Consider the following 57,671-nt stretch of genomic DNA (forward strand, 5'->3'; position numbering starts at 1 on the left):
GCTCACCGCCCCCGGGCCCGCCCGCCCCGCGCCGCGCGGCCCCCGGGCTGACCCTCCCGGGTCACCAGGCGCCGCGCCGGGGGCCCCCCCCCCCCCCCCCCCCCGGGGCCGCCCCCCCCCGCCCCGGCCCCCCCCCCCGCCCCCCCCCCCCCGGGGCCCCCCCCCCGCGCCGCCCCCCCCCCCCCCCGGGCCCGCCCCCCCCCCCCCCGCGGGGGGGGGGGGGGGGCCCGGGGCGCCCCGCCCCCCCCCCCCGGCACGTGCGCGGGCTGCCCAGTCTCACTCGGTGGCGGGATCGGGATCGGTGGGGCGGAAGCACGCCGTCACCGCCTTGCCGTGGCGCTGGCAGCGCATCTCCCACTCGTCGGCGAGCTCCCGCACGATCGCCACGCCCCGGCCGCCGATGTCACCCGGCTCGGACCGGCGCGGGCGGGGCAGCGTCGGGTCCTCGTCGTGGACGCTCACATGGAGGCAGTCGCCGTCCCAGGTGAGGACCAGGTGGGCGTCGCTGTGCGCGTGGACGTGCGCGTTGGTGATCAGCTCGGAGACGGCCAGCACGACGGCGTCCACCGTGTCCGGCTCCGCGGCGGCCCACGGCAGGGACGCGAGACGCTCGCGCGTCCACTCCCGCCCGGCGCGCACGCCCTCGGACATCGGGAACGAATGAGCCCATCCCATCGCCTTCACCGCCACCGCCTCGACCTCATCTCCCTCGGTCCCTCACGTGCGTGCCCGACACAGGTACCCGGCACCGGCACCCCCAGACATCGGGGTCAGTGGAACCAGAACAGCAGCGTGTCCGGGGCCGTCCCGAGCGCTCGCGCCTTCCGCCACTCCTCGGCCTCCCACCGCATGACGTCGGTGAACCGGCGGGCCGCGTCCCGGAACTGCGGGTCGAGCCGGGCCAGTACGGACGCGTAGGCGTCGGCCAGCGCGGCGGCCCGCCGGGCCGGCAGGACGCCGATCGCGGGCACCGTGTCGCCCGGGTGGGGCAGGCGCAGCGGCGGGCCGCTGAACAGGAAGGTGCCGGGGAGCAGTTCCCGCGGCACGCCGTACCGGGCCAGTTCGTCGTCCAGGGTGTGGAACCAGGACGGACGCCGCCAGGCACCGAGGTCGGTGGGGTCCGAGAAGTGCGCCGCGACGACCTGGTAGAAGGCGTAACTGTAGGCGGGGCAGCGGTCGGTGCTCACAGCGCCCTCGACCAGCTCGTCCAGGGCCCGGCCGATGGACACCTCGAGGGCGATGCCCCGCTCCTCGAACCGGGCGTCGGTGCGCTCGCACTCCGCGCGGATCCGGGCGAGCGTGCGCTCCTGCTCCCCGGTCCGCTCCACCGCGGTGAGCAGCCGCACCACCGTTCTCATGTCGCCGGTGCTCATCTCGAGGCAGTAGCCCACTCTGTGCTTCCCTTCAGCCGGCCGCCGGACACCGTGCCCATGATCGGGGACACCGGCCGGGCGCCGGGGCCGTTTCCCGCGGCCGGTAACGAATCGCACAAGCGTTGGGCAACGCCTACAACCATCGTCCCGGGCCCGTGAGTCAAAGCGTGCATGACATCTGGGATATCCCGCTGCGCGAGAGTGCTGGCGGTGGCCGTGGGCACGGGCGTCCTCGTGCCGCTCGTCGCCGCCGCCACGCCCGCGGCCGCCGCCACGCCGGCCGTGACCTGCACCTCGGCCAAGGCCGCTCTGGCCACCAAGCTGAAGAAGGACATCACCGCCGCGCTCGCCACCCGCAAGGGCACGGTCGCGCTCGGCTTCCACGACCGCAGCACCGACACCACCTGCACCCTGCGCGCGGGCACGGCCTACGACTCCGCGAGCGTCGTCAAGGTCACCGTGCTCGCCACGCTGCTGTGGGACGCGAAGAAGACCGGCCGGTACCTCACCGACCGCGAGAACACCCTCGCCAAAGCCATGATCACCAAGTCGGACAACGCCGCGACCTCCACCCTGTGGAAGCAGCTCGGCATGACGAAGATCAAGGGCTTCCTCGCCGCGGCCGGCATGACCCAGACCAAGCCGGGCGCCGACGGCTACTGGGGCCTGACGCAGATCACCGTCACCGACGAGCAGAAGCTGCTCAAGCTCATCACCGGCAAGAACGCGGTCCTGAGCGACAACTCCCGCGCCTACATCCTCAAACTGATGAGCCAGGTCGTCTCGTCCCAGCGCTGGGGCACCCCGTACGGCGTGCCCGCGGGCGTGACCGTGGCCGTCAAGAACGGCTGGCTGCAGCGCTCCACGAACGGCTGGCGGGTGCACAGCATCGGCGCGTTCAAGGGCGGCGGCCACGACTACACGATGACCGTCCTCACCCACGGCAACAGCACGATGAACTACGGCATCGCCACCATCCAGGCGGTCGCCAAGGTCATCCACCGCGACCTGGCCGCGAGCTGAGCCGACGCTTCACCGCGCCGCCCACCGGGCGTCACCGACCGGCCCTACGGTGACGCCCATGCCCTTGCGAACCCACCTCGCCCTCCTCACGGCGGGCCTGGCGGCGGCCACGTGCCTGACCGCCGCCGGCCCCGCCCGGGCGTCCGCGCCCCACGCCTGCTCGCCGTCCGTGTCCCTGGACCGCTTCTCGGACGCCCTCGACAAGACGACGTACGAGAACACCGTCGTCGGCAACTTCTCGGCGCTCGCCGTGGACCGGGACGGCTCCCTGGCCGCCCTGTCGGACCGTTCCGCCCTGTTCCGCCTGGACCCGGGGACGCTGCGGCCCCGGTCCGTGCTCGCCCTCTCCGACGAGCAGGGGGCCGCGCTCGACTCCGAGGGGCTGGTCGTGGACCGGGACGGCAGCTACCTGGTCTCCTCCGAGACCGAGCCGGCGGTGCGCCGCCACTCCCGCACCGGCGCGATCCTCGACCGGCTCCCCGTCCCGGACGACCTGCGCGTGGCCCCCGCCGGCCGCGGCCGGCCCAACGGCACCTTCGAGGGCCTGACCCTGCTGCCCGGCGGCCGCACCCTCGTCGCGTCCATGGAGTACCCGCTGGCCGGTGACCCGGCCGACACTGTCCGCTTCCAGACCTGGCAGCGCCACGGCTCCCGCTTCCGGCTCGGCGCCCAGTACACCTACCGCACGGACCCGGGCCTCGGCGTCCCCGAGATCCGCGCCACTCCCGACGGCCGCCTGCTGGTCCTGGAGCGCGGCTTCACGGCCGGCGTCGGCAACACGGTCCGCCTCTACCTGGCCGACCCCCGCCACGGCATGCGCAAGACCCTGCTCACCGACCTCGTCACCTGCCCGGACCTGGGCGCCACGGCCAAGCAGCCCCAGCCGAACCCCCTGCTCGACAACATCGAGGCCATGACGGTCACGGGCCGCGCCAAGAACACCCTGAGGGTCCTGCTGGCCAGCGACGACAACGAGAACCCGGCCCAGACGACCCGCTTCTACGCCCTGCGGGTACGCCTGTGATCACATCTCCCAGCCCAGCAACGGGACACGGGCCCCGGTGAGCAGCGCCACGGCCAGCACCGCCGACAGCAGCAGCACCGCGCCCAGCCGCACGACGGCGCAGGCGTCCACCGCGGTGCGCAGCGGCGGCCAGGGCAGCAGCCGCAGCGACCACGTCACCGCGACCGAGGCGGCGAGCAGCAGCGCCAGGCGGGCGATCTCCGCCTCGCCGGACACCTGGCGCGGCGCGCTCGGGTCCAGGTCGTAGCCCTCCGCGTACATGGCGAAGGCCAGCACGCGCCAGGACAGGGCGGCGCACAGGCTCACCACGGTCTCGGCCGCGGCGAAGCGCGGCCGCCGTCCCGGCTGCACAAGGGAGAGGATCATGATCGGACGACCTTAGCGCGGACCTACGTCCTCGGACGGATGTTCCTCGGTCGCAGGTCGGGAAAGGACCGGCGCGGGATGAAATCCGCAGCCCGGCGCGTTGGTGCCTTCCGGCAGATCAGGACGGATGGAGGGCACCGGCGTGACAGCGAAACGGGGATGGGCACGACGACTGTGGGCGTACGCGTGGCGCCACCCCAAGGACGTCGTCCTCGCTCTCGGCTCCTCCCTCGCCGGCATGGCCGTGATGGCCCTCGTCCCGCTGATCACCAAGGTGATCATCGACGACGTCATCACCGACCACACCAGGGACATGACCACCTGGGCCGGCCTGCTCGTCGGCGCCGCCCTGATCGTCTACGTTCTCGCCTACGTCCGCCGCTACTACGGCGGCCGGCTCGCCCTCGACGTCCAGCACGACCTGCGCACGGCGATGTTCGGCACGATCACGCGGCTCGACGGCCGCCGCCAGGACGAGCTGTCCACCGGCCAGGTCGTCGGCCGCGCCACCAGCGACCTCCAGCTGATCCAGGGCCTGCTCTTCATGCTCCCGATGACCATCGGGAACTTCATGCTCTTCCTGATCTCCCTGGTGATCATGGCGTGGCTGTCCGTGCCGCTCACCCTGGTCGCCCTGGCCGTGGCGCCCGCCCTGTGGTGGATCGCCCGGCGCAGCCGCACCCGGCTGCACCCCTCCACCTGGTACGCCCAGGCCCAGGCCGCCGCCGTCGCGGGCGTGGTCGACGGCGCCGTCAGCGGCGTGCGCGTGGTCAAGGGCTTCGGGCAGGAGGAGCAGGAGACCGGCAAGCTCCGCGACGTCAGCCGCAGGCTCTTCGCGGGCCGGCTGCGCACCATCCGCCTGAACTCCGTCTACACCCCGGCCCTGCAGGCGGTCCCCGCCCTCGGCCAGGTCGCCATGCTGGCTCTCGGCGGCTGGCTGGCGGTGCGCGGGCACATCACCCTCGGCACGTTCGTCGCCTTCTCCACCTACCTCGCCCAGCTGGTCGGCCCGGTCCGCATGCTCGCCATGGTGCTCACCGTCGGCCAGCAGGCCCGCGCCGGCACCGAGCGCGTCCTGGAGCTGATCGACACCGAGCCGTCCCTGACCGACGGCACCAAGGAACTGCCCGCCGACGCCCCCGCCACCGTCGAGTTCGACGACGTCTCCTTCGGCTACGAGGACGGCCGGCCCGTCCTGGACGGGCTCTCCTTCGAGATCCGCCCCGGCGAGACCCTCGCCGTCGTCGGCTCCTCCGGCTCCGGCAAGTCCACCGTCTCCCTGCTCCTGCCGCGCTTCTACGACGTCACCCGCGGTGCCGTCCTGGTCGGCGGGCACGACGTGCGCGAGCTGTCCCTGCAGTCGCTGCGGTCCGCGATCGGCCTGGTCCCGGAGGACTCGTTCCTCTTCTCCGACACCGTCCGCCACAACATCGCCTACGGGCGTCCGGACGCCACCCAGGAGGAGATCGAGCAGGCCGCCCGCGCCGCCCAGGCGGACCGGTTCATCGCCGAGCTGCCCGACGGCTACGACACCACCGTCGGCGAGCACGGCCTCACCCTCTCCGGCGGCCAGCGCCAGCGCATCGCCCTGGCCCGCGCGATCCTCAGCGACCCGCGCCTGCTGGTCCTGGACGACGCCACCTCCGCCGTGGACGCCCGGGTCGAGCACGAGATCCACGAGGCGCTCAAGGGCGTCATGCGCGGCCGGACGACCCTGCTGATCGCCCACCGCCGCTCCACGCTGAACCTCGCCGACCGCATCGCCGTGCTGGACGGCGGCCGGCTCGCCGACATCGGCACCCACGACGAACTCCAGGAGCGCTCGGCGCTCTACCGGCGCCTGCTCACCGACCCCGACGAACTGGGCGCGGTCTCCCCGGGCCACACCCGGCCCGCCTGCCCCGAGGAGGACACCTCCGTCCGGGACGAGCTGGACGCCGAGTTCGACGCCGAGCGCGGGGTCACCCCGCGGCTGTGGACCGGCGACCGCGAGCGCAAGGACCCGGCCCTCGCCGACAGCCCCGCCACCCCCGAGCTGCTCGCCCAGGTCGAGGCGCTGCCCCCGGCCACCGACGTGCCCGACGTCGACGAGGCGCGGGCCGTCCAGCCGGAGGAGTCCTACGGCCTGCGCCGGCTGCTGCGCGGCTTCGGACTGCCGCTGCTGGTCAGCCTCGCCCTGGTCGCCGCCGACGCGGGCATGGGCCTGCTGCTGCCGGTGCTGATCCGGCACGGCATCGACGCGGGCGTCACCCAGGCCGCGCTCGGCGCCGTGTGGGCGGCGTCCCTGCTGGCGCTGCTGACGGTGGCCGTGCAGTGGGCGGCCCAGGTCGGCGAGACCCGCATGACCGGACGCACCGGCGAGCGGGTGCTGTACGCCCTCCGCCTGAAGATCTTCGCCCAGCTCCAGCGCCTCGGGCTCGACTACTACGAGCGGGAGCTGACCGGCCGGATCATGACCCGGATGACGACCGACGTCGACGCGCTGTCGACGTTCCTGCAGACGGGCCTGGTCACCGCCTTCGTCTCGGTCGTCACCTTCTTCGGCATCATGGGCGCCCTGCTGGTGATCGACCTGGAGCTGGCGCTGGTCGTCTTCGCGACGCTGCCGCCGCTGATCCTCGCCACGTTCTTCTTCCGCCGGGCCAGCGTGAAGGCCTACGAACTGGCCCGCGAGCGCGTGTCGGTGGTCAACGCCGACCTGCAGGAGTCGGTGTCGGGGCTGCGGATCGTGCAGGCATTCCGGCGCGAGCGGGACGGCGGGCGGCGGTTCGCCGAGCACAGCGACAGCTACCGGCAGGCCCGTATCCGGGGCCAGTGGCTGATCTCCGTGTACTTCCCGTTCGTGCAGTTCCTGTCGTCGGTGGCGGCCGCTGCCGTGCTGATCGTGGGCGGGGCCCGGGTCGACGACGGCACGCTGGCGATCGGCTCCCTGGTCGCCTACCTGCTCTACATCGACCTGTTCTTCGCGCCCGTGCAGCAGCTCTCCCAGGTCTTCGACGGCTACCAGCAGGCGTCCGTCTCGCTGGGCCGCATCCAGGAGCTGCTGCGGGAGCCGACGTCGACGAAGTCCGCCGACGAACCCCGCGAAGTGCTGTCGCTGCGGGGCGAGATCGCCTTCGAGGACGTGCACTTCGCGTACGGGGACGACGAGGAGGCGCTCGTCGGGGTCGACCTGCGCATCCCGGCCGGGCAGACCGTCGCGTTCGTCGGCGAGACCGGCGCGGGCAAGTCGACCCTCGTCAAACTCGTGGCCCGCTTCTACGACCCGACCGCCGGCCGGGTCACCGTCGACGGCGCCGACCTGCGCACCCTGGACCTCACCTCGTACCGGCACCGGCTGGGCGTCGTCCCGCAGGAGGCGTACCTCTTCCAGGGCACCGTCCGCGACGCCATCGCCTACGGCCGTCCCGACGCCACCGACGCCGAGGTGGAGGCGGCGGCCCGCGCGGTCGGCGCCCACGACATGATCGCCACGCTGGAGGGCGGCTACCTGCACGAGGTCGCCGAGCGCGGCCGCAACCTCTCCGCCGGGCAGCGCCAGCTGATCGCCCTGGCCCGGGCCGAGCTGGTCGACCCGGACGTGCTGCTGCTCGACGAGGCCACGGCCGCCCTGGACCTGGCCACGGAGGCGCAGGTCAACCAGGCCACCGACCGGATCGCGGGCCGCCGCACCACCCTCGTCGTCGCCCACCGGCTCACCACCGCGGCCCGCGCCGACCGGGTCGTCGTCATGGACCACGGCCGGGTCGCCGAGGACGGCACGCACGAGGAGCTGCTCGCGCGCGGCGGCCGGTACGCGCGGCTGTGGCGGACCTTCGTCGGCGCCGCCGAGCCGGAGGAGCCGGTCGGCGCGTCCCGCTGAGCGCCGCGCACAGCGTTTCCGTAACGCCCGTGCAACCATCCGACATACGTCATGCGTCCGTACAGCCGTACGCCGATGGTCGCGGACGACGCGGTACGGGAGGACGACAGTGGACAGTGGAGCGATACGCCGGCGGCTCGCGCTCGGCCTGGCCGTGCTGACCGCCGCCGGCCTGCTCGCGGCCGTGGCCCCGGGCGAGGCGCAGGCCGCGTCCTCCGCGCAGTGCCCCGGCCGCAAGGTCCGCACCCTGCCCTTCTCCACCGGCACGGTGCTCGTCTACAAGCGCGGCGGCTACGTCTGCGCCGTGACCCTCGCCAAGCGGCCCGGCACGAAGCGCGCGATGTCGGTGAGCGTGCAGGCGCGCGGCAACCGCCCGGTCGTCGACGAGGGCCGGTACGCCTACCGCGCGGGGCCGGTGACCGTGCACGCCGGACGCCGCTGCGTCTGGCTCAAGGGCAGGGTCGGGGCGGGGCGTTACAGCTCCGGCTGGATCCTGTGCTGACCGAGGGTTTTCCCCATGTCCCCTGGTGCTCGGGTGAGTTGGTCCGCTAGCTTCCGGCGCACATCTGTCTCACAGGGGAGTGCGCATGCGCAAGGCGCTCAGATGGCTGCTGGCGCTCACGGTGCTCATAGGCACGTTGAGCACGGCCGGGGCGGCCACCGCCGCCGAGCCGGAGGCCGGCACCACTGACATCAAGGAGAGACTGCTCTCCGTACCGGGCCTGAGCCTGGTCGAGGAGAAGCCGTACGCGGGTTACCGCTTCTTCGTCCTGAACTACACGCAGCCGATCGACCACCGCAGGCCGTCCAAGGGCACGTTCCAGCAGCGCATCACCGTGCTGCACAAGGACGTCGCCCGCCCGACGGTCTTCTTCACCAGCGGCTACAACGTCTCCACGACGCCCCGCCGCAGCGAGCCCACCCAGATCGTGGACGGCAACCAGGTCTCCCTGGAGTACCGCTACTTCACGCCGTCCCGGCCCCAGCCGGCCGACTGGACCAAGCTGGACATCTGGCAGGCCGCCAGCGACCAGCACCGCGTCTTCACGGCCCTCAAGGGCATCTACGACAAGAAGTGGATCTCCACGGGCGGCTCGAAGGGCGGCATGACCGCCACCTACTACGAGCGCTTCTACCCGCGCGACATGGACGGCGTCGTCGCCTACGTCGCACCCAACGACGTCGTGAACAAGGAGGACTCGGCCTACGACCGCTTCTTCGCCACCGTCGGCACCAAGGAGTGCCGCGACCGGCTGAACGCCGTGCAGCGCGAGGCGCTGGTGCGCCGCGAGCCGCTGGAGAAGAAGTACGCGGCGTACGCCGAGGAGAACGGCCTCACCTTCACCACCATCGGCAGCCTGGACAAGGCCTACGAGGCGACCGTCCTGGACTACGTGTGGGGCTTCTGGCAGTACAGCCTGCTGTCCGACTGCGACCAGATCCCGGCCGACGCGAAGAACGCCACCGACGACGAGATCTGGACCTCCGTCGACACCATCTCCGGCTTCTCCGCCTACGCCGACCAGGGCCTGTCGAACTACACGCCGTACTACTACCAGGCAGGCACGCAGCTCGGCGCGCCGACGATCCACTTCCCGCACATCGAGAAGCGCTACATCCGCTACGGCTACCAGCCGCCGCGGAACTTCGTCCCGCGCGACATCCCGATGCGGTTCCAGCCGCAGGCGATGCGGGACGTCGACAGCTGGGTCCGGCACAACGCCCGCCACATGCTCTTCGTCAACGGCCAGAACGACCCGTGGAGCGCGGAACCGTTCCGCCTCGGCAAGGGCGCGAAGGACTCCTACGTCTTCACCGCCCCGGGCATGAACCACGGCGCCAACGTCGCGGCCCTCGTGCCCGAGCAGAAGGCGCTCGCCACCGCCCGCATCCTCGACTGGGCCGATGTCGCCCCGAGCGCGGTGCAGGCCGACCCGCGAGCGGCCAAGCCGCTGGCGAAGTTCGACGCCAAGCTCGACAAGCGGGACGTGCAGCGGGAGATGACGCTGCGTCCGTAGACCGTGACCGCCCACTGCCGCACCCGACCGCCCTCCGCCCTGCCGGACGGAGGGCGGCCGGCAGCTCCGGTGACCGGCACGCGGCCTCGTCGTCCGCCGGGTGCGTGCAGGTACCCCTGGGAGGGCTGTCAGGCCGCCTGCCTGCCAGCGAGCCTCCTCGCAGCCGCGATGCGCTGGGGGTCCTCGATGTTCTGAGTCCCTGCCCCCTTGCCAGGAGTGATGCTCCATTGCCTGAGGGTCTCTGCGACTCGGGCGAGTCCGGCGGAACCTGGCGGGGTGTCGATGAAGAAGGCGGACTCCTTGGGCGACTCCGTGTCGCCGCCCCACCGGACGACACCCTGGAGTTCGGCGAGGATGTCCCGGATCGCCGTGACCTGGTGGGGGAAGAAGTTGCCTTTGACCCCGAGCGGGTAATGGTCCGGGTACAGCGCCAGCGCGGTACCCGACAAGTGGTTGGATTCGAAGTCCGCCTTCACCTGCCGGTTGTCGCTGTACCCGATGATCTGTCCACGCCTCGCTTCGAGCCGGGTGACGTCGTAGTGGAAGCGTTGTGCCACATAGGCCAGGACGGTTCCCACGTCTCCTTCTCTCAGGACGACCCGGAGGTCTGTCCCCGGTATGTCGTAGGTGGCGGTGCCCGCCGAGTTCGCGGAGAGAACATCCCAGCCGTTCGCCGACCTGGACTCGTTCCACGAGGCGTTGGCGGCCTGGGCGGCGCGGGGAGCGAGAAGGCCTTCCCCCGTGGCGAGGACTGCGGCTCCGGCGGCGACACAGGTGAAGCCTCTGAGTAAGGCGCGGCGCGGGAAATCGGTGTTCATGAGATCACTCCAGAAGTTTTTCCGACCTGCTTGCGCAGGTATACGGAGGTGCCGGCCGAGACGAGGGCGGCACCCGCCAGCACGCAGACGAACACGGTGACCGAAGACGAGACGTACTCTACGGTCGACCCGTCGGAGTACACGCAGGCGTTTCGAAGAGGCCAGTACTGTTGTTTGATGGCCGCCAAGTCGGCGCCGACGTCGTTCCGGCTCGTGCACAGCTCGGGGAAAGGCCCTCCCGTGGTGACGGAGAACCAGCCGTAGCAGTACACCGCCACCGCCGAGGAAGCCATGATCAGGGCGACGAGCGCGTAGATCTTGGGCACGGGCAGCGGTGGGTGGCTCAGCAGGATGAGGAGCACCACGATCCCCACCACTGCAGTGACCACGCTTGCAGCCAGCAACGCGCCCATCAGGAACATGTGTCCTCTACCTCTTCTCGGCCTTCTGCGCGGCGAGGAACTTCGCCCGACGCGCCACTTGCTGGTCGATGAGTTTTTGCAGTACCTCGGCGAATCCTGCGTAGAACTCACTCATGACGGAGTCCGGCTCGTTCCACGGTTCCTTGCCCGCCGGGCAGTTCCGGTGAACGAGGAGCGCACGGGTGGACGACAACAGCGTGTCGTCTATCTGATCCTCCAGGAACGCCTTCGCCGTGGCCCTGACGTTGCTCGTGGTGCCGCCGAACCGGTAGAGCTTGAAGTCGCTGAAACGCGTCAGGTGGCCCGTTCCGATCAGGATTCTCCTCAGTTCCTGGACGATGTTCGTGTTGCCGTTCTTCAAGCGTTCGGCGACCAGGAACCCGTCGATGTCCTCGATGAGGTCACCCAGCGCGAACGTCGACGCGACATCGGGCCTGCACAGCGTTCTGCGGCAGAAGTCCAGCGGTGACGCATTGTCCGAGCGGCTCCATTCACCATAGAACGTGAGCAGGTCTCCGCCCCAGCTGGCCAGTTCGGCTCGATTCGCCTTTCCCGCTCCGGCGTTGCCCTTGAGGAAGTAACCAGTGGCGCTCGCCACGAGGTGGTCCGGATTGATGAGGACACCCATGGAAGGGTCGGTGTACGCGTACTCCCTCGACCGCTTGATCCCGCGGGCGGAGACGAAGCTGATGAAGGCGTCGTCGACCTCACCGAACAGCGCTCTCCACCGTGTGTCGGTGTACTTGTCCCAGCGCATGAACTGCAACGAGAGCGCGTTCGGATCACCCTTTCCGTAGGAGACTGCGGCGTCGTGCACCTTCTGCACGTAGGCGATGAACTCATCGACCGACGAACCGCCCGGATCGTCGACCGATTTCTGACCAAAGTCGGAGCCGGGGCGGGACGCCACCGCGTCGAGGCCGAACGTGTCCGATCCGTTCGCGAAGTCGAATTCCTTGATCTGGTTGAACGCCCAGTTCTGCGGCAAGGGGAAGCCGAGATTGCCTGAGAAGCCGTAGGACATTCCGGATACGTACGCATAAGGAACGTAAGTTGCCCCGGATACGCTGGCGCATACGTTCCGTGAGCCGTAGACGCCGGCAATGTACTTGCTGCCGTTGCTCTTGAGCGCGTCGTTCACCCCGGAGAAGTAGTCGATGATCAGGTCCATGTCCGCCGAGGTGGCGTCGTAGTCGACCGCGAAGTAGATGACCGTGCCTCTGTTGAACCCGTACCCGGCGGCACGGCCGTGCGCCAAGCTGCCGTGCAGGTACCCGTTGCTGTACTTGAAGTCCGCGAGACTGCGGGCGTCGTACTGCCAGATGGGGATGATGTTCAGCCCGGCGGAGAAGATGGCGTCCAGCTCGCCAGGCTGGATCTCCTTGTTCAACGTGCTCCCCGGCGGCTCGTCCAGATAGCGGCCGACGGCACGGTATCCCTCCCTGTACAGGGCCGCCGCCCGCTGGGGAGTGATGGTGAACCGGGTGTCGCAGGCGATGACCCGCCGGTCGGGGTTTCCGTAGGAGACGAGCAACTGGGCCCAGGTGTCGAAGTCGGCCTTGCCGGTCACGCCGATCGCGGAAAAGCTCTGGAACTTCCTGACCCAGTCGGTGAGGTCCGCGTTGAACGTGTTGCCGAAGGTGGCTATGTCACCGCTCGTGTTGGAGGGGCCGTTCGCCACGCACGCACCGGTGAAGAGCTGGACCCATGTGCCGCTGTCGCCCTCCGAGAGGGTGTGAGCCTTCAGGCCGGCCACGGTGGCGGGGCCGAAGACGCCGCTGGCCTGGTCCTCGGGGATGCCCGATTCATACTGAATGGCTTTCATCAGCGCTTGTTGGACGTCCCGGGAGAAGAAGCCGTCGCACGGTCCGATGGAGAAGGTGGACTTCTCCAAGTAGCGGCCGTTGAGCCACTGCTGCATGAAGCGGATCTGCTCCAGGCCGCCGGACAGGAATACGTAGGCGTCCATGGTCAGCAGAGCCTTGAACACCTTCGGGCGGACTGTGCCGTTGAGGTAGGTTGCCGAAAGCCCCATGTCCCGCATCATCGTGTTGATGCCGGTCTGGGTCGCCTGGGACATCTCCCCGTCGATAGCGCCTGCGCTGTAGCCCTTGCAGTACATCCCGCACTGGATGATCCTGACGATGTTCTTGTTGGACTCGCCGACCTTGATGGCGCCTTTGGCCTGCAGTCTCGATAACGTCGTCGGACCGAAGGCGTTGGACAAGGCGGTGATGCCGAGTTCGTGCTGCAGTGCACGGGTCAGTGCATACATGGTGTTCCAGCCGGTCTTGCCGTTTTCCGTGACGGGGTTGTAGCCGGAGACGTTCTTGTAGGTTGAGTTGACCCACTTCTGGGCCTGGAGCACCATTTCATCAGCCATTGCGGCAGACAGCCTTTCCTTCATGAAGCGCTCAGTCTTGGGTAAGGTGATGTGAACCTGTCAGCGGAGTGCTCACCTCCGCCGCACATCAGGCGGTTCCACGCTTTGTGCATTCAGCTCTTCATGCACACCTGAGTCGGCTTGATCAATCCTTCCTCATAAAAGGCCGTCCGCGTGAGCAGATATAGGACATGAGCGGTTTCGCATTGAGGTTTCGCTGCGCCAAGAATGCCCGAAACGCACCTTTGTGGGATGGGGAGATTCTCGCCAGACAGGCGAAAGCCCGCCGTTGTGGCGATGAGCCGAGCCGCCGCGGTGGATCACCTGGCCTCGAACTGGGGACCGAATGAGGCAACGGCTGACCGGCGAGCGGCTGGGATGGCCTGATCTCGCTGAGCCAGGGCCGCGGTTGGTCAGGGCGGAATGTCGTAGGGGTGGCCGGTCGCTCAGGGGGCCGCCCAGGCCGTGGGCATGAGTGCAGGGCGAGGGGCATGGACAGGGCTGGAGTGGTGGTGGCCAGGCCGAACGGACGGCCTTGCGGCTGGAGATCGGGGAATTCGCGTGCAGCGTCCGGGCTTGGTCGGGAAGCTGCTGCCCGACCGGCTGTGCGTTCACAGCGGCCGGGCGCACCCCACGGGCCGGTCTCCGCCGAGTCGGACGTACAGGGCGGTCGAGTCGGGGCAGCCGGATCGCTTCGGTACCGCCCGTGTCACCTTGTACTCCGGTTCCCGCTCGCCCCTGCCGTCGCAGGCCGTCTCGCGGACCTGGCCGTCGCCGGAGCTGTAGACGCAGTCGCCGACGATGGTGCGCGGCCCGCCCCCGCCGCCCGGATCGCCGGGGTGCGGCGCCTGGAGGTTGCGCATACAGGCGTAGCCCTGCGGCACCGCCCCGTCGCCGTCCTCGTCGGAGGAGGGCCGCTGCTCGCTGATGTGCAGCACGAAGTCCGTGGTCGCCGGGCAGCGCGGCCCGTCCCGGACCGTGCCGTCGTGCCGGGTCACCACCCGGGCCGCCGCCCGTTCCCCCGCACAGGGCACCTCGGAGAAGCTGGTCGTCCCGAACGAGCTGCACTCGCCGACCGCGAGGAACACCGCCCCGTACCCGGACGGCCGTGCCGGGGCCGGCGACACCGTGGAGGTCCGGCCCGTCCCGGAGGCCGAGCCGCCCAGCGGGCCGTCCTCCGCCGCGCCCCCGGACGGGCTCTGGCACCCGGTCAGCAGCACCCCGAGCAGCACCAGCAGCCCCCGCACCACCCCCGCCGCACTTCTCCTGCGCATCGCCGACCCCCCCGAGTGCCCTCGCCCAGCGTGACCCGCACGGGCGGGCGCACGCCAGGCACCTGGGGCGGTTTGCGCACCTTGGGGGTGGTGCGCCCGTTCCATGACGTACGTCTAGTACGTCAGCCCGTACCCGATCGGGTACAGCACCTGCTCCGGATCATCCGCACGCTGCACCGGCACCGGCAGCCGCCCGCGCGGCCTCGCCCGTCCCGCGATCACCCGGGCGGCGGCGCGCAGTTCGACGTCGGTCCAGGAGTAGGCGGCCAGGAAGGCCGGTACGGACGGCAGCCGGGCCACGTCGTAGGGGTTGCGGATCGCGACCGCCACGACCGGTCTGCCGGTCGCCACGAGCTGCTCCACCAGCGCCTGCTGGCCGCTGCCCGCGGTGACGTTGTACGTGGCGGCCACCACCGCGTCCACGTCCCGGGCGGACGCGACGGCCTTCGCGATCGTCGCCGCGGAGGGGGCGGTGCCGGTCGGCAGGGCGGTGGCGGAGAAGCCCAGCTTCGTCAGCGCGCCCGCGAGCACGCCCGTGGGCGGACCGGTCGTCCCCGACGGCGACGCCGGATCGGCGCCCACCACCAGCACCCTGGGGTGCCGGCGCCGGGACAGCGGCAGCAGCCGTCCCTCGTTGACGAGCAGCGTGGTGGTCCGCTCGGCGATCCGGTCGGCCGCCGCCAGGTGCCCCCGGGTCCCCACGGTCCGCTCCACACCGGCGTGGCCGACGTAGGGCGCGCGGAACAGCCCCAGCTTCGCCTTCAGCCGCAGGATCCGCAGCACCGATTCATCGAGCCGCGCCTCGGTCAGCTCGCCCTCCCGTACGGCGGTCAGCACGGCGTTCCAGGCGAGGTCCAGGTCGGGCGGGTTGAGCAGCTGGTCCACGCCCGCCTTGAGCGCGAGCACCGGCACGCGGTCGTCGCCGTACTTGGAGCGGACGCCCTCCATGCCGAGGGAGTCGGTGACCACCACCCCGTCGTAGCCGAGGCGTTCGCGCAGGATGCCGGTGAGGATCGGGTGGGAGAGGGTGGCCGGGTCGCCGGAGTCGTCCAGGGCCGGCACCATCAGGTGCGCGGTCATGATCGAGTCGATGCCGGCGGCGATGGCGGCCCGGAACGGCGGGGCATCCAGCTCCTCCCACAGCTCACGGCTGTGCGTGATGGTGGGGAAACCGGTGTGGCTGTCGACGTTGGTGTCCCCGTGCCCGGGGAAGTGCTTGGCCGTGGCGGCGACCCCCGAGCCCTGGTAGCCGGCGACCTCGGCGGCCACCAGCGCCGAGACGGCCCGCTGGTCCGCGCCGAAGGACCGTACGCCGATGACCGGGTTGGCCGGGTTGACGTTCACGTCGGCGACGGGGGAGTAGTTCTGCCGGATGCCCATCGCGCGCAGCTCGGCTCCGGCGAGCCGGCCCACCGTCCGGGCGTCCGGGCGGGAGCCGCCCGCGCCCAGGGCCATGGCGCCCGGGAACAGCGTGGCGGGCTTGCCCACCCGGGCCACGATGCCGTGCTCCTGGTCGGTCGAGATGAGCACGGGCACGCCGCGCGGCAGGCCGAGGGAGGCCCGCTGGATGCCGTCGGACAGGTCGGCGATCTGGTGCGGATCGCGGGTGTTGTGCGCCCAGGCGAAGTAGATGATGCCGCCGACCCGGTACCTCTCGACCAGCTCGGCGGCCGTGCGGACGCCGATCTCCTTGAGGTTGGCGTCGATGTCGGCCTGGTCGGGGTCGGTGGCGGAATGGCCGTAGACCCGCGTCACGAAGAGCTGTCCGACCTTCTCCTCCGGCGTCATGCGGGAGACGAGGGCGCGCAGCGCGCTGTCGTCCGGGGCGCCGGCCGCGGTGGCGGGCGCGGCGGCCGCGAGGGCGGCGGTGAGACCGGCGCCGGCGGCGAGGAGGGTGCGTCTGGAGGGTTGTGCGGTGCTTCCCGTGCTTGCCGTGCCGGTGTCGTGCACGTGCGCTCCTTCCGGAGGTGATCGCTGGGATCCGCTGAAGGAAACTTCCAGGAGATCACCAATAACCGGGAAGTTTCTGCCAGTCAAGGGAAAGCACAGTAACCACCGAGGGGGCCGCCATCGGCGCTGTGGGAGGGGGCGCGCCGATGGCGGCGGTGCCGCCGGCCCCGGTGCGGCGGAGAGGGTGGTCAGCGATCGCAGCCAGCAGCGAGGGCCGACACCGCACCGTGGTGACTCTCCGGCGGCTGCGATGGGACGCCCGGCATCAGCTCCGGGTTCCCGGCCGGCCCCGGATTTCCGCAAGTCGGGACGGGAGAGGAACGGGGGGCGGACGGGGTGGACGGGCCGCCCCCGGGCGGATCGTGCCCCGAAGGCCGAAGCCCTCCGGCGACCTGAACGCCGCCCGGGGGCGGGACCCCACCACGTGGTCCCGCGCAGCCGGGCCGGCCCGCCACGGTCCGGGACCCCGGCGCCCTGGCCGTGGCGGGCCGGCCCGGGGAGGCTGCCGGGCCCGCCGCCCGCCCGGACGCAACGTCAGCGGCCGGTGCGGGCCGACGCGTTCGGCCAGTGCTCGGTGATGACCCGTACCGTCTCCGCGATGGCCGGCCGCCGGGCCGCCCCCGTCCGCCACAGGGCGTACAGGCGCCGCACCGGCAGCGGGTCGAGGGGGACCTCGACCACGCCCGCGGGCAGCGGCCCGCGCCCCAGCCGTGGGATGAGGGCGACACCGAGTCCGGCCGCGACGAGGGCGACCAGGGTGGGGTTCTCGTCGGCCTGGTGGACGAGGTCCGGCTCGTGCCCGGCCGCGCGCAGCGTCCGCATCAGCCAGTCGTGGCAGACCCGGCCCGGCGGCTGGCAGATCCACCGCTCGCCGCCCAGCTCCTCCCGCCGTACGGCGTCCCGCCCCGCGAAGGGGTGCCCCTCGGGCACCAGCAGATCGCACAGGTCGTCGCCGATGAGCGCCTGCTCCACGCCGGGCGGCGCGGGCAGCGGCGCGATGTCCCAGTCGTGCGCGACGGCGAGGTCGACGGCACCCTTGGCCACCAGGTCGACGGACAGATGCGGGTCGAGTTCGGTGAGCCGTGCGTCCAGGGCGGGGTGTTTGCGGCCCAGCTCGGCGAGGACGCCCGGCATCAGCCCGCGCGCCGCCGACGCGAACGCGGCGACGGTCAGCCGCCCGGCCGGCCGTCCCCGCCGCTCCTCCAGCGCGGTCTCCGCCCGCTCCACGATGGTCATCAACTCCTGCGCCGTGGCGACGAGTTGATGGGCCTCGTCGGTGAGCCGGACCCCGCGGCCCGCGCGCTCCAGCAGCACGGTCCGGGTCTCCCGCTCCAGCTTGGCGATCTGCTGGGACACGGCGGAGGGCGTGTACCCGAGCGCGACGGCGGCCGCGCCGACGGTGCCGTGCACGGAGACGGCGTGCAGGGCGCGCAGCCGCTGGAGATCGAGCACGGGCCCTCCTTTCATCAGCGATGCTTCATCCAACCATGCAGCAATCATCGCTGGTGCTTCACGGTCCAGGGGCGCGATGCTCACGCCATGCGTCCCGCACACCTCACCCTCGCCGTCCTGGTCGCCGCCGTCTGGGGCGTCAACTTCACGGTCGTCGAGATCGGCCTCGACCACTTCCCGCCGCTGCTCTTCTCCGCCCTGCGCTTCCTGGCGGCGGCGCTCCCGGCGGTGTTCTTCGTGGGCCGCCCCAAGGTGGCCTGGAAGTGGATCGTGGCCGTGGGCCTCGTGCTGGGGGTGGCGAAGTTCGGCCTGCTGTTCGTCGGGATGGACGCCGGCATGCCGGCGGGCCTGTCCTCCCTGGTCCTGCAGATCCAGGCGGTCTTCACGGCGGTCGTCGCCGCCGCGGCCCTCGGCGAACGCCCGTCCCGCGTCCGCCTGCTGGGCATGCTGGTCGCCCTGGCCGGCATCGCCGTGGCGGCCGTCGACGAGGGCGCCTCCGGCCCGCTCGGCGCCTTCGCGCTGGTCGTCGCCGCCGCGGCCTGCTGGGGCGCGTCGAACGTCCTCACCCGCAAGGCGGCCCCCGCCGACTCCCTGAACTTCATGGTCTGGGTGAGCACGGTCCCGGTCCTGCCCCTGCTGGCCCTCTCCCTCCTCCTCGAAGGCCCCTCCCGCGACCTGGCGGCCCTGCGCGCCCTGGACTGGCAGGGCGCGGGCACGGTCGTCTACGTCGCCTGGATCACCACCGTGTTCGGCTTCGGCGTCTGGGGCTTCCTGCTGCGCCACCACCCCGCCTCCACGGTGGCGCCCTTCTCCCTCCTCGTCCCGGTCTTCGGCATGTCGTCGGCGGCACTGTTCCTCGGCGAACCGGTGAGCCCCCTGCGCTGGTGCGCGGCGGCCCTGCTGGTGGGCGGCGTGGCGCTGACGTCCCTGCCACCCCGCCGCGTCCCGCCCGCCCCGCCCGCCGCGGCCCGCTTCCCGGCGCCGGCCGCTACGACGCGTCGACCAGCAGGCCGGGCGGGCTGAGGGGTGGGTGCGCGCCGCGCTGTACCTGGGACGCGGGTCAGCGGGTGTGCTCGGTGAACCTCGCCGCCGTCTCAGCCAGGACTTCGCGTCCGTCCCGTGCCCACAACCCGGCGTTGAACAGCTCGACTTCGATCGGCCCGGAGTACCCCGCGTCCTCCACGTACCCCTGCCACACGCGCATGTCGATCGCGCCGTCGCCGATCTGGCCGCGGCCGGTGAGGACGCCCTCCGGGAGGGGGGTCGTCCAGTCGGCGAGCTGGAAGGTGTGGATGCGGCCGTCCCGGCCCGCGCGGGCGATCTGCGCGGGCGCGGTGTCGTCCCACCAGATGTGGTAGGTGTCGACCGTGACCCCCACCTGGTGCGCGGGGAAGCGTTCCGCGAGGTCCAGGGCCTGGGCCAGCGTGGACACCACGCAGCGGTCCGCGGCGTACATCGGGTGCAGCGGCTCGATCGCCAGGCGGACCCCGTGCCGCTCCGCGTACGGGCCCAGCTCCGCCAGGGCGTCCGCGATGCGCTCTCGCGCCCCGTGCAGGTCCTTGGAACCGGCCGGGAGTCCGCCCGAGACCAGGACCAGGGTGTCCGTGCCGAGCGCCGCCGCCTCGTCGACCGCCCGGCGGTTGTCGGCCAGGGCCTCGGCCCGCTCCCGCGGATCGGTCGCGGTGAGGAAGCCGCCCCGGCACAACGTTGTCACCGTCAGGCCCGCCTCCCGGACCAGCTTCGCCGTGGCCTCCAGCCCGTGCGCCCGCACCGGCTCCCGCCACAGCCCGACGTGGCGGACGCCCAGATCCCCGCAGGCCGCCACCAGGTCCGGCAGCGACAGCTGCTTCACCGTCATCTGGTTGATGGAGAAACGGTCCAGCCCGGCCGCGCTCACTGCTCCACCCCGTACACCCGCAGCAACGTCTTCATCCGCTCCTCCGCCAGCTTCGGGTCCGGGAACAGTCCCAAACCGTCGGCCAGTTCGTACGCCGTGGCGAGGTGCGGCAGCGACCGGGCCGACTGCAGACCGCCGACCATCGTGAAGTGCGACTGGTGGCCGGCCAGCCAGGCCAGGAACACCACGCCCGTCTTGTAGAAGCGCGTCGGGGCCCGGAAGAGGTGGCGGGAGAGCCCGACCGTGGGGTCGAGCAGCGCCCGGAAGCCCTCCGTGTTCCCCGTGTCCAGGACCCGGACCGCCTCGGCGGCGAGCGGGCCCAGCGGGTCGAAGATGCCGAGCAGGGCGTGGCTGTAGCCCCGGTCGTCACCCGCGATCAGCTCCGGGTAGTTGAAGTCGTCCCCGGTGTAGCAGCGCACGCCCTCGGGGAGGCGGCGGCGGATGCCGATCTCCCGCTCCGCGTCCAGCAGGGAGACCTTGATGCCGTCGACCTTGTCGGGGTGCGCGGCGATGACGTCCAGGAAGGTCCGGGTGGCGGCGTCCAGGTCCGTGGCCCCCCAGTAGCCCTCGAGCGCCGGGTCGAACATCGGGCCGAGCCAGTGCAGGATGACCGGCTCGGACGCCTGTCGCAGCAGGTGCCCGTAGACCTCCAGGTAGTCGTCCGGGCCCTTGGCGACCGCGGCCAGCGCCCGCGAGGCCATGAGGATCGCCTGCGCGCCCGACTCCTCCACGAGGGCGAGCTGCTCCTCGTAGGCGGCCCGGATCTCCGCCAGGCCGTACGGGTGGCCGAACTCGGTGGCCGCCAGCTGGTCGGTGCCCACACCGCAGGCGATCCGGCCGCCGACGGCCTTCGCCTCGGCCGCCGAGCGGCGGATCAGCTCCGCGGCGCCCGCCCAGTCCAGGCCCATCCCGCGCTGGGCGGTGTCCATGGCCTCGGCCACGCCGAGACCGTGCGACCACAGGTGGCGGCGGAAGGCGAGGGTGGCGTCCCAGTCGACGGCGGCGGGCGAGTCGGGGGAGACGTCCGCGTACGGGTCGGCCACGACGTGTGCAGCCGAGAAGACCGTGCGGGAGGTGAAGGGCGTGCCGGGGGTCAGGGCGAGGGGCTCGGTGCGCGGCTCGTATGCCCGCAGCGCCCCGCCCGGTCCGGGGAGTCGGATGGTCACAGCGAGATCTCCGGCACGTCGAGACGGCGGCCCTCGGCCGAGGACTTCAGGCCCAGCTCGGCCAGCTGGACACCGCGGGCACCGGCCAGCAGGTCCCAGTGGTAGGGGGCGTCGGCGTAGACGTGCTTGAGGAACAGCTCCCACTGCGCCTTGAAGCCGTTGTCGAACTCGGCGTTGTCCGGGACCTCCTGCCACTGGTCGCGGAAGACCTCGGTGGCGGGAATGTCCGGGTTCCACACCGGCTTGGGCGTGGCCGAGCGGTGCTGGACACGGCAGTTGCGCAGGCCCGCCACGGCCGAGCCCTCGGTGCCGTCGACCTGGAACTCGACCAGCTCGTCGCGGTGGACGCGCACGGTCCAGGAGGAGTTGATCTGGGCGATCGCGCCGCCCTCCAGCTCGAAGATGCCGTAGGCGGCGTCGTCGGCGGTGGCGTCGTAGGGCTTGCCGTTCTCGTCCCAGCGCTGCGGGATGTGCGTGGTGGCGATGGCCTGGACCGACTTCACCCGGCCGAACAGCTCGTGCAGCACGTACTCCCAGTGCGGGAACATGTCGACGACGATGCCGCCGCCGTCCTCCGCGCGGTAGTTCCACGACGGGCGCTGCGCGGTCTGCCAGTCGCCCTCGAAGACCCAGTAGCCGAACTCGCCGCGCACGGACAGGATCCGGCCGAAGAAACCGCCGTCGATCAGGCGCTTCAGCTTCAGCAGGCCGGGCAGGAAGAGCTTGTCCTGGACGACGCCGTGCTTGACGCCGGCCTCGTTCGCCAGCCGGGCCAGGTCGAGGGCGCCCTGCAGTCCGGTGGCCGTGGGCTTCTCGGTGTAGATGTGCTTGCCCGCCGCCACGGCCTTCCTGATCGCCTCCTCGCGGGCCGAGGTGACCTGGGCGTCGAAGTAGATGTCCACCGTCTGATCCGCGAGGACCGCGTCCAGGTCGGTCGAGACGTGCTCCAGGCCGTGCCGCTCGGCCAGGGCACGCAGCGCGTGCTCGCGGCGGCCGACCAGGACCGGCTCGGGCCACAGCACGGTGCCGTCGCCGAGGTCGAGACCGCCCTGCTCGCGCAGGGCGAGGATGGAGCGGACCAGGTGCTGGCGGTAGCCCATGCGCCCGGTCACGCCGTTCATGGCGATACGCACCGTCTTGCGTGTCACGTCGTTCCCTTCGTACGCGGTCGTCGCGCCGCGTACGCCCCACCCGTCACCGGGGAGCCGGTGAACCGTCCGTGGACTGGTGAACGTGACAGCAAGCGCTTTCTATACAGGAAGAAGCTAGCCTCTGACGGCGGTCCGGACAAGACCGTGACCAGGACGAGTTGTTCGAGGGGGCGAACAACCGGGGGCCGGGGGCTTAAGGTCTGCTCGGAACCATGGCCACAGGTCTGCATGTGTACGAGGGCGGACGACGAGATGCGTGACCGGAGGACGACGAGATGACGGTGACCCTGGCGGACGTGGCGGCCCGCGCGCAGGTCTCGCCCGCGACGGTGTCGCGCGTGCTGAACGGGAACTACCCCGTGGCGGCCTCCACCCGCGAACGGGTACTGAAGGCCGTCGACGAGCTGGACTACGTGCTCAACGGACCCGCCAGCGCCCTGGCCGCCGCCACCTCCGACCTGGTCGGCATTCTGGTGAACGACATCGCCGACCCCTTCTTCGGGATCATGGCCGGTGCGATCCAGGCGGAGATCGGCGGGCCCGGCGGGCGCGCGGGCGGGGAGCGGCTCGCGGTGGTCTGCAACACCGGCGGCTCCCCGGAACGGGAACTGACCTACCTCACGCTGCTGCAGCGGCAGCGGGCCGCGGCCGTGGTGCTGACCGGCGGGGCCATCGAGGACGCGGCGCACCGGGCGGCCATGGACGCCAAGGTGCGCAAGCTGACGGACGCCGGGACGCGGGTCGTCCTGTGCGGACGCCCGCCGGCCCCGGACACCGGGGCGATCGCGCTGACCTTCGACAACCGCGGCGGCGGACAGGAACTCACCGAGCACCTCATCGGCCTGGGGCACCGGCGGCTCGGCTACATCGCGGGCCCCGAGGAGCGGACCACCACCCGGCACCGCCTGGAGGGCCACCGGGCCGCGCTGGCCGCGCACGGCATCGAGGAGGACCCCCGCTGGACCGTGCACGGCCGCTACGACCGCCGCTCCGGTTACGAGGCGACGCTGGAACTGCTGCGCCGGGACCCGTCGCTGACCGCGGTCGTCGCGGCGAACGACTCCGTGGCGCTCGGCGCGTGCGCGGCGCTGCGCGACTCCGGGCTGCGGATCCCGGAGGACGTGTCGGTGGCGGGCTTCGACGACCTGCCGTTCAGCATCGACGCGGTGCCCGCCCTGACGACGGTGCGGTTGCCGCTGGCGGAGGCGGGGGCCCGGGCCGGGCGGATCGCGATGGGCCGCGAGGAGGCGCCGCCCGGCGGGATCGCGTCGGTGCGGGGGGAGTTGATGGTGCGCGGGTCCTCCGGGGCGCCGCGTCCCTCCTGAGACGCCGGAGGTCGGACACGACGGGTCGGCGGGGGCGGGGGCGGGGGAGAGGCGGCGGTGGGACGGCGGGGGAGAGAAGACCGGGACAAGGGAGCCGCATGAGCCGGGTGAACGAGCCACAGCCCGCCTCCGGTGACTGCGAGGAGGCCCGTGCCGTCCGGCGGTTCTGGGAGCGGCTCGGCATTCCCGGACTCGTCGACGTGCACACGCACTTCATGCCCGAGCGGGTCCTGCGCAAGGTCTGGGACTACTTCGACACCAACGGGCCGCTGATCGGCGGACTGGAGTGGCCCATCACGTACCGCAGGACGGAGTCCGAGCGGGCGGCCCTGCTGCGGGAGTTCGGCGTCCGGGCCTTCACCTCGATGCTCTACCCGCACAAACCCGGCATGGCGGCGTGGCTGAACGGCTGGGCCGCCGACTTCGCCCGCCGCACCCCCGACTGCCTGCACACCGCCACCCTCTTCCCCGAGCCGGGCGTCGAAGCGTACGTCCGCGAGGCCGTCGAAGCCGGAGCGCGCGTGTTCAAGGCGCATGTGCAGGTGGGTGACTACGACCCCGCCGACGACCTGCTCCGGCCGGCGTGGGGCGTGCTGGCCGAGGCCCGGATCCCCGTGGTGATGCACTGCGGCTCCGGTCCCGCACCCGGCAAGCACACCGGCCCCGGGCCCGTCGCGACGGTGCTGGCACGTCACCCCCGGCTCCGGCTGATCGTCGCGCACCTGGGCATGCCCGAGTACGAGGAGTTCCTCGGCCTCGCCGAGCGCCACGACGAGCTGCGGCTGGACACGACCATGGCGTTCACCGACTTCACCGAGGTCTTCATGCCGTTCCCGCGCCGCGCCCTGCCCCGGCTCGCCGCCCTCGGCGACCGCGTCCTGCTCGGCTCCGACTTCCCCAACATCCCCTATCCCTACGCGCAGCAGCTGCACGCCCTGGAACGGCTGGGCCTCGGTGAGGACTGGCTGCGCGCGGTGTGCCACGACAACGCGGCGACCCTGTTCGGCCTGCGCGGCGCGTAGGGCCCACCCTGCCCCCGCCCGCCGGCCGCACACCGGGAGGCGTGCCGACGGATGCGGCGGGAACGCGGGCGAGCAGGACATCCGGCACGGTGCGGGATGTCCGCAGTGATCTGGTATGGGTACAAGACCCACTCCTGCTCCCCGATGAGGAACGGTCCGACCATATGAAGCTGGCGTTCTCCACCCTCGGTGTCCCCGGCCTGCCCCTGGCCGACGTCCTGCGCCTCGCGACCGCCCACGGCTACCACGGGGTCGAGCTGCGCACCCACCCCGAGGAACCGGTCCACCCCGGCCTCGACGCGGCCCGGCGGGCCGAGGTGGCGGCCGGGTTCAAGGAGTCGGGCGTGGAACTCCTCGGCCTCGCGGGCTACGCACGGGTCGCCGCGCCCGGCGACGACGAGCCCGTGCTGGCCGAGATCCGCGCCCTGCTCGACCTGGCCCGCGACCTGGGCGCCCCGTACGTCCGGGTGTTCCCCGGGGGCGACCCCGACGCCCAGACCCCCGAGGAGGCCGACGCGACGGCCGCCCGCCGTCTGGGCACGGCCGCCGAGTACGCCACCGACCTCGGCGTCCGCATCCTCCTGGAGACCCACGACTCCCACCGCACCGCGGCCGACGCCATGCGCGTCCTCGGCCTCGTCGGCCACCGCCAGGTCGGCGCGCTCTGGGACGTCATGCACACCTGGCTCGGCGGCGAACAGCCCTCCGAGTCCTATGCGGCCCTCCACCCCCACCTCGGTTACGTCCAGGTCAAGGACATCGCCTCCGCCGACGACACCACGCCCCTGCCGCTGGGCGAGGGCGTCCTGCCGCTGGCCGAATGCGTCGAGATCCTCTCCCGCCACGGCTGGGACGGCTGGCTGTGCTGGGAGTACGAGAAGCGCTGGTACGAGGGGGCGGCCCCGCTGCCGGACCTGCTCGGCCCCGGCCGCGAGCACCTGAGCAGGCTGCTCAACGAATCGGCCTGACCGGCCCCGAGACGATCCCGCCCGCCCACCACTCCCCACACCGGCGCGACCCCGGCCAAACCCAACGCCACCTCGGCCGCCGCCACCCCGGCGCACCGCCCTCGGGCTCGCCGGCACTGCGCCGGGCGGCCCATCGGTTGGCCCTGCGGGTTCGCCTGGCGCGGCGCGGGTGGCACGCTCGGCGCACCGCCCCCGGGCTCGCCGGCACTGCGCCGGGCGGCCACCCCGGTTGACCCTGCGGGTTCGCCTGGCGCCGTGCCGGGGGACCGCCCGGCTCACCGTCTCCGGGCTCACCCGCACCGCGCCGGGCGGCCGCCCGCCCCGCGCCGCTCGCCACCCGGTTGACCCTCCGGGCTCGCCTGGCATCGCGCCGGTCGGCCAGCCGCCCCCCGGCCCTGCCGGGCGGCCACCCGGCTCACCGTCCCCGGGTTCGCCCGCACTGCACCGGGCGGCCACTCGGCCCACCGTCCTCGGGCTCACCCGCACCGCGCCGGGCGGCCGCCCGGTTGACCCTCCGGGTTCGCCTGGCGCCGCGCCGGGGACCGCCCGGCTCACCGTCCGGGCCCCGCTCGCACTGCGCCGGGCGGCCACCTGGCTAACCCTCCGGGTTCGCCCGCGCCGGTCGGCCAGCCGGCTCCCCACCCGGCGCCGCGCCGAGGGACCGCCCGGTTCACCCCTCCGGGCCCGGCCGCCCCGCCGCGCGGTCACCGGGCCGACCCTCCGGGCTCGCCTCGCGCCGCGTCGCTCGTCACCCGGCTCACCGCCCCCGGGCCCGCCCGCCCCGCGCCGCGCGGCCACCGGGCTGACCCTCCGGGTTCACCTGGCGCCGCGCCGGGGGCACGCCCGGCTCCCCCCCCCGGGGCCCGCCCGCCCTGCGCCGGACGGCCACCCGGCTCACCCCCAGGGCCCGCCCGCCCCGCCCCGCGTGACCGCCCCGCTCACCCCCCGGCACACCCCGATCCACCCCGATCCACACCGGGCACTCACGACCGGCCGTCGCCCCCCGGGCCCCTGGCCCACTGCCGGCCCCCCGGCCCCCCCCACGTCGGCCCGCCGTTGAGAACCGTGCGGTTCCGCACGGTCGTGGGGGGCCGGCCTGCGGCAGCCGACCGGTCGGCGTCCCTTGCGGTCGGCCGGACCCCTGGCCAGGGAGGGGGGTCCGGGGCGCGCGGGGGCGGGGCGCGCGTGAGCCGGCGGGATCCGCCGTGCATCGTGCAACTGCACGGTGCACCTGGGTCGTCCGCAGTCACGCTCAATGGTCAGTGCCATCCTGTACGATTCCCGGCCGCGTAAGGGATCTACCGGTTACGCATCAGTAGACCGGGACGATCAGGGCATCTACGCGCACGAACCGGTGTGCACCGCATCACTGCCAAGTGTGTGATGTGCGCCACTTTCACATGCGCACGACATTTCTGAGCTGGCCGAATGCTCAGTTCCGGCCCGGAATACGAAAGTCCGCTTCCGTCTCAACATGCCATCGGGTCTCGCATCCGCCTGGTGCGCAGGGCAAGATGGGCGCAGCGCCGTGTCAACAACTGTCAACACGGGGCGGATCTTGGTGAACGCGCGCTCGGCGCGCGGGCAACTGAAGAGAGCCCCATCTCCGGTCGCTGGCAAGCTGCAGAGATGAGGCCCTCCGGCATCACCAGAACGGGCAGGACCCCGGCCTCAAGGTCGGGGTTCTTCCTTTAATGGCCCAGGGCCTCCCTGACGATCTTGTAGATCGTGTAGATCGGACCCAGCCAGCGGACCTTGTTGTAGACACGGTCCGCCTTGGTGTTCTGGTGCCCCTCAGGCTGCTGAGCCATCGGGCCGCCCCCTTTCCGGTCCACGTTCGTGAACCCCGCGGGGACGCCCACGACGTGTCGAGGACCCTCCGGGGAGCGGTGGTAACCCCACACAGTACCGGGCACCACAGGCAACCACGGTCCACGCACGTCACCCTTGTGGGCTACCAAGGCGGGACCGCCCTGGCACCGCGTGACGCGCCGGGTGGATCGTCTTGCCACACTTGTGGCGATCAGCGCAACAACCAGCGCATTCGGCGGAGTTCGCGAGGGAACGGGGTGTCAGCTCAGGGCCCGGGCGTCGCGCAAATCACACTCCCCGGGGTGACGGAGGGTGCGACGAAATCCGTAGCCGGTGTCACGGATCGCCTCCGTTCACGCGGTTCCGGTCGCTCAACCGGCCCCGACGGCGCATGCGATGGGCAACTCCGTTCACCCGCCGGTCCGAAAGGGAGCCCGGCTCGCACGGCCCGACCCACTGCCGCCCGCCCGCGGTGCCTGCCCGCGGTGCCTGCCCGCGGTGCCCCGCCCGTGGACGCCGTGATCTTCCCGGGAATCCGGCAGAAAATTTCTCGTCCCGGCGTGCAACCCTTCCCGCCCTTGGCGGGTCGTACGTGGTGTCAGGACTTCTGGAGGGGGATCCGGGGGGATCGCGGGGGACCTGACGGGAGGGGAGAGCCGAGGGGCCCGGTCGACGGATCGGGCCCCTCGAAACCGTTCCGGGGGCAGCCCGGCCAGGCCTCAGAAGAAGACGCCGCAGCGCAGCAGCACGTTCGCGTACGGCCGTGCCTCTCCGGTGCGCACGATCAGCCGGGCCCCCGCCGACAGCTCCTTGAGCCGCTCGTGCGGGACGAGTTCCAGCGCGGGGAAGTGGCCCTCCAGCAGCCCCGCCGCCTCCGGGTTGGCCCGCCGCACCTCCTCGGCCGCCGTCGCCCCCTCGATCACCAGCTCCGCCAGCAGCCCGTCCAGCACCTCGGCGAACGCCGGCACCCCGGCGCGGAACGCCAGGTCGACCACGCGCGGCCCGTCCGGGATGGGCATGCCCGCGTCGCACACCAGCACCCCGTCCCCGTGCCCGAGCCCGGCCAGCGCACCGGCGAGATGGCGGTTCAGTATTCCGGCCCTCTTCACAGCCCAGCGACCTCCGCCGCCGTCGGGAAGGACACCTGCGCGCCCTCCTTCGTCACCGTCACCGCACCCACCCGCGCCGCGTACGCCGCCGCCTCGGCCAGGGACTCACCCGCCCCCAGCCGCCAGGCCAGCGCGGCCGTGAAGGCGTCCCCGGCTCCCGTCGTGTCCACGGCGTCCACCTTCACGGACGCCACCCGCGCGACCCCGTCCGCCGACGCCACCAGCGCGCCCTGCGCGCCCAGCGTCACCACCACCGACCGCGGGCCCTTCGCGAGCAGGATCCGCGCCCAGTCCTCGGGGGAGTCCCCGACGGCCGAGCCGCCCAGGATCACCTTCGCCTCGTGCTCGTTCACGATCAGCGGGTCGCAGGCCGCCAGCACCTCCGCGGGCAGCGGCCGCGGCGGCGACGGGTTGAGCACGAACCGGCTGCCCGGCGCCAGGTTCCGCACGACCTCCACCACCGTCTCCAGCGGGATCTCCAGCTGCGCCGACACCACCTTGGAGCCCTGGAACAGGCACCCGGCGGCGGCGACGTCCTGCGGGGTCAGCCGGCCGTTCGCGCCCGGCGACACCACGATGCTGTTGTCCCCGGACGGATCGACCGTGATCAGCGCGACCCCGGTCGGCGCGCCGCCCACCAGGACCCCGACCGTGTCGACGCCGGCCTCCCGCTGCGAGTCCAGCAGCAGCCGGCCGTGGTCGTCGTCGCCGACCCGGGCCAGCAGGGCCGTGCGGGCCCCGAGCCGGGCGGCGGCGACCGCCTGGTTCGCGCCCTTGCCGCCCGGGTGGACGGCCAGGTCGGAGCCGAGCACGGTCTCGCCGGCACCGGGCCGGCGCTCCACTCCGATCACCAGGTCGGCGTTGGCCGACCCCACGACCAGGAGGTCGTAGTCGTACATGCGTCGTCTCCCCACGTGAGTGACATGGACGGGCGGTCCCACCAGCCGTGCGACCGCCCGCCGTTCCCCGATGTCAGCCGCTGAAGCCGGCCACGTTCTCCTTCGTGACCACCTTCACCGGCACCTTCACCGTCTGCTCGACCTTCTCGCCCTTGAGCGCCTTCAGCGCGTTGTCCACGGCGATCCTCCCGAGCTGGGACGGCTGCTGCGCCACCGAGGCGTACAGCGTGCCGCCCTCGACCGCCTTCAGCCCGTCAGGCGTGCCGTCGAAGCCGACGACCGAGACCGACTTTCCGGCCTTGGAGCCCAGCGCCTTGATCGCGCCGAGGGCCATCTCGTCGTTCGCGGCGATGACGCCCTGGACGTCCGGGTGGGCCTGGAGCAGGTTCGACATCACGTCCAGTCCCTTGGTGCGGTCGAAGTCGGCGGGCTGCTGGGCGACGACCTCGATGCCCGGGTAGGCCTTCAGGCCCTGGGCGAAGCCCGCGGCGCGCTCCCGGGCCGCGGACGTGCCCGCCTGGCCCTGGAGGATCACGATCTTGCCCTTGCCGCCCAGCTTGTCGGCGATGGTCCTGGCGGCGAGTTCACCGCCGGCCACGTTGTCGGAGGCGACCAGGGTGTCGGTCCTGGCGTCGTTCACCGTGCGGTCCACGGCGATGACCGGGATGTCCGCCTTGTCGGCGGCCTTCACGGAGTTGCTCGCCGCGTCCGAGTCCACCGGGTTGACGATGATCGCGCCCAGGTTCGAACTGGTGAAGTTCTGCAGCTGGTTGGCCTGCTGGGAGGCGTCGTTCTGGGCGTCCGTGACGGTCAGGTCCACGCCCAGCTTCTTCGCCTCGGCCTCGGCGCCCGCCCGGATCTGCACGAAGAAGGGGTTGTTGAGGGTGGACAGCGACAGGCCCATCTTCGGGGTGGCCGTGGAGGAGGAGCCGTTGTGCAGGAAGGACGTGGCGCCGACGATCGCGACCGTGACCACGGCGGCCAGCGCGTAGGTCGTCGCCTGCTTGCCCCTGCCGCCGCCCGCGCCACCGGCGACCGGCGTGACCCCGGCCTTGCGGCGGGCCGTGTCGAGCAGCACCGCCAGTGCGATGACGACGCCGATGACGACCTGCTGCCAGAACGCGGAGACGTTCAGCAGGTTGAGCCCGTTGCGCAGCACCGCCAGGATCAGCGCGCCGATGAGCGTCCCGGACGCCTTGCCGGTGCCGCCCGCGAGGGAGGCGCCGCCGATGACGACCGCGGCGATGGCGTCCAGTTCGTAGCCGTCGGCGGCCTGCGGCTGCGCGGAGGAGAGCCGGGCGGCCAGCACGACACCCGCGACGGCGGCGAAGACACCGGAGAAGGCGTAGATGGCGAGCTTCTGCTTCTTCACGCGCAGCCCGGAAAGGCGCGCGGCCTCCTCGTTGCCGCCGATCGCGTACATGGAGCGGCCGATGTACGTCCGGCCGAGCACGAACGCGGCGATCAGGCCCATCACGACCATGACCAGCACCGGCACCGGCAGCCAGCCGCCGAGGGTGTCGCCGAGGTGGGAGACCGAGTCGGGGAAGGCGATCGGGGAGCCCTCGGAGATGACCAGGGACAGGCCGCGGGCCACGGACAGCATGGCCAGCGTGGCGATGAACGGCGGCAGCTTGCCGTAGGAGATCAGCACGCCGTTGACCAGGCCGCAGACGATGCCCGTCGCTATGGCCAGCAGGACGGCGAGGAAGACCGGGACGCCCGCCGAGGTGGCGCTCCAGGCGAGCACCGTGGCCGACAGCGCGGCGACCGAACCCACCGACAGGTCGATGCCCGCCGAGACGATCACGAACGTCACGCCGAAGGCGAGGATGGCGGTCACGGCCGCCTGCACGCCGACGTTGAGGAGGTTGTCCGCCGTCAGGAAGTCGCCGGACAGCGCCGACATGGCGATGACGAGGACGATGAGCGCGGTCAGGGCGCCGTTGTCGAGCAGGAGGCGGCGCAGGCCTCCGGAGGCGCCACCCGCGCCCGTCGTGCTCTTGAGCGTGTCAGTGGCCACGGGAGGCCTCCGTTCCGGTCGTGCTGGTGGGAGTGCTGACGGCGAGGGCCATCACGGCGTCCTGGGTCGCCTCGTCGGCGGAGAGTTCACCGGCGATCCGCCCCTGGGCCATCACCAGCACCCGGTCGCTCATGCCGAGCACCTCGGGAAGATCGCTGGAGATCATCAGGACGGCCGCGCCGGCGGCGGTGAGTTCGTTGATCAGCTGGTAGATCTCGACCTTGGCGCCGACGTCGATGCCCCGCGTCGGCTCGTCGAGGATCAGCACCTTGGTGTCGGCGAGCAGCCACTTGCCGATGACGACCTTCTGCTGGTTGCCGCCGGACAGGGTGCGCACGTGCTGGCCGAGGCCCGCCATGCGCACCCCGAGCTGCTCGGCGATCCGCGCGGCCGCCGCGCGCTGCGCCTTGAGGTCGACGAGTCCCGCGCGGGTGGCCGACCGCAGGGTCACCAGCCCGAGGTTCTCCTCCACCGAGGCGTCCAGCACCAGGCCCTGGCCCTTGCGGTCCTCCGGGATGAGCCCGATGCCCGCGTCCATCGCCGCGTTGACGTCGTACTTGGCGACCGGGCTGCCGGAGACCTTCACGCTGCCCCGGTCGTACGGGTCGGCCCCGAAGACCGCCCGGACGGCCTCGGTCCGCCCGGCGCCGACCAGCCCCGCGATGCCGACGACCTCACCGGCGTGCACCTCGAAGCCGACGTCGTGGAAGACCCCGTCCCGGGTGAGCCCTTCGACGGTGAGCAACGGGGCGCCCTTCGCGGGCCGTTCGCGCGGGTACTGCTGCTCGATCGAGCGCCCGACCATCAGCCGGACCAGCTCGTCCTCGGGTGTGGAGGCGGGCACCTGCCCGACGCTCCTCCCGTCCCGGATGACCGTCACCCGGTCGCCGAGCGCGGCGATCTCCTCCAGGTGGTGGGTGATGAAGACGATCCCGACGCCGTCCTCGCGCAGCGTGCGCACGATCGCGAAGAGCCTGTCGACCTCCTCGGAGGTGAGCACGGCCGTCGGCTCGTCCATGATCAGCACCCGGGCGTCCAGACTCAGCGCCTTGGCGATCTCCACCATCTGCAGCCGCGCGATGCCGAGTTCGCGCACCCGCGCCCGGGGGGACACCTGCACGCCGACCCGCTGGAGCAGGACCTCGGCGTCGGCCTCCATCCGCTTGCGGTCGATCATCCCGAAGCGGCGCGGCTGCCTTCCGAGGAAGATGTTCTCGGCGACCGTCAGGTCGGGGACCAGGTTGAACTCCTGGTAGATGGTGGCGATCCCGAGCCGCTCGGAGTCCTGCGCGTTCTGGATGCGGGTCTGCGCGCCGCCGACCAGGATCCGGCCGGCGTCGGGCGTGTAGGCGCCGGAGAGCATCTTGATCAGCGTGCTCTTGCCCGCGCCGTTCTCACCGAGCAGCACATGCACCTCGCCCCGGCGCAGGTCGAAGTCGACGCCGTCCAGCGCGACCACGCCCGGGAAGGTCTTCCGCAGGCCCTCGATGCGCAGCAACTCGTCCGCGTTGCTCACGACTGGCTCCTGTTCGTTACGGGGTTCTCGCCGCAGGAGCGGCGTACGACGAGTCGGGCGGGGAGGGTCACGGACGCGCCGGGCCGTCCCTCGATGCGGTCGACCAGGGCCCGTACGGCGGCCCGGCCCAGCTCGCCCGTGGGCTGGGCGATCGCGGTGACCGGCGGATCGGTGTGCACGAACCACCGGATGTCGTCGAACGCGGCCAGCGCGAGGTCGTCCGGCACGCGCAGGCCACGCGCCCGCACGGCGTCCAGGGCGCCGAGCGCCATCAGGTTGTCCGCCGCGAACACCACCTCGGGCGGCTCGGCCAGGTCCAGGAAGCCCTCGGTGACCCGGCGCCCGCTCTCCGCCTGGAAGTCGCCCTGTCCTATGTAGGTGTCGGGCAGCGGGAGCCCGTAGGCGCCGAGCGCCTCCCGGAAGGCCTCCACGCGCTCCCGGCCGGTCGTGGTCGCAGCCGGGCCCGCGATGATCGCGAGCCGCCGGTGCCCGAGCCGGTGCAGGTGCGCGACCAGGTCCCGCACCGCCGCCCGCCCGTCGGACCGGACGACCGGCACATCCACGCCCGGGATCCACCGGTCGACGAAGACCATGGGCGTCCCGGCCCGGGCGGCGTCCAGCATCAGCGGCGAGCCGCCGTCCGTGGGGGAGACCAGCAGCCCGTCGATCCGGCGGTCCAGCAGGGTGCGCACGTGGTGGTCCTGGAGGTCGGGCCGTTCGTCGGCGTTGCCGATGATCACGCTGTAGCCGAGCGCGCGGGCCTCCTCCTCGACGGAGCGGGCCAGTTCCGTGAAGTACGGGTTGAGGACGTCGCTGATGACCAGGCCGAGGGTGTGGGTCTGGTCGGTGCGCAGGGAGCGGGCGACGGCGTTCGGGCGGTAGCCCAGGGTCTCGACGGCGGCCAGCACGCGGGTGCGCGCGTCGGCGCTGACCGACGGGTGGTCGTTCAGGACGCGCGAGACCGTGGCGACGGAGACGCCCGCCTCGGCGGCGACGTCCTTGATGCTCGCCATCGCCGCTCCACCTCCTTGTGGAAACGGGGCCCGTCACGGACCCGTGGAATCGATTACATCTGTGTCGATGGAGGGATGGAATCGATTACACGGCGGTAAATCAAGACCCTGTCCGCACCTCTTGACCGGATCGTGATGTCGCGGGCGGTCCCCCGGAGGTCCAGGCTGGAGAGGAGGGGAGGTCGTTTCCCCAGGTCCGGCCCGGCCGGGCCGGAGCGGAGGAGTCATGAAGGCGGCGACCCGGAACGACGTGCCCGTCGCACTCGAAGGCGACGGCGTGGAACTGCGGATCATGCCGATCGGCGGCGGGCTGTCGGTCGGCTACCTCACCCTGCCCCGGGGCACCGACATGGGCCCGGCCCTGAAGGGCCTGCCGGACGACGCGTGCCCGTGCCCGCACTGGGGCTACCTGCTCAAGGGCCGGATCCGGATGCGCACGGCGACCGGCGAGCAGGAGTACGAGGTGGGGCAGGCGTACTACTGGGCGCCCGGGCACGTCCCGGTGGCGCTGGAGGACAGTGAGCTGGTGGAGTTCTCGCCCAGTGAGGACTTCCAGCGGGTGATCGACCACGTGGTGGCGCAGGCCGGCTGAGCGGGGGATCCGGCCGGGCCCGGGGGAGCGGGGCGCCCGCACCGATGAGTTTCGCCGACCCGGGCGGTCTGCCTCCCGTCGACCACAGGAGGAACGTCGTGTCCCAGCTGCTGCGCGTGCAGAACTTCAACGTGTCCGGTGACGGCTTCGGTGCCGGCGAGGGCCAGAGCCTGGAGCGGCCCTTCGGGCACGCCGACCCGGGGACGATGTTCGCCTGGGCCGGTGCCACGGCGAGCTGGCCCAACCGCACCGAATCCGGCGGCAGTCGCGGCCTCGACGACTACCTGACGCGCGACTTCCGCAACAACATCGGCGCCGAGATCATGGGCCGCAACAAGTTCAGTCCCCATCGCGGGCCCTGGCGGGACCACGCGTGGCATGGCTGGTGGGGCGACGAACCGCCGTTCCACACGCCGGTGTTCGTCATGACCCACCACGAGCGCCCCTCGTTCACGCTGTCCGACACCACGTTCCACTTCGTCGGCGGCGACCCGGCCGAGGTCCTCGAGCAGGCGCGCGAGGCGGCCGGCGGCAAGGACGTCCGGCTCGGCGGCGGGGCGGCCACCATCCGGCAGTTCCTCGACGCCGGCCTGGTGGACACGCTGCACGTGGCGGTCTCGCCCCACGTGGTCATCGGATCCGGCTCACGGCTGTGGGAGTCCCCCGAGGAGCTGTACGACCGCTTCCACTGCGATGTGGTGCCGAGCCCCAGCGGGGTGATCCACCACCTGTTCTGGCGGAAGTGACGGCAGGTCAGGCGTCCTGGCCCGGCCGCCCGGGCGGTGGGAAGGCGTCGCCCGGGCGCCGGTCCGGGGTCCGTCGAGGGATCTGTCAGGCCGGACGGGGGAGGGGCGCCCGCAGGTCCGCGGCCCGCCGCCCGACGGCCTCCCCGACCGCGTCCAGTGCCGCGGCGCGTTCCCGCTCGGTCATGCGGGCGGGGCCGTAGGTGATGACGGGGTCGAGGACCCGGTATCCGACGAACTCCAGCATGCCGCGGTGGATGTGGAACAGGAAGTCCTCCATCGGCCCGAAGGCGCCACCGGGCCGGAACGACTCGGCGGAGCCGCCGGTCGTGAACAGCAGCATCGCCCGCTTCCCGGCGAGCGCGGCGTCGGCGAACAGGCCGTGCCGGCCGCCGAAGACCCCGCCCATCACGAACACCCGGTCGACCCATCCCTTGAGGACGGCCGGCAGCGAGAACCACCACAGCGGGAAGGACAGCACGAGCAGATCGGCGGCGAGCAGCCGGTCGAGGTGGTCCCGGACGGTCGCGTCGAGCGTCCCTTCCTCGACCGCGCGCACCTGCTCGGCCTGCGGCTTGAACGGGCCCTCCACCGGGGCGAACTGGGCACGGGCGAGGACGGGGGTCCAGGCGTCGGCGTAGAGGTCGAGGACGTCGACGCGGTACCCGGCCTCGCGCAGGGCCTCGGCGGCGGTGTGCATCTGGGCGGTACTGAACGACAGCGGCTCGGGATGCGCGTGGACGATCAGGGCGGTGGGTGCGGTGGTGAAGGTCGGCATGGGGAAATCGTATCGACGTATCTCGATTCGTCAATATGAAGGGGTGGGAGGGGTGACAGAGGAGGGGTGGCACCCCCGTGCCGTGAGATCCGTCAGAGCGCGGTGCCGATCGTCCGCGCGAGCTGGGCGAGCCGCTCCTCGTCGCGCCGGTAGTGGGTCCACTTGCCGACCCGGGTCGGGCGGACGAGCCCGGCCCGTTCGAGCGTGCTCATGTAACTGGAGACGGTCGACTGCGCCAGGCCCGCCTTGGCCTGGATGTGGGTGACGCACACGCCGACCGACCGGCGGTCCGCGATCGGCTCGTACTCCCGGAAGTGCTCCTCGGGGTCCTTCAGCCACTGCATGATCTGCAGCCGCGCGGGATTGCCGAGCGCCTTGAACGCCTCGATCAGCTGCGCCGCGTCCCAGTCCGCCGTCGCGGTCATGCGCCACCCCTCTCGCCGGACAGTGCGACAGACCACGATATCTCGATACGGGCCCGACTCCCCTGTCGTACCCGGGCGGTACCGTCGGATCATGACCGATCAGGCGGGGGCCGCCCAGGCGGGCGAGCGACGACTGGCCACGCTCGAAGGCGTCCTGGAGCGCATCACGTACGCCAACGAGGAGAACGGCTACACGGTCGCCCGGGTCGACACCGGCAGAGGCGCCGGCGATCTGCTCACGGTCGTCGGCGCGCTGCTCGGCGCCCAGGTCGGCGAGTCCCTGCGCATGGAGGGCCGCTGGGGCTCCCACCCGCAGTACGGCAAGCAGTTCCACGTGGAGAACTACACGACGGTCCTGCCGGCCACCGTCCAGGGCATCCGCCGCTACCTCGGCTCGGGTCTGGTCAAGGGCATCGGCCCGGTCTTCGCCGACCGCATCACCCAGCACTTCGGCGTGGACACCCTGAAGATCATCGAGGAGGAGCCCGAGCGGCTCGTCGAGGTGCCGGGGCTCGGTCCCAAGCGGACGAAGAAGATCGCCGACGCCTGGGAGGAGCAGAGGGCCATCAAGGAGGTCATGCTCTTCCTCCAGACGGTCGAGGTCTCCACGTCCATCGCCGTGCGCATCTACAAGAAGTACGGCGACGCCTCCATCTCCGTCGTGAAGAACCAGCCCTACCGGCTGGCCGCCGACGTCTGGGGCATCGGCTTCCTCACCGCGGACAAGATCGCCCAGTCCGTCGGCATCCCGCACGACAGCCCCGAGCGCGTCAAGGCCGGTCTGCAGTACGCCCTGTCGCAGGCCACCGACCAGGGCAACTGCTACCTGCCCGAGGAGCGGCTGATCGCGGACGCCGTGAAGCTGCTCCAGGTGGACACGGGGCTGGTCATCGAGTGCCTGGCGGAACTGGCCGAGGTCCCCGAGGACGGCGGCGACCCCGGGGTGGTCCGCGAGAAGGTCCCCGGCCCCGACGGCGGCTCGGAGCCGGTCACGGCCGTCTACCTGGTCCCCTTCCACCGCGCCGAACTCTCCCTCGCCGCCCAGTTGCTGCGCCTGCTGCGCACCGGCGAGGACCGCATGCCGGGCTTCCGGACCGTGGCCTGGGACAAGGCGCTGGGCTGGCTGAAGGGCCGTACGGGCACCGAGCTGGCCCCCGAGCAGGAGGCCGCCGTCAAGCTGGCGCTGAGCGAGAAGGTCGCCGTCCTCACCGGCGGTCCCGGCTGCGGCAAGTCCTTCACGGTCCGCTCGATCGTCGAGCTGGCCCGCGCCAAGAACGCCAAGGTCGTGCTCGCCGCCCCGACCGGCCGGGCCGCCAAGCGCCTGTCCGAGCTCACCGGCGCCGAGGCCTCCACGGTCCACCGCCTGCTGGAGCTCAAGCCCGGCGGCGACGCGGCCTACGACCGGGACCGCCCGCTCGACGCCGACCTGGTGGTGGTCGACGAGGCCTCGATGCTCGACCTGCTCCTCGCCAACAAGCTGGTGAAGGCCGTGCCGCCCGGGGCGCACCTGCTGTTCGTCGGGGACGTGGACCAGCTGCCCAGCGTCGGCGCGGGTGAGGTCCTGCGCGACCTGCTGGCCGACGGCGGCCCGATCCCGGCCGTGCGCCTCACCCGGGTCTTCCGCCAGGCCCAGCAGTCCGGAGTGGTGACCAACGCCCACCGCATCAACGCCGGGCAGCACCCCGTCACGGACGGCATGAAGGACTTCTTCCTCTTCGTCGAGGAGGACACGGAGGCCGCCGGACGGCTCACGGTGGACGTGGCCGCCCGGCGCATTCCGGCCAAGTTCGGGCTCGACCCGCGCCGCGACGTCCAGGTGCTCGCCCCCATGCACCGCGGCCCGGCCGGCGCGGGCACGCTGAACGGCCTGCTCCAGCAGGCCATCACCCCGGGCCGCCCGGACCTGCCCGAGAAGAGATTCGGCGGCCGCGTCTTCCGCGTCGGCGACAAGGTCACCCAGATTCGCAACAATTACGAGAAGGGCACCAACGGTGTCTTCAACGGCACCGTGGGCGTGGTCACCTCGCTCGACCCGGTCGACCAGCGCCTGACGGTGCTGACGGACGAGGACGAGGAGGTCGCGTACGAGTTCGACGAGCTCGACGAGCTGGCGCACGCCTACGCCGTGACGATCCACCGCTCCCAGGGCAGCGAGTACCCGGCGGTCGTCATCCCGGTCACCACGGGCGCCTGGATGATGCTCCAGCGCAACCTGCTCTACACGGCCGTCACGCGGGCCAAGCGGCTGGTCGTCCTCGTCGGTTCGCGCAAGGCGATCGGCCAGGCGGTGCGCACGGTTTCGGCGGGCCGGAGGTGCACGGCACTCGACTTCCGGCTCCGCGCGCAGAAAAATGATCGATCAAATGAGTCGTGAAGGTCACAAGCCACTTCCGGAAGGGGATCACAGGGGGCAGGATGGGCAAGTTGGCGGCACTCAGTGCCGTCAGTAGGCCCGATGGTCGACCCCGAGTGCACTCTCCTGAGCCGAGTGGGGGATGGTAGAGACAGTCAGGGCACCTCGAAGATGAGGCACAACGTCGGTGAGGGAAGACGTGAGCGACAACTCTGTAGTACTGCGGTACGGCGACGGCGAGTACACCTACCCGGTGATCGACAGCACCGTCGGTGACAAGGGCTTCGACATCGGAAAGCTCCGCGCCCAGACCGGTCTGGTGACGCTGGACAGCGGTTACGGCAACACCGCCGCGTACAAATCCGCCATTACCTACCTGGACGGCGAAGCGGGGATCCTGCGCTACCGCGGCTACCCGATCGAGCAGCTGGCCGAGCGCTCCACCTTCCTGGAGGTCGCCTACCTGCTGATCAACGGCGAGCTGCCGACGGTCGACCAGCTCTCGGCGTTCAAGAACGACATCACGCAGCACACCCTGCTGCACGAGGACGTCAAGAACTTCTACAAGGGCTTCCCGCGCGACGCCCACCCGATGGCCATGCTGTCCTCGGTCGTCTCGGCGCTGTCCACGTTCTACCAGGACAGCCACAACCCGTTCGACGAGCGCCAGCGCAACCTCTCCACCATCCGCCTGCTCGCCAAGCTCCCGACGATCGCGGCGTACGCGTACAAGAAGTCGATCGGCCACCCGTTCGTCTACCCGCGCAACGACCTCGGCTACGTCGAGAACTTCCTCCGCATGACCTTCTCGGTCCCCGCGCAGGAGTACGAGCTGGACCCGACCGTGGTCGCCGCGCTCGACAAGCTGCTGATCCTGCACGCGGACCACGAGCAGAACTGCTCGACCTCCACGGTCCGCCTGGTCGGCTCCTCGCAGGCGAACATGTTCGCCTCCATCTCCGCCGGCATCAACGCGCTGTGGGGCCCGCTGCACGGCGGCGCCAACCAGTCCGTGCTGGAGATGCTGGAGGGCATCCGCGACTCCGGCGGCGACGTGGACTCCTTCATCCGCAAGGTGAAGAACAAGGAGGACGGCGTCCGCCTGATGGGCTTCGGCCACCGGGTCTACAAGAACTTCGACCCGCGCGCCAAGATCATCAAGGCCGCCGCGCACGACGTGCTGTCCGCCCTCGGCAAGTCCGACGAGCTGCTGGACATCGCGCTGAAGCTGGAGGAGCACGCGCTCTCCGACGACTACTTCGTCTCGCGCAGCCTCTACCCGAACGTCGACTTCTACACCGGCCTGATCTACCGGGCCATGGGCTTCCCGACCGAGATGTTCACGGTCCTGTTCGCCCTCGGCCGGCTGCCGGGCTGGATCGCCCAGTGGCACGAGATGATCAAGGAGCCGGGCTCCCGCATCGGCCGTCCGCGCCAGATCTACACGGGCGTCGTCGAGCGCGACTTCGTTCCCGTCGAGGAGCGCTGAGCCGCAGCACCGCTTCGGGCCCCCGTATCCGCGTGCCGGATGCGGGGGCTTTCGCCTGCCCGGCGCGGCGGGCGAGGAAAAAAAGAAGGCGCCCCGGAGCGCCGGTCCCCCCACGGGCCGACGACCAGGGCGCCTTCCCAGTCCCGGTTCGGATTCCCCCCACGGGATCCGGCCGGGCGTCTGTGAGGACAGCGCCTGAACCGCTGTTGAGCAGAACGAGCGAAACTCGCCGTACTGCTGGTGGGTGCGATCTGCCGGGACAGCGCACGTCCGGAAGGGCCGCTCAAAGCTTCCCGGCGTACGTGCCCCGGCAACGCTCCCCCAAGCTCTCAGCTTCGTTCGAGCAGGGAGGCACCCCCAAACCGGAGACGTCCCCCAAGACATCTCCAGATGTCAGATCGCGCCCCCCAAGACGCTCTCCGACATCGTCAACTTAGACCCTCGAACCCCTTCGATGGTTACGTTCACATCACTGTGATCTGCGTCTCTTGCGTATGTCCGTTAGATGCGCAAGAGCCCGAATGTGCCGCTCGGGGCCCAAGCGTAAGGATGATGCGCGAGCCTTGTGAAGAGCTTATGTGAGCCGGGCCCGGTACTCCAGAGGGGCTCCTGTCGCGTTCGCCGGGAACACGGGGAGATTTGGGGCGACTTCACCGGAATGTCCGCAGTCGGAGGCTGTTCGTCACGACGAAGACGGACGAGAAGGCCATCGCCGCCCCCGCGATCATCGGGTTCAGCAGTCCGGCGGCGGCCAGCGGCAGCGCGGCCACGTTGTAGCCGAAGGCCCAGACGAGATTGCCCTTGATCGTGGCCAGGGTCCGGCGGGACAGCCGGATCGCGTCCGCCGCCACCCGCAGGTCGCCGCGGACCAGCGTCAGATCGCCCGCCTCGATCGCCGCGTCCGTGCCGGTGCCCAGGGCCAGGCCCAGGTCGGCGGTGGCCAGCGCGGCGGCGTCGTTGACGCCGTCGCCGACCATGGCCACGACCCGGCCCTCGGCCTGCAACCGCCGCACGGCCGCGACCTTCTCCTCGGGCAGGACCTCCGCGACCACCCGGTCGATCCCCACCCGCTCGGCGACCGCCTCCGCCACCGCCCGGTTGTCCCCGGTCAGCAGCACCGGCGTGAGCCCCAGCGCGCGCAGCTCCCGCACCGCCCGGGCGCTGGTGTCCTTGACCGCGTCCGCCACGGCCAGCACGGCCCGTGCCGTCCCGTCCCAGCCGACCGGCACGGCCGTGTACCCGGCCCGCTCGGCCTCTTCCCGCGCGCGGGCCAGCTCCGGCGGCAGGTCGTCGAAGAGCCGCCCCACGGCGACCTCCCGGCCCTCCACCCGCCCGCGTGCGCCCCGTCCGGGCACGTTCGCGAAGTCCGCGACCTCCGGGAGCCGCCCGGCCCGCTCCTCGGCGCCCAGGGCGATCGCCCGGGCCACGGGGTGCTCGGAGGCGTGCTCGACGGCTCCGGCGAGCCTCAGCACCTCCTTCTCGTCGGCCCCCTCGGCGAGGTGGACCTCCTGCAGGGTCATCCGGCCGGTGGTGACCGTGCCCGTCTTGTCCAGCACGACCGTGTCGATCCGGCGCGTGGACTCCAGCACCTCCGGGCCCTTGATGAGGATCCCGAGCTGGGCGCCCCGCCCGGTGCCCACCATCAGCGCGGTCGGGGTGGCCAGACCCAGCGCGCACGGGCAGGCGATGATCAGCACCGCGACGGCCGCCGTGAAGGCGGCGACACCGTCGCCGGTCAGCCCCAGCCACGTCCCGGCCGTGGCGGCCGCGATCAGCAGTACGACCGGCACGAAGACGCCGGCGACCCGGTCGGCGAGCCGCTGCACCTCGGCCTTGCCGTTCTGCGCGTCCTCCACCAGCTTCGCCATCCGCGCGAGCTGCGTGTCGGCGCCGACCCGGGTGGCCTCCACGACGAGCCGGCCGCCCGCGTTGACGGTCGCGCCCGTGACCGTGTCCCCGGCCGCCACGTCCACCGGAACCGACTCGCCGGTCAGCATGGAGGCGTCCACCGCGGAGGCGCCCTCGACGACCGTCCCGTCGGTGGCGATCTTCTCGCCGGGCCGTACGACGAACCGGTCGCCGACGGCCAGCCGCTGTGCCGGGATCAGCACCTCGCGGCCGTCGCGCAGGACCGCCACCTCCTTGGCGCCCAGCTCCATCAGTGCCTTCAGGGCCGCTCCGGCCCGGCGCTTGGAGCGGGCCTCCAGATAGCGGCCCAGCAGGAGGAACGCCGTCACGCCGGAGGCGACCTCCAGGTAGATCGAGGAGGCGCTGTCCCCGCGCGCCACGGTGAACTCGAAGGGGTGCCGCATGCCCGGCATGCCCGCGTCGCCGAGGAACAGCGCCCACAGGGACCAGCCGAACGCGGCCAGCGTGCCCACGGAGACCAGCGTGTCCATGGTGGCGGCGCCGTGCCGGGCGTTCGTCCAGGCCGCGCGGTGGAAGGGCAGTCCGCCCCAGACGACGACCGGCGCGGCGAGGGTGAGCGAGAGCCACTGCCAGTTGTCGAACTGCAGCGCCGGGACCATCGCCAGCAGGATCACCGGGAGGGCGAGGGCGGCGGAGACGGCGAGACGCCGGCGCAGTGCCGACAGCTCGGGGTCCTCCGCCTCGGCCGCGGACGCCTCCTCGCGCGGCGGCGCCGGCTCCTCGGCGGTGTAGCCGGTCTTCACGACGGTGGCGATCAGATCGGCGACCTCGGTGCCCGCCGGGTAGGTGACCCGGGCCTTCTCCGTCGCGTAGTTCACCGTGGCCGTGACGCCGTCCATGCGGTTGAGCTTCTTCTCGACGCGGGCCGCGCAGGCGGCGCAGGTCATCCCGCCGATGAGCAGCTCGACCTCGGCGAGGGCCGGCTCGCGGTCCGCCGGCGCCTTGGCGGTGGTGCTGGTCATGTCCTCACTCCAGGAGATGCGCGCCCGGGACGCGGACGGGCCGTACGGGCCGCGGGCGGCGGCGTACGGCCCGTACCCGGGTACGAGGGCCGGGACCGGCGATCGTCGGACCCGGCTGTTTGCCGGACGGGGAGGTCTCAGGCCCGGCCGGCCAGTTCGAAGCCGGCCTCGTCGACGGCGGCGCGCACGGCCTCGTCGTCGAGCGGAGCCGCCGAGACGACGGTGACCTCGCCGGTCGAGGCGACGGCCGTCACGGAGCTGACGCCGGAGAGCTGGGAGAGTTCGCCGGAGACGGCGCCCTCGCAGTGGCCGCAGCTCATGCCGTTCACCTTGTAGACGGTGGTGACGGAGCCCGTGGTGTCGGTCTGGGCGGTCATGTCGTTCTCCTCGTCGAGGCGTGTGGGGCCGTGGGGGCCCTGGAGGCTCCCACCTCACCCCACTGTACCCCTAGGGGGTATGGCGATTCACGACGTGTCCGGCCGGCCCGGCGGGGTGGGAGCATCGGCGGGGCGCCCCCGCGCGGGGAGGCGGCACGGACGGAAGGCGGTGGGGCATGCGGGCCGTGGTGTTCGAGCGGTACGGGGAGGCGGCCGAGGTCCGGGAGGTCGCCGACCCGGAGCCGGCGGAGCACGGGGTGGTCGTGCGGGTCGAGGCGACGGGCCTGTGCCGCAGCGACTGGCACGGCTGGCAGGGGCACGACCCCGACATCACCCTGCCGCACGTGCCCGGGCACGAACTGGCCGGAGTCGTCGAGGCGGTGGGCGCCCGGGTCGGCCGGTGGCGGCCCGGCGACCGGGTCACCGTGCCGTTCATCTGCGCCTGCGGCAGCTGCCCGTCCTGCGCGGCGGGCGATCACCAGGTGTGCGAGCGCCAGACCCAGCCGGGCTTCACGCACTGGGGCTCCTTCGCCCAGCACGTGGCGCTGGACCACGCCGACGTGAACCTCGTCGCGCTGCCCGGGGAGATGTCCTTCGCCACGGCGGCCTCCCTCGGCTGCCGGTTCGCCACGGCCTACCGGGCGGTGGTGCAGCAGGGCCGGGTCGCCGCGGGGGACTGGGTCGCGGTGCACGGCTGCGGCGGGGTGGGACTGTCGGCGGTGATGATCGCGGCCGCCTCGGGCGCCCGGGTCGTGGCCGTGGACGTGTCGCCCCGGGCCCTGGAACTGGCGCGGACCTTCGGGGCGGCGCACTGTGTCGACGCCACGGCCGTGCCCGACACCGCGGCGGCGGTCCGCGACCTCACCGGCGGCGGCGCGCACCTCTCGCTCGACGCGCTCGGCTCGCCCGCCACCTGCGCGGCCTCCGTGAACGGCCTGCGCCGCCGCGGCCGCCACGTCCAGGTCGGGCTGCTGCCCGCGCCGGACGGCACGACACCGGTGCCGATGGCCCGCGCGATCGCCCTGGAGCTCGCCCTGCTCGGCAGCCACGGCATGGCCGCGCACGGCTACCCGCCGATGCTGGAACTGGTCCGCGCCGGCGTCCTGCGCCCGGACCTGCTGGTGACGTCGACGATCCGGCTCGACGAGGTCCCCGCCGCCCTGGCGGCCATGGGGACGGCGGCCGGGGCGGGGGTGACGGTCGTCGAGCCCTGGCGGTGAGACGGCCGTGCCCCACACGGCGGTGGGGCACGAGATCGGGGGCGGGACGGCTCAGTCGGCTCTGCGGTTGCGGTTGCCGGGCCGGGACGCGACCCAGGCCCGGACGGTGTCGGCGTACCAGTAGGGCTTGCCGCTCTCGACGTGGTCGGGCGGGGGCAGCAGGCCGTGCTTGCGGTAGGACCGCACGGTGTCGGGCTGGACCCGGATGTGTGCCGCGATCTCCTTGTAGGACCAGAGCCTTCGGTCGGTCATGACGTGTACCTCCTCGCGCGCACCACGGCGGCGGCCGGGGACGGCCGTCCGGGGGAGCCGGGTGCTGCGCCGGCGATCAACAAGCCTGTGTCCGGTCAACGACCCCGCGTGATGAGCGGCAGGGTCTGTGCGCGGGTGTGACGGAAGACCCGCGTACGCGCGACATGTGTGACAGGAAGGGGGTGTTTGTGACACAGCCGGGGCAAAGGCGTGCGCCGGGGCGTCGGCGGGGCGCCTTGACGCGGGGCCCGGGCGCGGTGCCTCAGCCGTCCAGCAGGTGCCAGGCCGTCAGGGCGAGACCGGCGCGCAGCGCGCCGGCGGGCTCGGTGAGGTCGAAGCCCAGGGCCTTGCCGATCACCTCCAGCCGCCGTGCCACGCTGCTGTGGTGCAGGTGGAGCCGGTCGGCGGCCCGGCGCAGGGAGCCGGTGGCGCAGTAGGCCTCCAGGGTGCGCAGGTCCTCGGGGGCGTCGGCGAGCCGGGCGAGGGCCGACACGTCGGCATTGGCGCGCACGGTGTCCTCGGGGAGCTCGGCGAGCAGCGCCAGCGCTCCCAGGTCGGCGTGCGAGACCACCGGGCGGCGCGCGGTGGTGAAGCGGAGCGCGGTGCGCGCCTGCCGCCAGGACTCCTCGGGGCTCTCGGCGGTGCCGATGCCCGCGCGTACGCCGTCCGGCAGCGCGGCCCGGTCCACCGAAGCGGCCAGGACGACGCCCACGTCGCCGAGCGGTGCCGCCTTCACCGGCCGCGCCGGGCAGAGCAGGCCGCCGACCCGGTCGAGCGGCACCGTCGACCGTACGGCGACGACACGGATCGGCAGCTCGGGGGCGAAGCCCAGCAGCCGCAGCGCACGGGCCCGGGCCGCCTCGTCGGTGCCGCGGCTGACGACGAGTTCGACCAGGGCGGGGTCGGCCATGGTGGTGCGGGCCGGGCCGTACCGTTCGACGACCGCGGCGGCGGCGATGGCGAGCCGGTCCAGCAGCACCTCGTCGAGCGGGAGGGGCGGGCCGGGCCGTTCCAGCCAGACCGTGCCGATCTCCTCGTCGTCGAGGGTGATGGCGACCGTGCTGGACGGGGGCGCGGACGCGGCGGGGGCCTGCCCGCCGCCGGGGGAGAAGCGGATCGACCGCCCCGTGCCGTGCAGCCGGATCCCGGCCACGCACTCGGCCAGGCCCGCCGACGCCCGGGCCAGGGCCGGGAGGTCGACCCGGCGGCGCATCAGGGTGTCGTAGAACATCACGACGCGGATCGCGCCCTCGACCTGCGCGTCCAGCTGCGACAGTCGTACGGCCAGTGCCTCCATGGCGTGAGGATATGCGCCGTTCGGTGCCCAACGGGGCGCGTATGACCGACGGTTGGCGGATGCTCCGGGATCGGCGGGCGGTGAGGATGACCGCATGGACCCTGAACTCGAGGCATTCGTCCCGCTGTTCCCCCGCGCCGATCTGACCGACCCGGTCACCGAGCGCGAGAACTTCGCCGCGCTGGCCGCCGCGGTGCCGGCCCCGGACACCTCCGGCATGGAGGTGGAGGACCACACCGTCGCCGGCGATCCCGGCGTGCCGGTGCGCGTCTACCGCCCGCACCGGGCGCACGGCGCCGTCGTCTGGCTGCACGGCGGCGGATTCGTCATGGGCGACCTGGACACCGAACACCCCTGGGCCGCCCGGCTCGCCGCCGCCTCCGGCGCGGTGGTGATCTCGGTGGGCTACCGCCTGGCCCCCGAGCACCCGTTCCCGGCCGCGCTCGACGACGCGTACACCGCGCTGGCCTGGGCCGCCGAGCACGCGGCCGATCTCGGCGCCGACCCGGAGCGGATCGCCGTCGGCGGGCACAGCGCCGGGGGCGGCCTGGCGGCGGCGCTGGCGCTGCGGGCGCGCGACCGGCAGGGGCCGCCGATCCGCTTCCAGCTGCTCAACCAGCCCGGACTCGACGACCGGCAGGAGACGTGGTCGCAGCGGAATTTCACCCACACGCCGTGGATGAACCGCGACAAGGTCGCCGCGTCGTGGCGGCACTACCTGGGCGGAGCGCCCGCCACCCCCTACGCGGCCCCGGCCCGGGCCGCCGAGCTGGCCGGTCTGCCGCCCGCCTACGTGGCCACGGCGGAGCTGTGCCCGAACCGGGACGAGGACATCGCCTACGCCCTGCGCCTGCTCCAGGCGGGCGTGCCGGTCGAACTGCACCAGTGGCCGGGCACCTTCCACGGTTCCCAGGCGATCCTGTCCGCCGACGTCTCCCAGCGGCAGATCGCCGAACTCGCCGCGGCCCTGCGCCGCGCCCTGGCCGAATGAAACCGGCCGCACCCCGGACGCACCCCGCACACACCCCGCACTCCGCCCGCTCACTCCGCACCCCGGACAGCCGGAAAGGACCTCACGACCATGACCCTCGCCCCGTTCGGCCTCTTCACCTCCTTCGTCCGCCTCGGTGACGGCGGCCAGGTGCGCGTCGAGGAACCCGCCTTCGACCCCGAGCAGGACACCTGGCAGCTGATGACCTTCCACGTGGAGAGCGACGAGGACGTCCACGGCGACCACTGGGAGATCCACACCGAGGCCGACGAGGTCGTCGCCTGCCTCACCGGCGGGATCCGCCTCTTCCTGCGCCCCGAGCGGCCGGGGGAGACGGAGCAGGAGACCGGTCTGGCCCCGGGGACCGCCGTCGTCGTGCCGCGCGGCCGCTGGCACCGCATCGCGCTGGACGCGCCCAGCGACATCATGTCCGTCACCCTGCCGCGCGGCAGCCGCCTGGAGCGGCGGAGCGAGGTCTAGCAGCGAAGACGGCAGGGAGAAGGACCGGGTCCCACCGAAAGCGCTGTCGTGATCTGGTCCGTGATCTGGTCCGAATGTCCGGACAAAACATTGACAGGGCTTCGGGAAGGGGGCTACAAAGCCGGGGAGAGCCGAACACCGAGGGGACACGATGGCGTACGACCTGATCACCATGGGGCGGATCGGAGTGGATCTGTATCCGCTGCAGACGGGCGTCCCCCTGCCGCAGGTCACGTCCTTCGGCAAGTTCCTCGGCGGCTCGGCGAGCAACGTGGCGGTCGCCGCGGCGCGCCTGGGACGGCACACCGCGGTGATCACCCGGACCGGCGACGACCCCTTCGGCACCTATCTGCACCAGGCCCTGAAGGACTTCGGCGTGGACGACCGCTGGGTCACCCCCGTGCCCGGCCTGCCCACCCCGGTCACCTTCTGCGAGATCTTCCCGCCGGACGACTTCCCGCTGTACTTCTACCGGCAGCCCAAGGCCCCCGACCTGGAGATCGACGCCCACGAGCTGGACCTGGACGCGATCCGCGACGCCCGTGTCTTCTGGGTCACCGGCACCGGCCTGAGCGAGGAGCCCAGCCGGACCGCGACGCTCGCCGCCCTCGCCCACCGCGCCAAGGCCGGCCCGACGGTCTTCGACCTCGACTGGCGCCCGATGTTCTGGACGGACCCCGAGACCGCCCGCCCCTTCTACGAGGAGGCGCTGCGCCACACCACCGTCGCGGTCGGCAACCTCGACGAGGTGGAGGTCGCCACCGGCGTGCGCGAGCCCCACACCGCCGCCCGCGCCCTGCTGGACGCCGGTGCCGAACTGGCCGTCGTCAAGCAGGGCCCCAAGGGCGTCCTCGCGGTGAACAGCGCCGGGGAGAGCGCCGAGGTGCCGCCGCTGCCGGTGGACGTGCTCAACGGCCTCGGTGCCGGGGACGCCTTCGGCGGCAGCCTCGTCCACGGCCTGCTGGCCGGCTGGGACCTGGAGAAGACCATGCGGCACGCCAACGCCGCCGGCGCCATCGTGGCCTCCCGCCTGGAGTGCTCCTCCGCGATGCCCACCCCGGACGAGATCGAGGCGGCCGTCACCGCGGGGGCCGTCAAGTGAGCGTCGACGTCGGTGAACTCGTCCGGCTGCGCAGCCGCCACCCCGAGGCGATCGCCGAGGCCGCAGCCCGCCGCACCCGCCGGCCGCTGCTGAACGACAACGGCCGGCTGATGATCGTCGCCGCCGACCACCCGGCCCGCGGCGCCCTCGGCGCCGGCGGCCGGAGCCTCGCCATGGCCAACCGCGCCGACCTGCTCGAACGCCTCTGCCTGGCGCTGTCCCGCCCGGGCGTGGACGGCGTCCTCGGCACCGCCGACATCCTCGACGACCTGCTGCTGCTCGGCGCGCTCGAGGGCAAGGTCGTCCTGGGCTCGATGAACCGCGGCGGCCTCCAGGGCGCCCGCTTCGAACTCGACGACCGCTTCACCGGCCACCGCCCCGAGGACATCGAGCGCCTCGGCTTCGACGCCGGCAAGCTGCTGCTGCGCATCGACTACGACGACCCGGGCTCGCTGACCACCCTGGAGTCCGCCGCCCGGGCCGTCGACGCCATGGCCGAGCGCAGGCTGCCCGTCTTCGTCGAGCCGTTCATCAGCCGCCGCGACGAGTCCGGACGGCTGCGCAACGACCTGTCCGCCGAGGCCGTCACCCGCTCGATCGCCATCGCCTCGGGCCTGGGCGGCAGTTCGGCCTACACCTGGCTGAAGGTGCCGGTCACCGCCAACCCGGACGACATGGCCGAGGTCATGGCGACCTCCACGCTCCCCGCCGTCCTGCTCGGCGGCGAGGTCGGGGGCTCCGCCGAGGAACAGGCCGGGGCGTACGAGAAGTGGCGCGGCGCGCTGCAACTGCCCACCGTGCGCGGGCTGGTGGTCGGCCGCTCCCTGCTGTACCCGGCGGACGGCGACGTGGCCGCCGCCGTGGACACCGCCGTAGGACTGCTGTGAGGGCCGCTTCATGACCAGTGGGCTGTACGTCCCCAAGGGCACCACCGCCGACGTGAACTACCTCCTGGACATCGACCCCGAGCGGGCCGGCTGGACGCACAGCAGTCTGCGAATCGTGGAGCTGGCGCCCGGTGGCACGCACACCTTCACCACCGGCGACAGCGAGTGGATCGTGCTGCCGCTGCGGGGCGGCTGCACGGTGCGCGTGGAAGAGCAGGAGTTCACCCTCTCGGGCCGGGAGAACGTGTTCGCGTCGGTCACCGACTTCGCGTACGCGCCCCGGGACACCCGGGTCCAGATCGCCTCCGGCGCGGGAGGCCGCTTTGCTTTGGCAGGAGCGAAGTGCGAGCGACAACTCCCCGCCCGCTACGGCCCCGCGCCGGAGGTCCCCGTCGAGGAACGCGGCAGCGGCACCTGCCTGCGCCGCGTCCGCAACTTCGCCTCGGCGGACGCCTTCGAGTGCGACAAGCTCATCGCGGTCGAGGTGATCACGCCCGGCGGCAACTGGTCCTCCTACCCGCCGCACAAGCACGACGAGCACCGGCCCGGCGAGGAGGCGGAGCTGGAGGAGATCTACTACTTCGAGATCGACGGTCCGAACGGTTTCGGCTACCAGCGCGTATTCCCCTCGCGGGAGGGCGGATCCGACGTCCTCGCCGAGGTCCGCTCCGGCGACGCCGTCCTCGTCCCGGACGGCTGGCACGGCCCGTCGATCGCCCAGCCCGGCCACGACATGTACTACCTGAACGTCATGGCCGGCCCGGGGGAGACGCGGGAGTGGCGGATCTGCTTCCACCCGGACCACACGGAGGGGTACCGATGACCACCCGCCTGACCGTCGCCCAAGCGCTGGTCCGTTTCCTCGCCGCCCAGTACACCGAGCGCGACGGGGTGCGGCAGCGGCTCATCGGCGCCACCTGGGGCATCTTCGGCCACGGCAACGTCGCCGGCCTCGGTCAGGCGCTGGTCGAGTACGCCGACGCGATGCCCTACCACCAGGGCCGCAACGAACAGGCCATGGTGCACGCGGCGGTCGGCTACGCCCGCCAGTCCGGCCGCCTGTCCACGCACGCGGTGACGACCTCCATCGGCCCGGGCGCCACCAACCTGGTCACCGGAGCGGCCCTCGCCACCGTCAACCACCTGCCGGTGCTGCTCCTGCCCGGCGACACCTTCGCCACCCGCCCCGCCGACCCGGTCCTGCAGCAGCTGGAAGTGCCGTACGCCGGTGACGTGTCGGTCAACGACTGCCTGCGCCCGGTGTCGAGGTACTTCGACCGCGTCACCCGCCCCGAGGCCCTGATCCCCTCGGCGCTGCACGCGATGCGCGTGCTCACCGACCCCGTCGAGACCGGCGCCGTCACCCTCGCCCTGCCGCAGGACGTGCAGGCCGAGGCCTACGACTGGCCCGAGGAGTTCTTCGCCGACCGCGTCTGGACCGTCCGGCGCCCCGCCGCCGACCCGGCGGAACTGGCCGAGGCCGTGCGGACGATCCGGGCGGCCGAGCGGCCCCTGGTCGTCGCGGGCGGCGGCGTCCACCACAGCCGCGCCGAGGAGGCCCTCGCCGAGTTCGCCGAGGCCACCGGCATCCCGGTCGCCTCCACCCAGGCCGGCAAGGGCTCCCTGCGCCACGACCACCCCCAGGACGTCGGCGGCATCGGCCACACCGGCACGGCCACGGCGGACGAACTGGCCCGCACCGCCGACCTGGTGATCGGCGTCGGCACCCGCTACACCGACTTCACCACCGCCTCCGGCACCCTCTTCGCCCACCCCGACGTGCGGTTCCTCAACCTCAACATCGCCCCCTTCGACGGCCACAAGCTCGCCGGGCAGCCCCTGGTCGCGGACGCCCGCAGCGGTCTGCGGGAACTCACCGAGGCCCTGCGCCCGCACGCGTACCGGGTCGCCGGCACCTACGTCACCGAGTACACCGAGGACAAGGAGCGCTGGGAGCAGCGCGTCGACGCCTGCTACGAGGTCGAGGAACCGGACACCCGCCCCACCCAGCCGCAGGTCCTCGGCGCCCTGGACGCCCTCGTCGACGAGTCCGACATCCTGATCAACGCGGCCGGCTCCCTCCCCGGCGACCTGCACAAGCTCTGGCGGACCCGGTCCCGCGACCAGTACCACCTGGAGTACGGCTACTCCTGCATGGGCTACGAGATCCCGGCCGCCATCGGCGTGAAGCTGGCCGCCCCGGACCGGCCCGTGTGGGCCCTGGTCGGCGACGGCACCTACCTGATGATGCCGACGGAGATCGTCACGGCCGTGCAGGAGGGCGTCGCGATCAAGGTCGTGATCATCCAGAACCACGGCTACGCGTCCATCGGCGGCCTGTCCGAGTCGGTCGGCGGCGAGCGCTTCGGCACGGCGTACCGCTACCCGGCCGAGGACGGCTCGTTCACCGGCCCGCCGCTGCCCGTGGACCTCGCCGCCAACGCGGCCAGCCTCGGCATGCGCGTCCTGCGCGCCAAGACCGTGCGGGACCTGCGCGAGGCCCTCGCCGAGGCCCGGGCCGCCGACACTCCCACATGTGTCTACGTGGAGACCCAAACGGCAGACACAGTGTCGGGCGCGCCCCCGGCGCAGGCCTGGTGGGATGTACCCGTGGCCGAGACCGCGACACGGCCGTCCGCGGTCAAGGCACGTGAGCTGTACGAACGGCACGTCTCCACCCGACGCCGCCATCTGTGAAGGAGTTCCCGGCCATGACGAAGATCGTCAACCACTGGATCGGCGGCAAGACCGTCGAAGGCGCCTCGGGCACGCACGGGCCGGTGACCAACCCGGCCACCGGCGAGGTCACGACGAAGGTCGCGTTCGCCTCGGTCGACGAGGTGGACGCGGCGGTCGCGGCCGCCAAGGAGGCGTTCGCCACCTGGGGCCAGTCCTCGCTGGCCCAGCGGACCTCGATCCTGTTCAAGTTCCGCGCGCTGCTCGACGCCAACCGGGACGCGATCGCCGAGCTGATCACCGCCGAGCACGGCAAGGTGCACTCCGACGCCCTCGGCGAGGTCGCCCGCGGCCTGGAGATCGTCGACCTGGCCTGCGGCATCAGCGTGCAGCTGAAGGGCGAGCTGTCCACGCAGGTGGCGAGCCGCGTCGACGTCTCCTCCATCCGCCAGCCGCTCGGCGTGGTCGCGGGCATCACGCCGTTCAACTTCCCGGCGATGGTGCCGATGTGGATGTTCCCCATCGCCATCGCGTGCGGCAACACGTTCGTGCTGAAGCCGTCCGAGAAGGACCCGTCGGCGTCCGTCAAGCTCGCCGAGCTGCTGGCGGAGGCCGGTCTGCCGGACGGCGTCTTCAACGTCGTCCACGGCGACAAGGTGGCCGTCGACCGCCTGCTGGAGCACCCGGACGTCAAGGCCGTCTCCTTCGTCGGCTCGACCCCGATCGCCCGCTACATCCACACCACCGCCTCCGCCAACGGCAAGCGGGTCCAGGCGCTCGGCGGCGCCAAGAACCACATGCTGGTCCTGCCGGACGCCGACCTGGACGCGGCCGCCGACGCGGCGGTGAGCGCGGCCTACGGCTCCGCGGGCGAGCGCTGCATGGCCATCTCCGCGGTCGTCGCGGTCGGCGCCATCGGCGACGAACTGGTGGAGAAGATCCGCGAGCGCGCCGAAAAGATCAAGATCGGCCCCGGCGACGACCCCACCTCCGAGATGGGCCCGCTCATCACGAAGGTCCACCGCGACAAGGTGGCGTCCTACGTCGAGGGCGCGGCCGCCGAGGGCTGCGAGGTCGTCCTGGACGGCACCGGTTACACCGTCGACGGCTTCGAGGACGGCCACTGGATCGGCATCTCCCTGCTCGACAAGGTCCCCACGTCCGCCAAGGCCTACCAGGACGAGATCTTCGGCCCGGTCCTGTGCGTGCTGCGCACCGAGACCTACGAGGAGGCCCTGGACCTGATCAACGCCTCGCCGTTCGGCAACGGCACCGCGATCTTCACGCGGGACGGCGGCGCGGCCCGCCGCTTCCAGCTGGAGGTCGAGGCCGGCATGGTCGGCGTGAACGTCCCGATCCCGGTCCCCGTCGGCTACCACAGCTTCGGCGGCTGGAAGGACTCGCTCTTCGGCGACCACCACATCTACGGCAACGACGGCACCCACTTCTACACCCGCGGCAAGGTCGTCACCACACGCTGGCCGGACCCGGCCGACGCCCCGGCCGGCGTGGACCTGGGCTTCCCGCGCAACCACTGACCGGCACGCCGGGGCCGTCCGCATGGCGGACGGCCCCGTTTTTTTGCCCACCCGCCCTGCGGTTCCCGCACCCGTCACGCCCGTGACGCAGAAGCCTTGATGCAACGTTAACGCTCGAATGATCGGCCTGACACTACGGATTTCGTAGGTGAACAGCCATTGACGTGATGGTTTCCGTCGATGTTGCATCCCTCACGTGACCGAGACCCTCACCCCTGTCGAGGCCGCCGTCGCGCAGGCGCCGGGCGGCCCCAAGAAGCTGAAGCGCTCCATCGGAGTCGTCGGCGGCACCCTCCTGACCCTCTCCTGCGTGACCCCGGCCTCCACGCTGTTCGTGGTCGTCCCGGACCTGTTCGGCTCGCTCGGCACCGCCACCGCCCTGACGATCGCCATCGGCTCCCTGCTCTGCGTCGCCGTGGCGTTCTGCTACTCGGAGCTGGGCACCCTCGTCCCCAGCGCCGGCGGCGAGTACGCCATGGTCTCCACCCTGGCCGGACGTCTCGCCGGCTGGCTGGTCTTCGTGCTGTCCCTGCTGGTCGTGATGATCGTCCCGCCGGTCATCGCGATGGGCACCGCCGACTACCTCGCCCCGCTGGCCCACCTCGACCCGTCCTGGACGGGCGCCTCGGTGATGCTCCTCGCCACCCTGGCCGGCCTGCTGGACCTGCGGGCCAACGCCTGGATCACCGGCGTCTTCCTGGTCCTGGAGGTCATCGCGGCGGCGGTCGTGGCCGTGCTGGGCTTCACCCACACCGAGCGCGGCGCCGGCAGCCTGGTCTCGATGCGGGTGGCGGGACCGGACGGCGCTCCCGACACGGTGACGGCCCTGCTGGTCGTCTCCGGCCTCGCGATCGCCCTGTTCGTCACCCAGGGCTTCTCCACGGCCGTCTACCTCTCCGAGGAACTGGAGAACCCCCGCCGCTCGGTGGCCCGCACGGTCCTGGCCACCCTCGCCATCTCCGCCGTGATCATCCTGGTCCCGGTTGCGGCCATCACCCTGGGCGCCCCCGACCTCGCCGCCCTCACCGGCGGGGACATCTCCACCATGGTCACCGCCTGGTCCAACACGGCCGTCGGCACGTTCGTCAGCCTCTGCGTGGCCCTCGCGATCATCAACGCCGGGATCGTCATGGTCATCCAGAACTCCCGCGTCCTGTTCGCCTCCGCCCGCGACAAGGCCTGGCCCGCCCCGGTCAACACCCTCTTCTCGCGCCTCGGCCGCTTCGGCTCCCCCTGGGTCGCCACCCTCGCGGTCGGCGTCCCCGGCGCGGCCCTGTGCTTCGTGAACCTGGACACCCTCTACGGCGTCACGGGCGTCTCGGTGACCGGCATGTACCTGCTGGTCGCCGTCGCCGCCCTGCTCTCCCGCCGCGGCACCCACCGGCACACCCCGGCCTGGCGCATGCCCCTGTGGCCCGCGGCCCCGCTGCTGCTGATCGTGGTCCTGGTCTACATCCTCAGCCGGCAGGAACCGGAGTACCTGCTGTGGACCGGCGGCATCACAGCGGCGGCGACCGTGTACTGGGCCCTGTACCTCCGCCCGCGCCCGGAGACCCGATGGCTGGTCTCGGTACCGGAGGACGAACAGGCCCTCTAGGGGCGCGGGGAACCGCGCGACCAGCCACCAGGCACCCGCACCCGGCAACGCCCAGCCCCCGCCGAGCCCGTAGCCGTACACCACCCGCAGTACGCCGCAGACTCCGTGTACACCCCTGGAAGGCCCCGCACTTCGGTCTCCGGTCGACAACCCATCGACAGGTTCACCCCGTACCGTTGACGCATGGATCTTCGACTGCCCGGACTGAACGGGCTGCTCCGGCGACCCCGGAGGCTCCTCGCCGCCGGGGCCGCCGTCGCCGTGCTCGCGGGCGCGGGGACGTGGACGGCCGTCGCCGGCGACGAAGCGCCCCCGGTGCACCGCACGGACCGGCTCCTGGACACCGGGGACGGCGTGCGCATCGACACCTCCTTCTTCACCTCCGGAGGAGACGGCCGCCGCCCCGCCGTCCTGCTCGGGCACGGCTTCGGCGGCAGCAAGAAAGACGTCCGGCAGCAGGCCGAGGACCTCGCCCGGGACGGCTACGCGGTCCTGACCTGGTCGGCCCGCGGCTTCGGCAGGTCGACCGGGAAGATCGGCCTGAACGACCCCGAGGGCGAGGTCGCCGACGTCTCCAAGCTCCTCGACTGGCTCGCCACACAGCCCCGGGTCCAGCTCGACGGGAAGGGCGACCCCCGCGTCGGCATGGCCGGCGGCTCCTACGGCGGCGCCATCGCCCTGCTCACCGCCGGCCACGACCGGCGCGTGGACGCCATCGCTCCGGCGATCACGTACTGGAACCTCGCCGACGCCCTCTTCCCCAACGGCGTGTTCAAGAAGCTGTGGGCCGGCATCTTCGTCAACTCCGGCGGCGGCTGCGAGAAGTTCGAGCCCACGCTGTGCCGGATGTACGAGCGGGTCGCCGAGTCGGGCACACCCGACGCCGAGGCCCGCGAGCTGCTGGAGCAGCGCTCCCCGTCCGCGGTCGGCGAGGACATCAAGGTCCCGACGCTGCTGCTGCAGGGCCAGTCCGACTCGCTCTTCCCGCTCGGCCAGGCCGACCAGGCGGCGAGGACCATTCGTGCGGGCGGCGCCCCCGTCGACGTCGACTGGATCGCCGGCGGCCACGACGGCGGCGACATGGAGACCGGCCGCGTCCAGGACCGCGTGCGGACCTGGTTCGACCGCTACCTGAAGGGCGACAAGGGCGCCGACACCGGCCCCGCCTTCCGCGTCACCCGCACGCTCGGCACGGGCTCCGGCGACGGCGAACCCCGGCTGACCGGCGTCACCTCCGACCGCTACCCGGGTCTGGAGAGCAAGCGGACCTCCCTGGCCCTGACCGGTCGCGAGCAGAGCTTCGCCAACCCGCCCGGCGCCAGCCCGCCCGGTGTCTCCGCCCTGCCCGGCCTCGGCGGCGCGGGCGGCCTGAGCCAGCTGTCCAGCCTCGGCATCGGCGTCTCGCTGGACTTCCCCGGCCAGTTCGCCGCGTTCGAGTCGGCGCCGCTCCGCGAGGACCTCCAGATCACCGGCTCGCCCGCCGTGACCGTCCACGTGAGGTCCACCAGCGACGACGCCGTGCTCTTCGCCAAGCTCTACGACGTCGGACCCGGCGGGGACGCCCGGCAGGTGCTCCCCTCCCAGCTCGTCACGCCCGTCCGGGTCGAGGGCGCCAAGGCGGGCAAGGACGTCCGCGTCACCCTCCCGGCGATCGACCACGAGATCGACGACGGCCACCGCCTGCGCCTGGTTCTCGCCTCCACCGACCTCGGCTACGCCTCCCCGACCGCCCCGGCGACCTACACCGTCTCCCTCAAGGGCGATCTGTCGGTGCCCTCCGCCCTCGGGCAGCGGGACAGCGGGAACGCGCTGCCCGCGTGGGTGTGGTGGCTGCCCCTGACGGGTGCCGCGATCGCCCTGGCCCTGATCGTCACCGGCCGCCGCCGCACGGTCGCCCCCGCCCCGCCGGACCCGGCCCTCGCCGAGGTCCCTCTCCAGATCACCGGCCTGACCAAGCGCTACGCCAAGGCCTCGGACCGGTACGCGGTCAAGGACCTCTCCTTCCGCGTCGAGAAGGGCCAGGTGCTCGGCCTGCTCGGGCCCAACGGCGCCGGCAAGACGACCACCCTGCGCATGCTGATGGGCCTGATCACGCCCGACGGCGGCGAGATCCGCGT

General features: G+C 72.3%; 46 protein-coding genes (1 of these 46 running past the window's edge). 23 read left to right on the forward strand and 23 right to left on the reverse strand.

Annotated features, from left to right (window positions below; genetic code table 11):
• Nucleotides 1–276: 276 nt before the first annotated feature.
• Nucleotides 277–690 carry an ATP-binding protein gene (locus ACIGAN_RS26805; RefSeq protein ID WP_365086028.1) on the reverse strand — a complete coding sequence of 138 codons (414 nt, stop codon included), beginning with the start codon at nt 688–690 and terminating at the stop codon, nt 277–279.
• A gap of 80 nt (nt 691–770) precedes the next feature.
• Nucleotides 771–1,358 (reverse strand): DUF7691 family protein, encoded by a 588-nt coding sequence (locus tag ACIGAN_RS26810; RefSeq protein WP_399861377.1) that lies wholly within the window; start codon nt 1,356–1,358, stop codon nt 771–773.
• 186 nt (nt 1,359–1,544) lie between these two features.
• Between ACIGAN_RS26810 and ACIGAN_RS26815 the strand changes: the two genes are divergently transcribed.
• A complete protein-coding gene (locus ACIGAN_RS26815) occupies nt 1,545–2,396 on the forward strand; it encodes a serine hydrolase (RefSeq protein WP_399861380.1) in 852 nt (283 codons plus the stop codon).
• A 58-nt stretch (nt 2,397–2,454) separates the two neighbouring features.
• The gene (locus ACIGAN_RS26820) at nt 2,455–3,420 is read left to right on the forward strand and encodes an esterase-like activity of phytase family protein (protein WP_399861382.1); all 966 of its coding nucleotides are present in this window, start codon (nt 2,455–2,457) and stop codon (nt 3,418–3,420) included.
• Here the strand turns inward: ACIGAN_RS26820 and ACIGAN_RS26825 are convergent, their stop codons facing one another.
• Complete coding sequence (locus tag ACIGAN_RS26825) at nt 3,421–3,786, reverse strand: hypothetical protein (RefSeq protein ID WP_399861385.1); 366 nt, start codon at nt 3,784–3,786, stop codon at nt 3,421–3,423.
• Between the two features lie 142 nt (nt 3,787–3,928).
• Here ACIGAN_RS26825 and ACIGAN_RS26830 point away from each other — a divergent pair, with 142 nt between their 5' ends.
• The 3 genes from ACIGAN_RS26830 (at nt 3,929) to ACIGAN_RS26840 (ending at nt 9,666) form a co-directional block, all read left to right on the forward strand.
• Complete coding sequence (locus tag ACIGAN_RS26830) at nt 3,929–7,648, forward strand: ABC transporter ATP-binding protein (protein ID WP_399861387.1); 3,720 nt, start codon at nt 3,929–3,931, stop codon at nt 7,646–7,648.
• Between the two features lie 109 nt (nt 7,649–7,757).
• The gene (locus ACIGAN_RS26835) at nt 7,758–8,150 is read left to right on the forward strand and encodes a hypothetical protein (RefSeq protein WP_365086010.1); all 393 of its coding nucleotides are present in this window, start codon (nt 7,758–7,760) and stop codon (nt 8,148–8,150) included.
• 85 nt (nt 8,151–8,235) lie between these two features.
• Nucleotides 8,236–9,666 carry a S28 family serine protease gene (locus ACIGAN_RS26840; protein ID WP_399861389.1) on the forward strand — a complete coding sequence of 477 codons (1,431 nt, stop codon included), beginning with the start codon at nt 8,236–8,238 and terminating at the stop codon, nt 9,664–9,666.
• Nucleotides 9,667–9,794: 128 nt separating this feature from the next.
• On the opposite strand, the gene ACIGAN_RS26845 is transcribed toward ACIGAN_RS26840, so the two are convergent.
• The 6 genes from ACIGAN_RS26845 to ACIGAN_RS26870 all read right to left on the reverse strand — a co-directional run bounded on the left by ACIGAN_RS26845 (nt 9,795) and on the right by ACIGAN_RS26870 (nt 17,965).
• Nucleotides 9,795–10,484, reverse strand: coding sequence for a hypothetical protein (locus ACIGAN_RS26845; RefSeq protein WP_399861391.1), 690 nt, complete (start codon nt 10,482–10,484; stop codon nt 9,795–9,797).
• Nucleotides 10,481–10,906 (reverse strand): hypothetical protein, encoded by a 426-nt coding sequence (locus tag ACIGAN_RS26850; RefSeq protein WP_399861394.1) that lies wholly within the window; start codon nt 10,904–10,906, stop codon nt 10,481–10,483. Before ACIGAN_RS26850 ends, ACIGAN_RS26845 begins: the two co-directional genes overlap by 4 nt.
• Before the next feature lie 7 nt (nt 10,907–10,913).
• The gene (locus tag ACIGAN_RS26855; protein WP_399861397.1) at nt 10,914–13,313 is read right to left on the reverse strand and encodes a glycoside hydrolase domain-containing protein; all 2,400 of its coding nucleotides are present in this window, start codon (nt 13,311–13,313) and stop codon (nt 10,914–10,916) included.
• Between the two features lie 587 nt (nt 13,314–13,900).
• The gene (locus ACIGAN_RS26860) at nt 13,901–14,563 is read right to left on the reverse strand and encodes a hypothetical protein (RefSeq protein ID WP_399861399.1); all 663 of its coding nucleotides are present in this window, start codon (nt 14,561–14,563) and stop codon (nt 13,901–13,903) included.
• A gap of 114 nt (nt 14,564–14,677) precedes the next feature.
• The gene (locus ACIGAN_RS26865) at nt 14,678–16,513 is read right to left on the reverse strand and encodes a glycoside hydrolase family 3 protein (RefSeq protein WP_399861402.1); all 1,836 of its coding nucleotides are present in this window, start codon (nt 16,511–16,513) and stop codon (nt 14,678–14,680) included.
• Nucleotides 16,514–17,047: 534 nt separating this feature from the next.
• Nucleotides 17,048–17,965, reverse strand: a complete 918-nt coding sequence (locus tag ACIGAN_RS26870; protein ID WP_399861405.1) for a LysR family transcriptional regulator — start codon at nt 17,963–17,965, stop codon at nt 17,048–17,050.
• An 87-nt stretch (nt 17,966–18,052) separates the two neighbouring features.
• On the opposite strand from ACIGAN_RS26870, the gene ACIGAN_RS26875 reads away from it, so the two are divergent.
• Complete coding sequence (locus ACIGAN_RS26875; protein ID WP_399861408.1) at nt 18,053–18,988, forward strand: EamA family transporter; 936 nt, start codon at nt 18,053–18,055, stop codon at nt 18,986–18,988.
• A gap of 37 nt (nt 18,989–19,025) precedes the next feature.
• On the opposite strand, the gene ACIGAN_RS26880 is transcribed toward ACIGAN_RS26875, so the two are convergent.
• Genes ACIGAN_RS26880 through ACIGAN_RS26890 form a run of 3 tightly spaced genes read right to left on the reverse strand, consistent with a single transcriptional unit; the run spans nt 19,026 to nt 22,176 of the window.
• Nucleotides 19,026–19,823, reverse strand: coding sequence for a sugar phosphate isomerase/epimerase family protein (locus ACIGAN_RS26880; protein ID WP_365086526.1), 798 nt, complete (start codon nt 19,821–19,823; stop codon nt 19,026–19,028).
• A gap of 35 nt (nt 19,824–19,858) precedes the next feature.
• Complete coding sequence (locus ACIGAN_RS26885; protein ID WP_399861411.1) at nt 19,859–21,028, reverse strand: dihydrodipicolinate synthase family protein; 1,170 nt, start codon at nt 21,026–21,028, stop codon at nt 19,859–19,861.
• Entirely contained in the window at nt 21,025–22,176 is a 1,152-nt protein-coding gene (locus ACIGAN_RS26890) for a Gfo/Idh/MocA family protein (protein ID WP_399861413.1), read from the reverse strand. Before ACIGAN_RS26890 ends, ACIGAN_RS26885 begins: the two co-directional genes overlap by 4 nt.
• 278 nt (nt 22,177–22,454) lie before the next feature.
• Here ACIGAN_RS26890 and ACIGAN_RS26895 point away from each other — a divergent pair, with 278 nt between their 5' ends.
• The 3 genes from ACIGAN_RS26895 to ACIGAN_RS26905 all read left to right on the forward strand — a co-directional run bounded on the left by ACIGAN_RS26895 (nt 22,455) and on the right by ACIGAN_RS26905 (nt 25,494).
• A complete protein-coding gene (locus ACIGAN_RS26895) occupies nt 22,455–23,504 on the forward strand; it encodes a LacI family DNA-binding transcriptional regulator (protein ID WP_365740475.1) in 1,050 nt (349 codons plus the stop codon).
• Between the two features lie 98 nt (nt 23,505–23,602).
• Nucleotides 23,603–24,526: an amidohydrolase family protein gene (locus ACIGAN_RS26900; RefSeq protein WP_399861417.1), complete on the forward strand. Its 924-nt coding sequence runs from the start codon at nt 23,603–23,605 to the stop codon at nt 24,524–24,526.
• 164 nt (nt 24,527–24,690) lie between these two features.
• Nucleotides 24,691–25,494 carry a sugar phosphate isomerase/epimerase family protein gene (locus ACIGAN_RS26905; RefSeq protein WP_399861419.1) on the forward strand — a complete coding sequence of 268 codons (804 nt, stop codon included), beginning with the start codon at nt 24,691–24,693 and terminating at the stop codon, nt 25,492–25,494.
• 2,531 nt (nt 25,495–28,025) lie between these two features.
• Here ACIGAN_RS26905 and rbsD read toward each other — a convergent pair.
• The 5 genes from rbsD to ACIGAN_RS26930 all read right to left on the reverse strand — a co-directional run bounded on the left by rbsD (nt 28,026) and on the right by ACIGAN_RS26930 (nt 33,866).
• Nucleotides 28,026–28,415 (reverse strand): D-ribose pyranase, encoded by a 390-nt coding sequence (gene rbsD, locus ACIGAN_RS26910; protein WP_365085962.1) that lies wholly within the window; start codon nt 28,413–28,415, stop codon nt 28,026–28,028.
• A complete protein-coding gene (locus tag ACIGAN_RS26915; RefSeq protein ID WP_365085959.1) occupies nt 28,412–29,314 on the reverse strand; it encodes a ribokinase in 903 nt (300 codons plus the stop codon). The genes rbsD and ACIGAN_RS26915 overlap by 4 nt, the downstream gene beginning before the upstream one ends.
• 73 nt (nt 29,315–29,387) lie before the next feature.
• The gene (locus ACIGAN_RS26920) at nt 29,388–31,337 is read right to left on the reverse strand and encodes an ABC transporter permease/substrate-binding protein (protein WP_399861423.1); all 1,950 of its coding nucleotides are present in this window, start codon (nt 31,335–31,337) and stop codon (nt 29,388–29,390) included.
• Entirely contained in the window at nt 31,327–32,853 is a 1,527-nt protein-coding gene (locus ACIGAN_RS26925) for a sugar ABC transporter ATP-binding protein (RefSeq protein ID WP_399861426.1), read from the reverse strand. Before ACIGAN_RS26925 ends, ACIGAN_RS26920 begins: the two co-directional genes overlap by 11 nt.
• Nucleotides 32,850–33,866 (reverse strand): LacI family DNA-binding transcriptional regulator, encoded by a 1,017-nt coding sequence (locus tag ACIGAN_RS26930; protein WP_365085950.1) that lies wholly within the window; start codon nt 33,864–33,866, stop codon nt 32,850–32,852. The genes ACIGAN_RS26925 and ACIGAN_RS26930 overlap by 4 nt, the downstream gene beginning before the upstream one ends.
• Nucleotides 33,867–34,092: 226 nt before the next feature.
• Here ACIGAN_RS26930 and ACIGAN_RS26935 point away from each other — a divergent pair, with 226 nt between their 5' ends.
• Together ACIGAN_RS26935 and ACIGAN_RS26940 are read left to right on the forward strand one after the other, a co-directional pair.
• The gene (locus ACIGAN_RS26935) at nt 34,093–34,458 is read left to right on the forward strand and encodes a hypothetical protein (RefSeq protein WP_399861429.1); all 366 of its coding nucleotides are present in this window, start codon (nt 34,093–34,095) and stop codon (nt 34,456–34,458) included.
• 98 nt (nt 34,459–34,556) lie between these two features.
• Nucleotides 34,557–35,204: a dihydrofolate reductase family protein gene (locus ACIGAN_RS26940; protein ID WP_399861432.1), complete on the forward strand. Its 648-nt coding sequence runs from the start codon at nt 34,557–34,559 to the stop codon at nt 35,202–35,204.
• A gap of 85 nt (nt 35,205–35,289) precedes the next feature.
• Here the strand turns inward: ACIGAN_RS26940 and ACIGAN_RS26945 are convergent, their stop codons facing one another.
• Together ACIGAN_RS26945 and ACIGAN_RS26950 are read right to left on the reverse strand one after the other, a co-directional pair.
• Entirely contained in the window at nt 35,290–35,979 is a 690-nt protein-coding gene (locus ACIGAN_RS26945; RefSeq protein WP_399861435.1) for an NAD(P)H-dependent oxidoreductase, read from the reverse strand.
• Between the two features lie 92 nt (nt 35,980–36,071).
• Nucleotides 36,072–36,404 (reverse strand): ArsR/SmtB family transcription factor, encoded by a 333-nt coding sequence (locus ACIGAN_RS26950; RefSeq protein WP_365085941.1) that lies wholly within the window; start codon nt 36,402–36,404, stop codon nt 36,072–36,074.
• 91 nt (nt 36,405–36,495) lie between these two features.
• Between ACIGAN_RS26950 and ACIGAN_RS26955 the strand changes: the two genes are divergently transcribed.
• Both ACIGAN_RS26955 and ACIGAN_RS26960 read left to right on the forward strand, forming a co-directional pair.
• Nucleotides 36,496–38,778, forward strand: coding sequence for an SF1B family DNA helicase RecD2 (locus ACIGAN_RS26955; RefSeq protein WP_399861438.1), 2,283 nt, complete (start codon nt 36,496–36,498; stop codon nt 38,776–38,778).
• 178 nt (nt 38,779–38,956) lie between these two features.
• Complete coding sequence (locus ACIGAN_RS26960; protein WP_094052391.1) at nt 38,957–40,246, forward strand: citrate synthase; 1,290 nt, start codon at nt 38,957–38,959, stop codon at nt 40,244–40,246.
• A gap of 650 nt (nt 40,247–40,896) precedes the next feature.
• On the opposite strand, the gene ACIGAN_RS26965 is transcribed toward ACIGAN_RS26960, so the two are convergent.
• Both ACIGAN_RS26965 and ACIGAN_RS26970 read right to left on the reverse strand, forming a co-directional pair.
• A complete protein-coding gene (locus tag ACIGAN_RS26965) occupies nt 40,897–43,137 on the reverse strand; it encodes a heavy metal translocating P-type ATPase (protein ID WP_399861441.1) in 2,241 nt (746 codons plus the stop codon).
• A gap of 137 nt (nt 43,138–43,274) precedes the next feature.
• Complete coding sequence (locus ACIGAN_RS26970; RefSeq protein ID WP_351350534.1) at nt 43,275–43,514, reverse strand: heavy-metal-associated domain-containing protein; 240 nt, start codon at nt 43,512–43,514, stop codon at nt 43,275–43,277.
• Between the two features lie 176 nt (nt 43,515–43,690).
• Here ACIGAN_RS26970 and ACIGAN_RS26975 point away from each other — a divergent pair, with 176 nt between their 5' ends.
• On the forward strand, nt 43,691–44,734 hold the full coding sequence (locus tag ACIGAN_RS26975) for a zinc-dependent alcohol dehydrogenase family protein (RefSeq protein ID WP_399861444.1): 1,044 nt from the start codon (nt 43,691–43,693) through the stop codon (nt 44,732–44,734).
• A gap of 51 nt (nt 44,735–44,785) precedes the next feature.
• Here the strand turns inward: ACIGAN_RS26975 and ACIGAN_RS26980 are convergent, their stop codons facing one another.
• Nucleotides 44,786–44,986 (reverse strand): helix-turn-helix transcriptional regulator, encoded by a 201-nt coding sequence (locus ACIGAN_RS26980; RefSeq protein WP_094052395.1) that lies wholly within the window; start codon nt 44,984–44,986, stop codon nt 44,786–44,788.
• A gap of 262 nt (nt 44,987–45,248) precedes the next feature.
• Nucleotides 45,249–46,283, reverse strand: coding sequence for a helix-turn-helix domain-containing protein (locus ACIGAN_RS26985; RefSeq protein ID WP_399861446.1), 1,035 nt, complete (start codon nt 46,281–46,283; stop codon nt 45,249–45,251).
• Nucleotides 46,284–46,377: 94 nt separating this feature from the next.
• On the opposite strand from ACIGAN_RS26985, the gene ACIGAN_RS26990 reads away from it, so the two are divergent.
• The 9 genes from ACIGAN_RS26990 to ACIGAN_RS27030 form a co-directional block, all read left to right on the forward strand.
• Complete coding sequence (locus ACIGAN_RS26990; RefSeq protein ID WP_365085926.1) at nt 46,378–47,274, forward strand: alpha/beta hydrolase; 897 nt, start codon at nt 46,378–46,380, stop codon at nt 47,272–47,274.
• Between the two features lie 90 nt (nt 47,275–47,364).
• The gene (locus ACIGAN_RS26995; protein WP_399861450.1) at nt 47,365–47,754 is read left to right on the forward strand and encodes a cupin; all 390 of its coding nucleotides are present in this window, start codon (nt 47,365–47,367) and stop codon (nt 47,752–47,754) included.
• A gap of 151 nt (nt 47,755–47,905) precedes the next feature.
• A complete protein-coding gene (gene iolC, locus ACIGAN_RS27000) occupies nt 47,906–48,856 on the forward strand; it encodes a 5-dehydro-2-deoxygluconokinase (protein WP_399861452.1) in 951 nt (316 codons plus the stop codon).
• Complete coding sequence (locus ACIGAN_RS27005; protein ID WP_399861454.1) at nt 48,853–49,743, forward strand: Cgl0159 family (beta/alpha)8-fold protein; 891 nt, start codon at nt 48,853–48,855, stop codon at nt 49,741–49,743. The genes iolC and ACIGAN_RS27005 overlap by 4 nt, the downstream gene beginning before the upstream one ends.
• A 10-nt stretch (nt 49,744–49,753) precedes the next feature.
• Nucleotides 49,754–50,566 (forward strand): 5-deoxy-glucuronate isomerase, encoded by an 813-nt coding sequence (gene iolB / locus ACIGAN_RS27010; RefSeq protein ID WP_399861456.1) that lies wholly within the window; start codon nt 49,754–49,756, stop codon nt 50,564–50,566.
• Nucleotides 50,563–52,440 (forward strand): 3D-(3,5/4)-trihydroxycyclohexane-1,2-dione acylhydrolase (decyclizing), encoded by a 1,878-nt coding sequence (gene iolD / locus ACIGAN_RS27015; RefSeq protein ID WP_399861459.1) that lies wholly within the window; start codon nt 50,563–50,565, stop codon nt 52,438–52,440. The genes iolB and iolD overlap by 4 nt, the downstream gene beginning before the upstream one ends.
• Nucleotides 52,441–52,454: 14 nt before the next feature.
• On the forward strand, nt 52,455–53,957 hold the full coding sequence (mmsA, locus tag ACIGAN_RS27020; protein ID WP_365085908.1) for a CoA-acylating methylmalonate-semialdehyde dehydrogenase: 1,503 nt from the start codon (nt 52,455–52,457) through the stop codon (nt 53,955–53,957).
• A gap of 196 nt (nt 53,958–54,153) precedes the next feature.
• Nucleotides 54,154–55,554 carry an APC family permease gene (locus ACIGAN_RS27025; RefSeq protein WP_365085905.1) on the forward strand — a complete coding sequence of 467 codons (1,401 nt, stop codon included), beginning with the start codon at nt 54,154–54,156 and terminating at the stop codon, nt 55,552–55,554.
• Nucleotides 55,555–55,737: 183 nt separating this feature from the next.
• Nucleotides 55,738–57,671, forward strand: the 5' portion of a protein-coding gene (locus tag ACIGAN_RS27030) for a CocE/NonD family hydrolase (RefSeq protein WP_399861463.1). It continues 724 nt past the right edge of the window; the window shows 1,934 of its 2,658 coding nt (coding positions 1–1,934); its start codon is at nt 55,738–55,740; the stop codon falls past the right edge of the window.

This window comes from Streptomyces sp. NPDC085931, from assembly GCF_044540565.1.
Classification (GTDB): Bacteria; Actinomycetota; Actinomycetes; order Streptomycetales; family Streptomycetaceae; genus Streptomyces.

Bases quoted from the DNA above. Each gene is read 5' to 3' on its own strand.
- ACIGAN_RS26810 (WP_399861377.1), bottom strand. From the start codon at position 1,358: ATGAGAACGGTGGTGCGGCTGCTCACCGCGGTGGAGCGGACCGGGGAG.
- ACIGAN_RS26815 (WP_399861380.1), top strand. From the start codon at position 1,545: ATGACATCTGGGATATCCCGCTGCGCGAGAGTGCTGGCGGTGGCCGTG.
- ACIGAN_RS26820 (WP_399861382.1), top strand. From the start codon at position 2,455: ATGCCCTTGCGAACCCACCTCGCCCTCCTCACGGCGGGCCTGGCGGCG.
- ACIGAN_RS26825 (WP_399861385.1), bottom strand. From the start codon at position 3,786: ATGATCCTCTCCCTTGTGCAGCCGGGACGGCGGCCGCGCTTCGCCGCG.
- ACIGAN_RS26840 (WP_399861389.1), top strand. From the start codon at position 8,236: ATGCGCAAGGCGCTCAGATGGCTGCTGGCGCTCACGGTGCTCATAGGC.
- ACIGAN_RS26845 (WP_399861391.1), bottom strand. From the start codon at position 10,484: ATGAACACCGATTTCCCGCGCCGCGCCTTACTCAGAGGCTTCACCTGT.
- ACIGAN_RS26850 (WP_399861394.1), bottom strand. From the start codon at position 10,906: ATGTTCCTGATGGGCGCGTTGCTGGCTGCAAGCGTGGTCACTGCAGTG.
- ACIGAN_RS26855 (WP_399861397.1), bottom strand. From the start codon at position 13,313: ATGAAGGAAAGGCTGTCTGCCGCAATGGCTGATGAAATGGTGCTCCAG.
- ACIGAN_RS26860 (WP_399861399.1), bottom strand. From the start codon at position 14,563: ATGCGCAGGAGAAGTGCGGCGGGGGTGGTGCGGGGGCTGCTGGTGCTG.
- ACIGAN_RS26875 (WP_399861408.1), top strand. From the start codon at position 18,053: ATGCGTCCCGCACACCTCACCCTCGCCGTCCTGGTCGCCGCCGTCTGG.
- ACIGAN_RS26880 (WP_365086526.1), bottom strand. From the start codon at position 19,823: ATGACGGTGAAGCAGCTGTCGCTGCCGGACCTGGTGGCGGCCTGCGGG.
- ACIGAN_RS26895 (WP_365740475.1), top strand. From the start codon at position 22,455: ATGACGGTGACCCTGGCGGACGTGGCGGCCCGCGCGCAGGTCTCGCCC.
- ACIGAN_RS26900 (WP_399861417.1), top strand. From the start codon at position 23,603: ATGAGCCGGGTGAACGAGCCACAGCCCGCCTCCGGTGACTGCGAGGAG.
- ACIGAN_RS26905 (WP_399861419.1), top strand. From the start codon at position 24,691: ATGAAGCTGGCGTTCTCCACCCTCGGTGTCCCCGGCCTGCCCCTGGCC.
- ACIGAN_RS26915 (WP_365085959.1), bottom strand. From the start codon at position 29,314: ATGTACGACTACGACCTCCTGGTCGTGGGGTCGGCCAACGCCGACCTG.
- ACIGAN_RS26930 (WP_365085950.1), bottom strand. From the start codon at position 33,866: ATGGCGAGCATCAAGGACGTCGCCGCCGAGGCGGGCGTCTCCGTCGCC.
- ACIGAN_RS26935 (WP_399861429.1), top strand. From the start codon at position 34,093: ATGAAGGCGGCGACCCGGAACGACGTGCCCGTCGCACTCGAAGGCGAC.
- ACIGAN_RS26945 (WP_399861435.1), bottom strand. From the start codon at position 35,979: ATGCCGACCTTCACCACCGCACCCACCGCCCTGATCGTCCACGCGCAT.
- ACIGAN_RS26950 (WP_365085941.1), bottom strand. From the start codon at position 36,404: ATGACCGCGACGGCGGACTGGGACGCGGCGCAGCTGATCGAGGCGTTC.
- ACIGAN_RS26955 (WP_399861438.1), top strand. From the start codon at position 36,496: ATGACCGATCAGGCGGGGGCCGCCCAGGCGGGCGAGCGACGACTGGCC.
- ACIGAN_RS26965 (WP_399861441.1), bottom strand. From the start codon at position 43,137: ATGACCAGCACCACCGCCAAGGCGCCGGCGGACCGCGAGCCGGCCCTC.
- ACIGAN_RS26970 (WP_351350534.1), bottom strand. From the start codon at position 43,514: ATGACCGCCCAGACCGACACCACGGGCTCCGTCACCACCGTCTACAAG.
- ACIGAN_RS26975 (WP_399861444.1), top strand. From the start codon at position 43,691: ATGCGGGCCGTGGTGTTCGAGCGGTACGGGGAGGCGGCCGAGGTCCGG.
- ACIGAN_RS26980 (WP_094052395.1), bottom strand. From the start codon at position 44,986: ATGACCGACCGAAGGCTCTGGTCCTACAAGGAGATCGCGGCACACATC.
- ACIGAN_RS26985 (WP_399861446.1), bottom strand. From the start codon at position 46,283: ATGGAGGCACTGGCCGTACGACTGTCGCAGCTGGACGCGCAGGTCGAG.
- ACIGAN_RS26990 (WP_365085926.1), top strand. From the start codon at position 46,378: ATGGACCCTGAACTCGAGGCATTCGTCCCGCTGTTCCCCCGCGCCGAT.
- ACIGAN_RS26995 (WP_399861450.1), top strand. From the start codon at position 47,365: ATGACCCTCGCCCCGTTCGGCCTCTTCACCTCCTTCGTCCGCCTCGGT.
- iolC (WP_399861452.1), top strand. From the start codon at position 47,906: ATGGCGTACGACCTGATCACCATGGGGCGGATCGGAGTGGATCTGTAT.
- iolB (WP_399861456.1), top strand. From the start codon at position 49,754: ATGACCAGTGGGCTGTACGTCCCCAAGGGCACCACCGCCGACGTGAAC.
- iolD (WP_399861459.1), top strand. From the start codon at position 50,563: ATGACCACCCGCCTGACCGTCGCCCAAGCGCTGGTCCGTTTCCTCGCC.
- mmsA (WP_365085908.1), top strand. From the start codon at position 52,455: ATGACGAAGATCGTCAACCACTGGATCGGCGGCAAGACCGTCGAAGGC.